The 57,671-nt window shown below is 36.0% G+C and carries 43 protein-coding genes and 1 pseudogene (1 of these 44 running past the window's edge); 19 read left to right on the forward strand and 25 right to left on the reverse strand.

The features are described 5' to 3' along the window. Positions 1–211: 211 nt before the first annotated feature. The 4 genes from ACFIMC_RS02575 to ACFIMC_RS02590 all read left to right on the forward strand — a co-directional run bounded on the left by ACFIMC_RS02575 (position 212) and on the right by ACFIMC_RS02590 (position 5,128). Positions 212–424 carry a hypothetical protein gene (locus ACFIMC_RS02575; protein ID WP_375634357.1) on the forward strand — a complete coding sequence of 71 codons (213 nt, stop codon included), beginning with the start codon at positions 212–214 and terminating at the stop codon, positions 422–424. 9 nt (positions 425–433) lie between these two features. Then, positions 434–1,471, forward strand: a complete 1,038-nt coding sequence (locus ACFIMC_RS02580) for a tyrosine-type recombinase/integrase (protein ID WP_375685639.1) — start codon at positions 434–436, stop codon at positions 1,469–1,471. An 896-nt stretch (positions 1,472–2,367) separates the two neighbouring features. Continuing rightward, a complete protein-coding gene (locus ACFIMC_RS02585) occupies positions 2,368–3,582 on the forward strand; it encodes an NADP-dependent isocitrate dehydrogenase (protein WP_375613103.1) in 1,215 nt (404 codons plus the stop codon). A 118-nt stretch (positions 3,583–3,700) separates the two neighbouring features. Then, complete coding sequence (locus tag ACFIMC_RS02590; RefSeq protein WP_375629058.1) at positions 3,701–5,128, forward strand: MFS transporter; 1,428 nt, start codon at positions 3,701–3,703, stop codon at positions 5,126–5,128. 44 nt (positions 5,129–5,172) lie between these two features. Here the strand turns inward: ACFIMC_RS02590 and ACFIMC_RS02595 are convergent, their stop codons facing one another. From ACFIMC_RS02595 to ssb, 7 genes are all read right to left on the reverse strand, one after another. After that, entirely contained in the window at positions 5,173–6,372 is a 1,200-nt protein-coding gene (locus ACFIMC_RS02595) for an MFS transporter (protein WP_375629055.1), read from the reverse strand. 1,284 nt (positions 6,373–7,656) lie between these two features. After that, positions 7,657–8,775, reverse strand: coding sequence for a tRNA guanosine(34) transglycosylase Tgt (gene tgt, locus ACFIMC_RS02600; protein ID WP_375629052.1), 1,119 nt, complete (start codon positions 8,773–8,775; stop codon positions 7,657–7,659). A 1,450-nt stretch (positions 8,776–10,225) separates the two neighbouring features. Beyond that, positions 10,226–10,738 (reverse strand): peptidylprolyl isomerase, encoded by a 513-nt coding sequence (locus tag ACFIMC_RS02605; protein WP_375613107.1) that lies wholly within the window; start codon positions 10,736–10,738, stop codon positions 10,226–10,228. Between the two features lie 18 nt (positions 10,739–10,756). Next, on the reverse strand, positions 10,757–11,350 hold the full coding sequence (locus tag ACFIMC_RS02610) for a peptidylprolyl isomerase (protein ID WP_375671862.1): 594 nt from the start codon (positions 11,348–11,350) through the stop codon (positions 10,757–10,759). Positions 11,351–11,352: 2 nt separating this feature from the next. Beyond that, positions 11,353–11,859 carry a pantetheine-phosphate adenylyltransferase gene (gene coaD, locus ACFIMC_RS02615; RefSeq protein WP_375611518.1) on the reverse strand — a complete coding sequence of 169 codons (507 nt, stop codon included), beginning with the start codon at positions 11,857–11,859 and terminating at the stop codon, positions 11,353–11,355. Positions 11,860–11,883: 24 nt separating this feature from the next. After that, complete coding sequence (gene gyrA / locus ACFIMC_RS02620; RefSeq protein WP_375671861.1) at positions 11,884–14,667, reverse strand: DNA gyrase subunit A; 2,784 nt, start codon at positions 14,665–14,667, stop codon at positions 11,884–11,886. A gap of 230 nt (positions 14,668–14,897) precedes the next feature. Then, positions 14,898–15,404 carry a single-stranded DNA-binding protein gene (gene ssb / locus ACFIMC_RS02625; protein ID WP_375611516.1) on the reverse strand — a complete coding sequence of 169 codons (507 nt, stop codon included), beginning with the start codon at positions 15,402–15,404 and terminating at the stop codon, positions 14,898–14,900. Positions 15,405–15,734: 330 nt separating this feature from the next. On the opposite strand from ssb, the gene uvrA reads away from it, so the two are divergent. From uvrA to ACFIMC_RS02645, 4 genes are all read left to right on the forward strand, one after another. Further along, on the forward strand, positions 15,735–18,650 hold the full coding sequence (uvrA, locus tag ACFIMC_RS02630; RefSeq protein WP_375671860.1) for an excinuclease ABC subunit UvrA: 2,916 nt from the start codon (positions 15,735–15,737) through the stop codon (positions 18,648–18,650). Between the two features lie 1,064 nt (positions 18,651–19,714). Next, positions 19,715–20,053, forward strand: coding sequence for a P-II family nitrogen regulator (locus tag ACFIMC_RS02635; protein ID WP_015856528.1), 339 nt, complete (start codon positions 19,715–19,717; stop codon positions 20,051–20,053). Between the two features lie 59 nt (positions 20,054–20,112). Continuing rightward, complete coding sequence (gene glnA, locus ACFIMC_RS02640; RefSeq protein WP_375611514.1) at positions 20,113–21,522, forward strand: type I glutamate--ammonia ligase; 1,410 nt, start codon at positions 20,113–20,115, stop codon at positions 21,520–21,522. A 156-nt stretch (positions 21,523–21,678) separates the two neighbouring features. Then, positions 21,679–22,224 (forward strand): hypothetical protein, encoded by a 546-nt coding sequence (locus tag ACFIMC_RS02645; RefSeq protein ID WP_375629043.1) that lies wholly within the window; start codon positions 21,679–21,681, stop codon positions 22,222–22,224. A 34-nt stretch (positions 22,225–22,258) separates the two neighbouring features. On the opposite strand, the gene ACFIMC_RS02650 is transcribed toward ACFIMC_RS02645, so the two are convergent. Continuing rightward, positions 22,259–23,041 (reverse strand): ATP12 family chaperone protein, encoded by a 783-nt coding sequence (locus ACFIMC_RS02650; RefSeq protein ID WP_375629042.1) that lies wholly within the window; start codon positions 23,039–23,041, stop codon positions 22,259–22,261. 896 nt (positions 23,042–23,937) lie between these two features. Here ACFIMC_RS02650 and ACFIMC_RS02655 point away from each other — a divergent pair. From ACFIMC_RS02655 to ACFIMC_RS02670, 4 genes are read left to right on the forward strand one after another with little or no spacing between them, the layout of a single operon-like run. Continuing rightward, entirely contained in the window at positions 23,938–24,249 is a 312-nt protein-coding gene (locus ACFIMC_RS02655) for a prephenate dehydratase domain-containing protein (protein WP_375611511.1), read from the forward strand. After that, entirely contained in the window at positions 24,236–25,441 is a 1,206-nt protein-coding gene (locus ACFIMC_RS02660; RefSeq protein ID WP_375680836.1) for a DUF6421 family protein, read from the forward strand. Before ACFIMC_RS02655 ends, ACFIMC_RS02660 begins: the two co-directional genes overlap by 14 nt. Beyond that, positions 25,438–26,382 (forward strand): DMT family transporter, encoded by a 945-nt coding sequence (locus ACFIMC_RS02665; RefSeq protein ID WP_375671857.1) that lies wholly within the window; start codon positions 25,438–25,440, stop codon positions 26,380–26,382. The genes ACFIMC_RS02660 and ACFIMC_RS02665 overlap by 4 nt, the downstream gene beginning before the upstream one ends. Further along, positions 26,379–27,641: an acetyl-CoA carboxylase biotin carboxylase subunit family protein gene (locus ACFIMC_RS02670; protein ID WP_375671856.1), complete on the forward strand. Its 1,263-nt coding sequence runs from the start codon at positions 26,379–26,381 to the stop codon at positions 27,639–27,641. The genes ACFIMC_RS02665 and ACFIMC_RS02670 overlap by 4 nt, the downstream gene beginning before the upstream one ends. A gap of 271 nt (positions 27,642–27,912) precedes the next feature. On the opposite strand, the gene ACFIMC_RS02675 is transcribed toward ACFIMC_RS02670, so the two are convergent. From ACFIMC_RS02675 to ACFIMC_RS02720, 10 genes and pseudogenes are all read right to left on the reverse strand, one after another. Beyond that, positions 27,913–30,666, reverse strand: coding sequence for an autotransporter outer membrane beta-barrel domain-containing protein (locus tag ACFIMC_RS02675; protein WP_375680837.1), 2,754 nt, complete (start codon positions 30,664–30,666; stop codon positions 27,913–27,915). A 950-nt stretch (positions 30,667–31,616) separates the two neighbouring features. Next, positions 31,617–32,066, reverse strand: coding sequence for a hypothetical protein (locus tag ACFIMC_RS02680; protein WP_375633849.1), 450 nt, complete (start codon positions 32,064–32,066; stop codon positions 31,617–31,619). 162 nt (positions 32,067–32,228) lie between these two features. Further along, entirely contained in the window at positions 32,229–32,630 is a 402-nt protein-coding gene (locus ACFIMC_RS02685; RefSeq protein WP_375633850.1) for a hypothetical protein, read from the reverse strand. 362 nt (positions 32,631–32,992) lie between these two features. Next, complete coding sequence (locus tag ACFIMC_RS02690) at positions 32,993–33,406, reverse strand: hypothetical protein (protein ID WP_375633852.1); 414 nt, start codon at positions 33,404–33,406, stop codon at positions 32,993–32,995. 113 nt (positions 33,407–33,519) lie between these two features. After that, positions 33,520–33,681 carry a hypothetical protein gene (locus tag ACFIMC_RS02695; protein ID WP_375617748.1) on the reverse strand — a complete coding sequence of 54 codons (162 nt, stop codon included), beginning with the start codon at positions 33,679–33,681 and terminating at the stop codon, positions 33,520–33,522. Positions 33,682–34,633: 952 nt separating this feature from the next. Beyond that, positions 34,634–36,016 carry an amino acid permease gene (locus tag ACFIMC_RS02700; protein ID WP_375613124.1) on the reverse strand — a complete coding sequence of 461 codons (1,383 nt, stop codon included), beginning with the start codon at positions 36,014–36,016 and terminating at the stop codon, positions 34,634–34,636. 448 nt (positions 36,017–36,464) lie between these two features. Next, entirely contained in the window at positions 36,465–36,824 is a 360-nt protein-coding gene (locus tag ACFIMC_RS02705; protein WP_375613125.1) for a hypothetical protein, read from the reverse strand. A 399-nt stretch (positions 36,825–37,223) separates the two neighbouring features. Continuing rightward, positions 37,224–38,762, reverse strand: a complete 1,539-nt coding sequence (gene hutH, locus ACFIMC_RS02710) for a histidine ammonia-lyase (protein WP_375629031.1) — start codon at positions 38,760–38,762, stop codon at positions 37,224–37,226. A 1,312-nt stretch (positions 38,763–40,074) separates the two neighbouring features. Next, positions 40,075–40,850, reverse strand: a pseudogene (locus tag ACFIMC_RS02715) (class I SAM-dependent methyltransferase). 19 nt (positions 40,851–40,869) lie between these two features. Then, positions 40,870–41,025, reverse strand: a complete 156-nt coding sequence (locus ACFIMC_RS02720; RefSeq protein WP_375668433.1) for a hypothetical protein — start codon at positions 41,023–41,025, stop codon at positions 40,870–40,872. Between the two features lie 247 nt (positions 41,026–41,272). On the opposite strand from ACFIMC_RS02720, the gene ACFIMC_RS02725 reads away from it, so the two are divergent. The 4 genes from ACFIMC_RS02725 to parE all read left to right on the forward strand — a co-directional run bounded on the left by ACFIMC_RS02725 (position 41,273) and on the right by parE (position 45,783). Then, positions 41,273–41,899 carry a LemA family protein gene (locus ACFIMC_RS02725; protein WP_375613126.1) on the forward strand — a complete coding sequence of 209 codons (627 nt, stop codon included), beginning with the start codon at positions 41,273–41,275 and terminating at the stop codon, positions 41,897–41,899. Continuing rightward, entirely contained in the window at positions 41,899–42,750 is an 852-nt protein-coding gene (locus tag ACFIMC_RS02730) for a TPM domain-containing protein (RefSeq protein WP_375671853.1), read from the forward strand. The genes ACFIMC_RS02725 and ACFIMC_RS02730 overlap by 1 nt, the downstream gene beginning before the upstream one ends. Positions 42,751–42,897: 147 nt before the next feature. After that, on the forward strand, positions 42,898–43,635 hold the full coding sequence (lipB, locus tag ACFIMC_RS02735; RefSeq protein ID WP_375613128.1) for a lipoyl(octanoyl) transferase LipB: 738 nt from the start codon (positions 42,898–42,900) through the stop codon (positions 43,633–43,635). An 81-nt stretch (positions 43,636–43,716) separates the two neighbouring features. Further along, positions 43,717–45,783 carry a DNA topoisomerase IV subunit B gene (parE, locus tag ACFIMC_RS02740; RefSeq protein WP_375621422.1) on the forward strand — a complete coding sequence of 689 codons (2,067 nt, stop codon included), beginning with the start codon at positions 43,717–43,719 and terminating at the stop codon, positions 45,781–45,783. A gap of 17 nt (positions 45,784–45,800) precedes the next feature. Here parE and recJ read toward each other — a convergent pair whose 3' ends face one another. Then, a complete protein-coding gene (gene recJ, locus ACFIMC_RS02745; RefSeq protein ID WP_375636971.1) occupies positions 45,801–47,585 on the reverse strand; it encodes a single-stranded-DNA-specific exonuclease RecJ in 1,785 nt (594 codons plus the stop codon). A 296-nt stretch (positions 47,586–47,881) separates the two neighbouring features. Between recJ and rplM the strand changes: the two genes are divergently transcribed. Together rplM and rpsI are read left to right on the forward strand one after the other, a co-directional pair. Further along, positions 47,882–48,346 carry a 50S ribosomal protein L13 gene (gene rplM, locus ACFIMC_RS02750; RefSeq protein ID WP_015856544.1) on the forward strand — a complete coding sequence of 155 codons (465 nt, stop codon included), beginning with the start codon at positions 47,882–47,884 and terminating at the stop codon, positions 48,344–48,346. Between the two features lie 2 nt (positions 48,347–48,348). After that, a complete protein-coding gene (gene rpsI / locus ACFIMC_RS02755) occupies positions 48,349–48,834 on the forward strand; it encodes a 30S ribosomal protein S9 (protein WP_015856545.1) in 486 nt (161 codons plus the stop codon). Positions 48,835–49,145: 311 nt separating this feature from the next. Here rpsI and ACFIMC_RS02760 read toward each other — a convergent pair whose 3' ends face one another. The 6 genes from ACFIMC_RS02760 to ACFIMC_RS02785 all read right to left on the reverse strand — a co-directional run bounded on the left by ACFIMC_RS02760 (position 49,146) and on the right by ACFIMC_RS02785 (position 57,180). Beyond that, complete coding sequence (locus tag ACFIMC_RS02760) at positions 49,146–49,511, reverse strand: response regulator (protein WP_273724078.1); 366 nt, start codon at positions 49,509–49,511, stop codon at positions 49,146–49,148. A gap of 544 nt (positions 49,512–50,055) precedes the next feature. Beyond that, positions 50,056–50,415: a hypothetical protein gene (locus ACFIMC_RS02765; RefSeq protein WP_375613153.1), complete on the reverse strand. Its 360-nt coding sequence runs from the start codon at positions 50,413–50,415 to the stop codon at positions 50,056–50,058. Positions 50,416–52,810: 2,395 nt separating this feature from the next. Then, positions 52,811–53,599: an ABC-2 family transporter protein gene (locus tag ACFIMC_RS02770; RefSeq protein ID WP_375613131.1), complete on the reverse strand. Its 789-nt coding sequence runs from the start codon at positions 53,597–53,599 to the stop codon at positions 52,811–52,813. After that, entirely contained in the window at positions 53,583–54,407 is an 825-nt protein-coding gene (locus ACFIMC_RS02775; protein WP_375613132.1) for an ABC-2 family transporter protein, read from the reverse strand. The genes ACFIMC_RS02770 and ACFIMC_RS02775 overlap by 17 nt, the downstream gene beginning before the upstream one ends. Next, complete coding sequence (locus tag ACFIMC_RS02780; protein ID WP_375613133.1) at positions 54,382–55,401, reverse strand: ATP-binding cassette domain-containing protein; 1,020 nt, start codon at positions 55,399–55,401, stop codon at positions 54,382–54,384. The genes ACFIMC_RS02775 and ACFIMC_RS02780 overlap by 26 nt, the downstream gene beginning before the upstream one ends. 795 nt (positions 55,402–56,196) lie before the next feature. Continuing rightward, positions 56,197–57,180, reverse strand: a complete 984-nt coding sequence (locus ACFIMC_RS02785) for an RluA family pseudouridine synthase (protein ID WP_375632409.1) — start codon at positions 57,178–57,180, stop codon at positions 56,197–56,199. A 206-nt stretch (positions 57,181–57,386) separates the two neighbouring features. On the opposite strand from ACFIMC_RS02785, the gene ACFIMC_RS02790 reads away from it, so the two are divergent. Then, positions 57,387–57,671, forward strand: the 5' portion of a protein-coding gene (locus ACFIMC_RS02790) for a glucan ABC transporter ATP-binding protein/ permease (RefSeq protein ID WP_375671851.1). Its footprint extends 1,497 nt past the window's final position; only the first 285 of its 1,782 coding nucleotides appear in the window; its start codon is at positions 57,387–57,389; its stop codon lies off the right edge, out of view.

A 57,671-nucleotide genomic window follows, 5' to 3' on the forward strand; every position in this document is an offset into this window, starting at 1 on the left:
TCATAGAGGACAACTCGCATTAGCTCTTACTCAATTGCCTGATTGGAAATATGAAATTAAGCACATCTAAAAAATAAACTTACAGATTTTTTACATATGGAGGTGCTTCTCTTCACAAATGCCTCCTAGCACCCCCACCCTTCTTAACACTTTCAAGTAATGCGTGATTCACGCCACACGTGAATTGCATCTCAATGTAAGGAGAAAAGATATGGCGCCTCGTAAAGCTATCATAACGCAAGCAGACATTGCACGAGCTTTAAGAGAAGCAAAAAAGCAAAAATGCGAACTCATAGAAATCAAACCTACCGGTGAACTGCTTATCTACCTTAAAGCAGATATTCCAATACCAAACTCAACAGCACATCCTGATAAAATATGGAATTTATCTCGTGATGATTATGAATTTGATATCGTCTTATAGGTGATCACCATGCCAAAACCACGCCCCCCTCATCTCGTTAAACAAATTACTCAACATGGCAAAATTGTATGGTATGTACGTATTGGTCACGGCAAACGCATTAGAATACGCGGTACCTATGGAACGCAAGAGTTTGTTGATAACTACAAAAGCGCACTTGCCGAGTTACAAGGGCTTATACTTCCTAAATCAAAAACTGGTAAGCTAGTCGAAGGTTCATTCGCATGGCTCCTTAAACAGTATTTTAACAGCTCCAATTGGCATAGCCTTTCTAAAGTCACCCAAAAACAAAAAGAACTCATTCTTATGAAGGTATGTGATACCATAGGAAACATTCCATACCAAGCAATTGAAAAGAAACATATCATAGCCGGTGTTGAACGGCGTAAAGAAACACCAGCAATGGCTAGAAATTTTCTGAAAGCCCTTAATGGACTTTTTAATTGGGCGATTGATCAAGGTCTTTTGGAAAATAATCCAGCTTTAGGAATAAAAAGACCCCCCCTCAAAAACAAAGAGGGATTTCCTGTTTGGACAGAAGAAGATGTCGAAAAATATTATCAAATATGGCATCATGGTACCCATGAACGTGTCTGGATTGATGTTCTTTTATATACGGGCTTGCGTCGTGGTGATGCGGTACGCATTGGCTGGAAAGATGTCAAAGACAATATTATTCATCTCAAAACAGAGAAAAGTAAATTCCAAACAGATGTTTTTCTTCCCATTTTACCGGAATTAGCTAAAACGCTTGAAACTGGTCCTATTGGAGAAGAAACATTTATCTGTAGTAAAGTGAATCAAAAATTCACCAAAGAAAGCTTTGGGAATGGATTTAGAGACGCTTGTAATGCGGCTGGAATTAAAAAATCGGCGCATGGATTAAGAAAATTAGCCGCAACACGTGCAGCTAATTCTGGAGCAACAGTATCACAATTGAAAGCAATTTTTGGCTGGACAGAAGATCAGATGGCATCCCTTTATACAAAGAGTGCAGATCGTAAAAGACTAGCTCTTGAAGCTATAAAAAAGCTCCAAAAAAGTTAGGGGCAGAGACAAAAAAACGTAATAGAATCAAAATTCATTAATTCCCTTATATTCTATACAATTCTTTGATTTTATTTACTCTATACCCGCCCCTTGGGCGTACCATGTTTCTTTTTTCTATGTGTAATATATTCATTTTATTTGTGTTTTTAAAAATGAGGGATGCATAAATAAAAATGAGGGAATAAGATTTTAAAAGGAATCTCTTCGTAAAAAGGATACAAGAATCATTAGGTGATTAATTTCTTTGTTGCATTTCGAGGATAGTGCTTTACTGCGCATAGTTAATAACAATAAGAATCGATAAAACATAAGAATTAGAAGATTCTAGCTCGCGATACGGTAATTTTATAAGTCATATTCTTGCGTATGCTGTTAATTTTTAAATTAAAACCAGCCGCATCATTTATACGTTTTTTTCAACCTTCAAAATTGAAGTTTATCTCAAACGCATTTTATATGAAGCATTTCTAATTACAGTGCCTTTGTTATCACATTAAACTTTTTATAAACAAACAGACCGTAAGCTTAGAATTGAAATAGCAATATAAAAATAGTTTCTTATTCACCTAACACAACAAATCAAGAAACTATAATTCAGAATACGATCAACTTATTAAATGGAATCTCTGATAATAAAAACGCATAATCCCCGTCCCTCGGTGATCTAACTACCTTATCTATTAAACAGATTCTTCATCAATCATAGAATAATTATAGATTTGCAAACACATCACTTCTTTTCAAAAATTAAACCCTCCAACAAAATTTTACACTCTATTGATAATATATTCTAAAAGCTCATATTTGAATGCTTTTTTCCCTTGTTTTTACTTTTCATTATAAACTTGAAAGTGTTATACAAGTAGTATCGCTTAAAAGAAAAAGGATTTCTAATGGTAAAGATCAAAGTAGAAAACCCCGTTGTTGAACTTGATGGGGATGAGATGACCCGCATCATCTGGAAATATATCAAAGATAAATTAATCCATCCCTACCTCGACATTGATCTAAAATATTATGATCTTTCCGTCGTAAATCGTGATGCAACCAATGATCAGGTAACTATCGATTCTGCCAATGCTATCAAAAAATATGGGGTTGGTATAAAATGCGCAACCATCACACCTGATGAGGCACGCGTTAAAGAATTTAACCTAAAAAAAATGTGGAAATCACCTAATGGCACAATCCGCAATATTTTAGGAGGAGTCATTTTTCGCGAACCCATTATCTGTAAAAATGTCCCTCGCCTTGTTCCTAACTGGACAAAGCCAATTATTATCGGACGTCACGCTTTTGGTGATCAATACAAGGCAACAGATTTTAAATTTCCAGGAAAAGGGAAATTAAGTATTAAATTTGTCGGTGATGATAATCAAGTTATTGAACATGATGTTTTTGATGCTCCAAGCGCAGGGGTTGCCATGGCTATGTATAACCTTGATGAGTCAATTCGTGATTTTGCCCGCGCATCCTTTAATTATGGACTACAACGGAATGTTCCAGTTTATCTTTCAACAAAAAATACCATTCTAAAAACTTACGATGGTCGTTTTAAAGATATCTTTCAAGAAATATTCGATACGGAATTTAAAACTGAATTTGAAAACCGTAAATTATATTACGAACACCGTCTTATTGATGATATGGTTGCTTCTGCATTAAAGTGGTCAGGTGGATACGTATGGGCATGTAAAAACTATGATGGTGATGTCCAATCTGATATTGTTGCCCAAGGCTTTGGTTCTCTGGGTCTCATGACTTCTGTTCTCATGACACCTGACGGCAAAATTGTTGAAGCAGAGGCAGCACACGGCACTGTAACACGCCATTATCGTCAGCATCAAAAGAATGAAGAAACATCAACGAACTCTATTGCATCTATTTTTGCATGGACGCGTGGACTAGCGCACCGTGCTAAACTAGATAACAATGAGAAGTTAAAAAACTTTTCCACGACATTGGAAGAAGTTTGTATTAAAACCGTCGAAGAAGGTTTTATGACCAAAGATCTCGCACTTTTGATTGGGCCTAAACAAAAGTGGCTTTCTACAACAGGTTTCCTCGATAAAATTGATGAGAATCTCAAAAAAGCAATGGGCAATTAAGTTATTACTTAAATTAAAATTCAAAGCTCTAAACAGAGCTTTGAATTTCTCTTGGCAAATTCAAAGAAGTACCTTATAAGTAAAAAGAGGATAGATTTTTATTAAATAGCAAACAACAGTGAAAAAACAGGGCTGGTCTGCGCTTTTATTGGGTAAAAATGGTCTTTGCTTTTTAACGTTTACAGGTGGAGTTGTGTTACACGCCACCAACGTTTATATTGTTATTACTATTTTACCCTCTCTTATGAATCATATTGGCAGTGAAATATATTATTCTTGGGTGGCTACTGTCTTTATTACAGCTTCACTCGTGGGTACTTCACTTGCAACAAAAATATTAGGGAAATTAGGTCCTCGCAATGCGTATGTTATTTCTGGACTTATCTTCACCCTAGGCACTTTTATGTGCAGCATTTCTTCATCTATGCCATTGTTTTTAATAGGACGCTTTATTCAAGGATTTGGAAGTGGTTCTTTGTTATCCCTATCCTATTCCATGGTACGGATTGTTTTCAGCCCATCTTTATGGTCACATGCATTAAGTATTATCTCTGGAATGTGGGGAATATCAACCTTGTTAGGACCAGCAATCGGGGGGCTTTCTGTATATTATGGGCTATGGCGAGCATCCTTTTTGATCATTGGCGTATTAGCTATATTTTTCTCACTCATCGCCTTTAAATTTTTACCAAAAAAGAATGAAAACGATGTTCCAACACCCCCTCTTCCTCTTCTCCAGCTTTTCACACTCACCTTATTGATTTTTATTATTTCTGTTGGAGGGGCTATGGAGTCTACAATAGCAAAAATTTGCGGATTAGTTATCGGACTTAGTCTTCTTTTTGTTCTAGCAAAAATCGAATCATCTACCCCTCATCCTATGTTGCCCCGCAAATCCTTTTCTTTCTCTTCTGAAATCTTTTCTGTTTACGCATTGATACTCGTTATGACAACAGTCGTATACAGTATAGAACTTTATTTTCCACTTTTTCTTCAAGAGCTTCATGGGCAAGCTCCACTTATTGCTGGTTATATAGCAGCACTTATGAGCCTAGGGTGGACATGTGGAGCCATCTCAAGTGCTGGTCTCTCCACAAAAAAAATTCGCAACATCATTGTATACTCGCCCCTATTAAAACTGTTAGGCATAATGATTCTTTTATGGCTCATCCCAACAGAAGTTTCCGCGCTTGAATATATTTTTATTATTTGCTTAGCACTGTTTTCTATTGGAATCAGTGCGGGCATAGCATGGCCACATTTGCTCACAAGGATCTTACAATGTGCAAATGATGAAGATGCTCTCCGTGCCAGTGAATCCCTTACCTCTGTACAACTATTTTCAGCAGCCTTAAGTGCAACTCTAGCAGGAGTCATCACCAATCTTGCAGGCCTCTTTAATCCTGGAGGAACAATAGGAATGATCTTAGCAGCAAAAACTCTTCTTATAGTGCTCATGGGTCTTTTATTTTGTCTTGCTATTCCATTAGCACTGCGCATTTCTTACTTCATATTGAAAAACCCAACAGGACATTCCAATAACTAAAAATAAATATAAAAATTCCTTCTTCATTAAAAAAATGAAAAATATTAAGCATGCTTCTCCATATACCATGAGATGCAAAAAACCATTAATCCACACAAAGTTAGAACACTTCCTAAAACAGCTGTATATTCATAACTATAGCCCAATTTTAAAACTAATGCTCCAGATTCAGCACCAAGAGCGTTGGCAATATTAAAAGCAGACTGCATTAATGCTCCTGCCAAAATCTGTCCCTGTAGTGCAACATCCATAATTTTTGTTTGTATAGAAGGCATAGCAGCAAAAGAAGTTCCAACAAAAAAGCATCCTATTGCCGCTGTTAACGGAGCATAGGATAAAAAGAAAAAAAGAAAAAAAACAAATACGCTCCAAAGCATAGAGAAAAATATCATCGGTGAAATGCCAATTTTAACAGCTAATTTAGGCCCCAAGAGATTTCCTATCACCATTCCCAATCCAACTAACGGCATAATAAATGGTACCCACTCAAGTGAAACACCAGAAATATGCATTAATGTTGGCTTGATATAAGTGAAAACAGAAAATAATCCTGACGCTCCCACCGACACCATCAACAAAAGAAGCCACACCTGCTTTTGCTTTAATACACCCATTTCTTGCAAAGGATTCGTTTTTGGAAAACTTGAATCACAAGGAAAAAAATTCCAAATAAGCAAGCTACACAATAAAGCAATCATACCCACAAGGACAAAAGCAATCTGCCAACCAATAAGTTGACCAATCCAAGTAGCACTGGGTGCTCCCAAAACGGTTGCAATTGTTAAGCCGAGCATAACATATCCAACAGCTTTAGAACGTTCTTTCATTTCTACCATTGAAGAAGCAACCATAGCCGCAAGTCCAAAATAGATTCCATGGGGAAGTCCACTGAGAAAGCGTAATACTACTAATATGCTAAAATCAGAAAAAAAGGCACTAGCAATATTTGCTAAGGCATAAAAAAGCATTAATCCCATCAAAACAGTTTTGCGTGATACCTGAGCTGTTGCCACAGCTAAAAGAGGTGCTCCAATCACAACTCCTAATGCATAAGCAGAAATATATTGACCAGCGGTAGGAATATCAACATAGGAACTTCGTGCCATCTCTGGCAGTAGCCCCATTGCGACAAACTCTGCAGTACCAATAGCAAAACTCCCCACGGCAAGAGCTAAAATTATTAAACGCCGTATTCTCGAATCAATTCCCAATGCAAGAACCTTTTGTTGATAAAAATCCTTCATACTATCACTTCTGGATAGGAGTTTTAACTGTAAATATCTGTAATACACACAAACAAAAATTCAAAACATTATTATACGCATGCCCAATAGTCCCCAATAAAGTTTTAGAAATATTTTGATATATAAAGCATTTTATAGAGTTTTAAGTAAGATTCTTTAATGGAAAATCTTTGAAAACCTCAAGATCATAGACGTATTCACCTATTTCTATCAGATCTACCAGATAATAAACTTTGTCTCCTCTTTTCAGCCATTGTAATTTTACAGTGAAAACTTTATTTTGCAACGATATACTATATCCTATAAATAATTCTAAAATTTGCCGAAGAATGCATTTCAAACAAGTGAATAATATCTCATCATTATCTTGATACAAAGATAAAACTTCTCCCCCAAAATTATTGTTGCTTTATTTTGCTACCTGAATACAGATCCCCCAAATCGATAAGCTATAATTTCAACTTTAGGCCATTCTTATAAATTATTATAGAGTCTTTTAAAAATTCTCATGATAATAGTGCTTGGTTTCTAGATTTATTAAATACCCTCTTTTAGACATCTTTACCCCTCCCTCATCTAACAGAGGAATCGCATCAGATATCTAACTCACTATCTGTAAATTAAAATATTCACGTAAATATATTATGATTATTTTCAGATAAATTCTATAAACAAAGCAAAAAACAAATATAATAAATTTTGTATAAGTATGTTTATTGATGTTTTATAAACATGACAATTACCGTGATTAATATTTAATTTATTATGACATAATATCTATATTTTTATTATATAAATAATATTACATAAATCTATTTTAAAGAATATTTATATATAAAAACTTAAAAAATAAAATTATAACATTTTAAATGTTGTAATTTTATTTTAGTTTTATTTTAATTTTCTAAAAATTTATCTGTTCGATTGTATATAATCCATTCTTTACCTTTAGTAATAAAAAACACAAAGTAGCTCATAAAAATACAATTTTCATACTTCTTTAAGAGTTCGCTAACGCCTCATTAACATTGTTGCTGTAAACAGTCATCAGAAACAGAAAAACTGTTTTTCTCCGGATCAGGTAGCGCGTACCGGAGTAACAGTTTCTGTTTTTATCTAGTAATTAGAAAAAGAATATGTGCCCTATAAAACCGCACTGTTATATCCTAAGATAGTGGAATTTTATAATTTTGGAAGATGTTTCTAATTTCATTTTTTAGCTAAATTTGTAAGTGCGAGAATAAATTCAATAAAAAAATGAGGCGCTATATTACGATTAATATTTTAGCGTCCTTGTGCCCATAGAGCACGCGTTTCAGCGCAAAAATCGGCATAACAGCCTTCCTCAATGGCATCACGAATTCCCTGCATAAGTTGTTGATAATAAAAAAGATTATTCCACGTCAACAACATCCCCCCAAGAGATTCACCAGATTTAATCAAATGATGCAAATAAGCACAACTATAATCATGTGCTGCTGGACAAAGTGACTGTGGATCAAGAGGAAGTGGATCTTCTGCATAACGCGCATTACGCAAATTAATTCTACCAAAGCGGGTAAAAGCTAAACCATGACGTCCTGCACGCGTCGGCATAACACAATCAAACATATCAACACCACGAGCAACACTTTGTAAAATATCATCAGGTGTCCCTACTCCCATAAGATAGCGTGGTTTATCCTCTGGTAAAATCGGACAAGTAGTATCCAATACTGCTGTCATAACACTCTGCGGCTCACCAACAGCAAGCCCTCCAATAGCGTAACCTTTTAAATCTATTTCTTTTAATGCTTGAGCAGAACGTTCACGCAGTTTCATATTATCACCACCTTGAACAATCCCAAACAATGCTTTATCTGGCTGCTCTCCAAAAGCTGTTTTACAACGCAGCGCCCACCGCAATGAAAGTTCCATAGCTTCTTCCATTTCTTTTTCAGTTGCGGGTAATGCAATACATTGATCCAACTGCATCTGGATATCCGCACCAAGAAGTTCTTGAATTTCGATAGAACGCTCTGGACTCATTTCATAGTAGGCTCCATTAATGTAAGAACGAAAAATCACACCTTGTTCAGTAATTTTACGGATTCCCGCCAATGACATAACCTGAAAGCCACCAGAATCGGTTAAAATAGGTCCGCTCCAGCGTGAAAATTCATGTAATCCTCCTAAACGCGCAACACGTTCAGCTCCTGGACGTAACATTAAATGATAAGTATTCCCCAAAATGATATCTGCACCAAGATCACGAATTTGATCCATATACATAGCCTTAACGGTTCCTGCCGTCCCAACAGGCATAAATGCGGGTGTACGAACACATCCTCGCCCCGTTATAATTTCGCCTCGACGTGCATACCCATCTTGAGCAATTTTTCTATAATGAAATGTCTTTATCATAACTCTCGTCTTTTTGATTCCATCAATGCATATCTCTATAGAAAGAAAAAAGATATCCCCTTACGAGCATTGTCAAAAGCTTTATGAATTAATTTTTGATTCGCTTAATATTGTAACCAGCATCAAAAATTAAACGAGATAAAAGAACATTTCTTGTTAAGAAATCACCATAATAAAAGTGATAATCTAACTCTAGAAAAATAGTAAAATCCTTATAATATCATACCTCAAAATACCTACGCTTATCCTTAACAGAACTGCAAAATTATTATCACAAGAATTTCATCTTCACATACTTCCATAAGCAGTAACTTTGTACCCATAGAAGAAAATTTTGAACGCATTGTACAGCTTACATATTCTTTAACTTTTACAGATAAAAATTTTTCATCTACTGGGCACAGCGATCCTCACGCTTAATAAAAGCGCAAATGAGCATAATCACTTATCCACTCACAATTGAGATAGCTCTTGGCACTTAAGATAATTCACAAAAGAAATTAACGTGTAAATAAAAATACTTTAAAAAACTAAAAATGCTTTTTGTAAAGATTCTCAAATACCAAAAGCTCTATCGTACCATTAGAGACTGAAAAAGCCGTATGATGGTACCCGCTTGCTCCTTCATAAGCTTTAAAGAAGGTGGTGCATAATAGATTTTATACTATTTATAGCTTTAAAACTATACATGCCATGAATGTCATCGTGGAAGTGAACGTTGATATGTACTAAGAAATGCTTCTTAAAAAACACGTAAATACGCAACACAAGTGTATTCCGTTTGGAGCATTCCTCTATTAAAAAACGAGAAAAATAAAAGCGTAAGTCCATACATAATCTTCATTATTTAAAAGATATTGCATTAGATACTTTTAAAAAAGTAAAGTTGAATTAAGAAGGAGATGGCAAGACTAGCCATTTGTTTCACTTCTGCGCCTTTATTATATTCTTCTAAGATTAAACTGTCTTCTTATTTTAAAGATTACGCCAATATATATAAATGCTGGTTTTCCACCTTGCTAGGAAAACTGGATGAGCTAGTAAAGCTCTTATCCATCTTAATATGTGTTTCAAACATGCTTCTGCATTAGGATGGGATGTTGATTTACGAGCAGAAACAAAAGCACACGCTCTCTTAGGAAAGTAACATCATAAAACCATTAAGACCGACAATGGATTGAAGAGAAATGCCGAATTTTTTATAAAACACTTTGCCAAACAACAACCATAATACAACAGACTTTGCGTTTTCTTATTCTGACAGGTGTTTGTACAAATCCGTTACGTTATATTCTTCAGGAAGATCCGATTGAAGAAAATATATGGACAATGCTTAGCTCGAAATTATAAAAGGTAAGCGTGATACTACAAAAGAGTTTCGTGTGCCTTTATTGATCAGACAAGAGTATTTTTTCTTAGAAACTTACAATTGAAATCAGTATAGTTTATACTATTCTACATCCGCAGCAATAATGGCTTTGGTAATTGAATCTGGATCTGCAACAGGTTCACCACGTTTAATTTTATCAACATTTTCCATACCTTCAACAACCTGCCCCCATATGGAATATTGACGATCAAGCCACGGAGCATCTGCAAAACAAATAAAAAACTGAGAGTTAGCAGAATTTGGATTCTGACTCCGTGCCATAGAAACTGTACCACGCTTATGAGAAAGATTTGAAAACTCTGCTGTTAAATTTGGTTTTTCTGCCCCCCCCATACCAGCACGTGATAAATTGAATTTTTCACTATCCTTCTTTCCAAATTGCACATCCCCTGTTTGCGCCATAAAACCATCAATAACGCGATGGAAAATAACATTATCATAAGCACCTTCCCGTACCAGTTCTTTAATACGTGTAACATGACAAGGTGCCAAATCAGCAAAAAGCTCAATAACAACTCTGCCCTTTGTTGTTTCAAGAATTAAAGTATTCTCTGGATTTTTATTCTCAGCCATATGGAAAGCTCCCTTGATTCATTTCTCAACTTGTAAAGTAGCAGCATTAATAACATCAGGATTTTTTACAGATCCATTATTACTTGTCGTACCTTTTTTTATTTTATCAACAACATCCATCCCCTTTATAACCTCTCCAATAACCGTATACTGACCGTTTAAAAAATCAGCATCATCAAAACAAATGAAGAATTGAGAATTCGCGGAATCCGGATCTTGTGATCGTGCCATCCCAACTGTGCCACGCTTAAACGGCTGTTTTGAAAACTCCGCCGGTATATTGGGATAATTTGAACTACCCATACCAACGCGTTTCAGATCAAAATCTCTACTGCCTTTTTTTCCAAATTCTACATCACCAGTTTGCGCCATGAAATTAGGAATAACGCGATGAAACACAACATTATTATAGGCCCCCTCCTCTGTTAATCTTTTGATTTGCGCAACATGCTTTGGCGCCAAATCAGGACGCAGACGAATAATGACATCACCATCTTTGAGAGATAAAACAAGAAGGCTTGCATCGCTTGCTGGTCTAGGATTACCAGCGACAGCGGACAATGAAAAAAAACAAAACACACATATCAAAACAGCAAAAATTCTACGAGACACACTTATTCTCCCCTAAAAGATTGGTATTTCGAGCTTAAAGCTTGTGCAACATTGGGCGGTACAAATGGTGTCACATCACCTCCCATAGAGGCAATTTGGCGTACCAATGTAGAAGTTATCGCGCGCCCAGAAACACTTGCCGGCAAAAAAACAGTTTGCAATTCAGGAGCCATAACACCATTCATTCCTGCCATTTGCATTTCATAATCAAGATCAGTACCATCACGCAATCCACGAATGAGAAATGAAGCACCAACTTCACGCGCCTTCTCAATGAGAAGGTTGCTAAATGAAAGAACCTGCAATCGATTAGAATCTGCACCAAATAAGTCTTTCCCGACCTGCGTAATGAAATCAACACGCTCTTCGAAGCTAAAGAGTGTTTTTTTGTCAGCCTGTATCCCTATAGCGACGACCACCTTATCAGCTAACACAAAACACCCTTTCAAAACATCAAGATGACCATTTGTAAGAGGATCAAAAGAACCCGCGTAAAGAGCAATTTTCATGACTTTACTCCTTCCTCTTAAAAATTATTTTTCTTCGCTCATATCAACTGTATCAGAATGCTTCTCACCTTCATCATCTAATGAACTCGTATCATCTTCAGGTTCAGAAATACGTTCAACCGATACGACTCTTTCACCTTTGGCTGTATTAAAAATTGTGACTCCCTTAGTTGAGCGCCCAGCAGTACGAATTCCCTCAACAGGGACACGAATAAGCTGCCCCCCATCTGATACCAACATAATTTGATCTTGCGCCTTCACCGGAAAAGCCGCTACTAATTTACCAATTTCAGCTGTTTTAGATGGATCTGTTGCGCGAATCCCCTTTCCGCCACGTCCCGAAATCCGGAACTCATAGGAAGAAGAACGTTTACCATAACCAAACTCACTCACTGTCAAAAGCATTTGTTCACGTGCATGAAGTTCTGCATAACGTTCATCTGTTAACTCTGTTTCAGCACCCCCATCTTCTTCATCAAAAGTTATAACATCTTCAACATCAGCATCTGCACCAGAAGCACGCCGTTCATTCATTACACGTTTAATATAAGCAGAACGCTCAATGGACGTCGCCTCGACATGCTCTAAAATTGTCATCGAAATGACTTTATCGCCTTTAGCTAAATTGATACCACGAACTCCCACAGAATTACGCCCAGCAAAGACCCGAACATCAACAACTGGAAAACGGATACATTGTCCTTTGGCTGTTGTTAGAACAACATCATCATGTTCTGTACAGGTTTCAACAGAAAGAATTTCATCTTCTTCATCAAGTTTCATCGCAATTTTACCATTACGATTAACCTGAACGAAATCTGATAATTTATTACGACGCACAGTTCCACGTGTTGTCGCAAACATAATATCTAATGCACTCCAGCTCGCTTCATCTTCAGGCAAAGGCATAATCGTTGTAATACGCTCACCTTGTTGTAAAGGAAGCATATTGATCAAAGCCCGCCCACGCGATTGGGGTGTCCCCAGCGGCAGCCGCCAAACTTTTTCCTTATAAACAATCCCACGTGATGAAAAGAAAAGAACCGGAGTATGCGTATTGGCAACAAACAACCGCGTTACAAAATCCTCATCCTTCGTGGACATACCAGAACGCCCCTTACCACCACGTCGCTGTGCACGATAGGTATTAAGAGGCACACGCTTAATATAGCCACTATGGCTTACCGTTACCACCATATCCTCTGGTGCGATCAGATCTTCACTCTCCATCTCAGCGCTACCAAAACCAAATACGGTACGTCGCGGCGTTGCAAATTCCTCACGAAGAGCACTCAACTCATCCTTAACAATAGACATAATGCGTACGCGTGATGCCAAGATCTCAAGATAGTCAGCGATATCCACGCCAATTTTATTCAATTCATCAGCGATTTCATCACGCCCAAGGGCTGTCAATCGTTGCAAACGCAATTCTAAAATAGCACGCGCCTGTTCTTCAGAGAGGTTATAAGTACCATCCTCATGAATAATATGACGAGGATCATCAATAAGTTTAATCAAAGGCGCGACATCCATCGCTGGCCAGCGTCGCTCCATTAACTGTGCACGTGCTGTCTGCGGATCAGGAGCTTTGCGAATAAGCGCTATAATTTCATCAATATTGGCAACAGCAAGGGCAAGGCCAACCAAAACATGTGCTCGCTCACGCGCTTTACGCAAAAGATATTTTGTTCGCCGACTGACAACTTCTTCCCGAAAAGAAACAAATGCACGAAGCATATCAAGCAACGTCATCTGTTCGGGTTTTCCCCCATTCAAAGCAACCATATTACAACCAAAGGAAGTTTGTAGCGGCGTATACCGATATAATTGGTTTAAAACAATTTCCGCAACAACATCTTTCTTCAGCTCAATAACAACCCGATATCCATCACGATCAGATTCGTCACGCAAATCAGAGATTCCCTCAATGCGTTTATCGCGCACCAATTCAGCCATTTTCTCAATCATTGTTGCCTTATTAACTTGATAAGGGATCTCACTCACAATAATTGCTTGTCGACCACTGCGAATTTCTTCGATCTCAACTTTAGCACGCATAATGATTGAGCCACGCCCTGTTTCATAAGCTGCACGAACACCAGAGTGGCCAAGGATAATACCCCCTGTAGGAAAATCCGGACCAGGAATAATTTCAATTATTTTATCGAGTGTGATATCGGGATTATCAATCAAAGCGATACAACCATCAACGACTTCACCAAGATTATGGGGAGGAATATTGGTTGCCATTCCCACAGCAATCCCCCCTGACCCATTAACCAAAAGATTGGGAAAACGCGCTGGCAAGACAACCGGTTCACGCTCACGCCCATCGTAATTATCCTGAAAATCAACAGTATCTTTATCAATATCAGCTAAAAGTTCTTCTGAAACTTTTTCTAAACGACACTCAGTATAGCGCATAGCCGCGGGTGGATCACCATCAACGGAACCAAAATTTCCCTGACCATCAATTAATGGATTTCTTAAAGAAAAGTCCTGCGCCATACGCACTAATGCATCGTAAATTGAAGCATCACCATGGGGATGAAATTTCCCCATAACCTCACCAACAACACCAGCAGATTTACGATACGACTTATTGAAAGAAAGCCCCATCTCATTCATAGCATGAAGGATACGTCGATGAACAGGCTTAAGACCATCACGGACATCAGGGAGTGCACGTGAAACAATCACGCTCATCGCATAATCGAGATAGGAGCGTTGCATTTCATCAATAATACTGATTGGTTCAATACCGGTTAGCACATCACGTTCTGGGTGTGGAGTAAGATCGGTCACAATTTCAAAACTTTCAAAAAAGAATCATTTCACTTTATTTATAGCGAAAAATACACAAAAATGCTAATTTCTCTCCCATGACAAAAAAGAAATTTAACAATATTTTTCAAGATGTTATTAATTTATATTTTAAATTACCAATAATAATTAACAATTTTCACTTCGCTAAACTTCAAAAATCTGAAACAAGCAAACCATAAAATGATCATAATACTGCAATTTAAAGACTCTTAAAAAGGGACGTCATCATCTAATTTGTGTGAAAAACTTTCTCCCAATTGATTATTATTTTGACCAAAAGCATTTCTCTGATTTGAGTGACTATCGGCAAAGCCACCACTATAACTCCCCCCTTGACTTGCTCCTTGCTCCCCGCTCGCAGCTCCCCGCCCATCAAGCATTTGTAATTCGCCACGGTACTTTTGCAAAACAATCTCTGTTGTATAACGATCATTTCCATTTTGATCTTGCCATTTTCGTGTCTGTAACTGCCCCTCAATATAAATTTTGCTGCCTTTTTTTAAATATTGCTCTGCAACTTTGACAAGGTTTTCATTAAAAATAACAATACTATGCCACTCAGTGCGTTCTTTTCGCTCATTTGTATTCCGATCGCGCCAACTTTCTGAAGTAGCAATACGCAGATTTGCCACTTGATCACCAGAATTCAAACGGCGGATTTCAGGATCCGCACCAAGATTACCAATCAAAATAACTTTATTAAGGCTACCAGCCATCGCATAAACTCCAAAATTTTAATTTGTAAAATACTCTGTTCTATAACAGTTATAACCCTCTTGACCTTCAATTTACATGTCGCAATTGACCATCAATATGGGTATTGCTATCCTTTACCAATATTGTATTCAGTGTAATTATAACAAAAGATGATAAAAACGCATAGTTTATTCCACCACGAGAGAATAAAAAGCTGCTCATTTGTATTTTTTTCACAAAACTTATACCTTCCTTTTGCATTAAAGCAGTTAAACACATTATAATTCTAAAAAAACAGTTTTATTCCATTTTAGGTGCTCAATTTTTGCCACATATGCCAAGGATAAAGTATGACTCATCAAAAATATATCTCCATTCGCGGTGCACGTGAGCATAACCTTAAAAATATTGATCTCGATCTGCCTCGTGATAAACTCATTGTTATAACAGGACTTTCTGGATCAGGGAAATCATCCTTAGCGTTTGATACAATTTACGCTGAAGGACAACGCCGCTATGTCGAAAGCCTTTCAGCCTATGCACGCCAATTTTTGGAAGTCATGCAAAAACCCGATGTCGACCGCATAGACGGTCTCTCTCCAGCTATCTCCATTGAACAAAAAACAACCAGTCGCAATCCTCGTTCAACAGTAGGTACCGTTACTGAAATCCACGATTACATGCGTCTTCTCTTTGCACGTATTGGTATTCCTCATTCTCCTGTGACAGGGCTTCCTATTGAAAGCCAGACAGTAAGCCAAATGGTGGATCAAATTATGGCCTTACCAAAAGGAACGCGAATTTTTATTATGGCCCCTTTGGTGCGAGGACGAAAGGGAGAATATAAAAAAGAGCTAACAGAACTTTTAAAAAGAGGATTTCAACGCGCTAAAGTTGATGGCAAGTTTTATGAAATCCCTGATATTCCACCTCTGGATAAAAAATATAAACACGACATCGATGTCGTGGTAGACCGCATTGTTGTACAGAAGGATATCACCTCTCGCTTGGCTGATAGTATAGAAACCTGTTTACAGCTAGCAAATGGGCTTGCCATTGCTGAAATGGCAGACCAACCCTTAGCACAAAAAGAAACAACAAAGGAATCTGCTCATAAATCAAAAAATGATACACACAAACGGCTCATTTTTTCAGAAAAGTTTTCCTGCCCTGTATCGGGTTTTTCTATTCCTGAAATTGAACCACGCCTTTTTTCGTTCAATAATCCTTTTGGCGCCTGTCCTCTCTGCGATGGACTGGGCATAAAAAAAGCAATGGATCCACTGAAAATTGTGCCCAATAAAAATCTTACCCTCAAGAATGGCGCCATTGCCCCTTGGGCTAAGTCAGATTCACTTTACTATAAACAAACCTTAGAAGCATTAGGAAAAGCTTACGGTTTCAAACTCACAGATCAATGGTGTGAACTCTCTAATGAAGCACAACAGGCTATTCTCTACGGTACAAAAAGAGATGAAATTTCTTTTATCTATAAAAATAATTCTGGTTCGCATAAAACGACCCAACCCTTTGAAGGAATCATCCCTAATATGGAGAGACGCTGGAAAGAAACCGATTCTGCTTGGTCTCGAGAAGAAATCGAACGTTATATGTCTTCTTCGCCCTGCCCAGCTTGTCACGGTTATCGTTTAAAACCAGAGGCACTTGCTGTAAAAATAAACGGAATGCATATTGGGCAAATATCAGATCTTTCTATTCTAAAGGCAGATGATTGGTTTGCCAATGTTCATCAATATCTCACAAAAAAACAACGTAATATCGCCGTACGTATTTTAAAAGAAATTCGTGAACGCTTGGCTTTTTTAAATCATGTAGGATTGGAATATCTTACCTTGTCTCGAAATTCAGGAACGCTTTCAGGGGGAGAAAGCCAACGCATTCGGTTGGCATCCCAAATTGGTTCTGGTCTTACAGGCGTTCTTTATATTTTAGATGAACCATCTATCGGTTTACACCAACGCGATAATGAACGCCTGTTGGAAATGCTGCGCCATTTGCGTAATCTTGGCAATACAGTTATTGTTGTTGAACATGATGAAGATGCTATTCTCACAGCAGACTATGTTGTCGATATGGGGCCTGCCGCAGGCGTTCATGGTGGAGAAATCATAGCGCAAGGAACACCGCAGGAAATTATAGAAAATTCAGCCTCTCTCACAGGCCAATACCTTTCAGGAAAAATGGCTGTTAAAATGCCGACAGAGCGACGCAAAATATCAAAAACGAAAACACTTAAAATCATCGGCGCCAAAGGCAATAACCTCAAAAATATCAATGCGAATATTCCTCTTGGAACCTTCACATGCATAACTGGTGTTTCTGGAGGAGGAAAATCAACATTTCTTATTGAAACGCTTTTCAAAGCAGCATCACATCATATCATGGGCTCTCATCACAGCCCTGCCAGCTATGACAAAATTGAAGGATTAGAATTTCTTGATAAAGTCATCGATATCAACCAGTCTCCTATTGGACGCACCCCACGCTCTAATCCCGCAACCTATACAGGTGCTTTTACACCGATTCGTGAGTGGTTTGCCGATCTTCCAGAATCAAAAGCCCGCGGTTACAAAGCTGGGCGTTTTTCATTTAATGTTAAAGGAGGACGGTGCGAAGCATGTCAAGGTGATGGAGTCATCAAAATTGAAATGCACTTTTTACCTGATGTCTATGTTACTTGCGATGTCTGTAAAGGAAAACGCTATAACCGAGAAACACTAGAAATAAAATTCAAAGGACAGTCTATAGCCGATATTTTGGATATGACAATTGAAAAGGCAGAGGAATTTTTCCAAGCTATTCCCGCTATTCATAATAAAATGGAAACTCTCATTAAAGTAGGATTGGGTTACATAAAAGTAGGACAGCAAGCAACCACACTTTCTGGTGGGGAAGCACAACGTGTAAAACTTGCGAAAGAACTTTCTCGTAAAACAACGGGACGTACACTCTATATTTTGGATGAACCGACAACAGGTTTACATTTTCATGATATTTCCAAACTTCTTGAAGTGCTTCACGAACTAGTCGAGCAAGGCAACACAGTTATAGTCATTGAACATAACCTTGATGTTATAAAGACAGCCGACTGGATTATTGATTTAGGACCAGAAGGTGGAGATCGCGGTGGTGAAATTGTTGCAATTGGACGCCCTGAAGACATCATTAAGGTTCCCGCTTCCTATACGGGAAAATTTCTAAAACATGTTTTACTGCGCCCATCTCTCTATAATTCCAATTCTTAGAAACGCTTTCTATTGTAAAATACAGCATACTAACAAAGCCTGTACTTTTATTATTACCTGTAAACCAACACCTAATTCCAGTGGTGCAACACGTTTGAAGCAAAGACTAAAAACAATTTAGCGCTTTATAAGCTGTTTCAGTTGTCGTATTGCCAAATAGGAACGCGCACATAATTGCGTATTTATTCTCTGTTTTGTTTATACCTGAAACGACCAGACAACCTAAACTGGGAAGAATATGAAGTTTTAAGGGTATAAATAAATTTCTATATTTCCATTTCCTTTTAATTTATCTTTATGATTTTCCAAGGCATCCACAGCAATATCTTATAATGAAGATTGCCATTGCTTCACACTTTTATTTATCGCGTTCCTTAATGAAGATCACATTCCTCACGAAGGAACAAAACGCCCCAAACGGAATATATTTGCGTTGCCAATTCCCACATCTGTTTTAAAGAAACATTTCTCAATGCTCTCAAGCCCATTTCACAACGGCTCCTATGAATGCTATAATGATAAACTCATTATTATACACCACCATCTTTACATTTATGAATCGGCATCATCACACTCTTTTCCAATATTTGTCTTCCCTACTCCCTAATATTGTAAAGCCTTTAATTATCGAAAGCTTTCATAAAAAGCATTTTATTTCTTTTTTCAAATGTTGTTATCCACACACTCATAACTATTTATGATATATAAAAGTATCGTTTTGATTGATTGACGATAAAAAGATCTAAAATGAGAAAATCTTACGCTATTAGAGTTTCTCATTCAATGTGGAGAGCGTCTAATTATCCTTATAAGTCAAGATATTATCTAATAAAAAAGAAACAAAACTCTTTTATTATATTATTTGAATTCTGTATAAGAATTGTAAGTTTTTTTCCCAAAAAACAGTATTTGGCTGTATTCTACAAAAGAAACTCTCCTAACAGAGCATAGAGTGTCATTATTTTCGACTTTTTGTGCACAAAGTATCTGTTGGACATCTTACAGTTGTCAATATAATGTGATGCAGTCTAAAAAGACAAAATAACGTTGGAGATAATTTCAGCATGAAAAAAATTGAAGCCATTATAAAACCTTTCAAACTTGATGAAGTGAAAGAAGCGCTTCAAAAAATTGGGTTACATGGTATTACAGTAACAGAAGCGAAAGGTTTTGGTCGTCAAAGGGAACATACAGAACTTTATCGTGGTACGAAATATGTTGTTGACTTTCTACCTAAAGTAAAGATTGAAATTGTTGTGTCCGATGAAAAACTGGAACAAACTGTTGATGCAATACGTAAAGCAGCTCAAACCAAACATATAGGGGATGGAAAGATATTTGTCTTTTCCATTGATGATGCAATTCGTATAGGCACAGACGAAACCGGTATCGATGCCCTTTAATAAATAACAGGAAAATTCACTTTTTTATCCACCTCAACGCCATATTAAGGAAATTGAATATGACAACCGCATCAGATATTATCAAACAGATTACAGACAACGAAATCCGTTTTGTTGATTTACGTTTTACTGATCCACGAGGAAAATTGCATCACATTACAATGGATATCGCAGAGATCAGCGAGGATACTTTTAGTGATGGTGTCATGTTTGATGGTTCTTCAATTGCTGGTTGGAAAACAATTAATGAATCTGACATGGTTTTAATGCCAGATCCAGCAACAGCACATATTGATCCTTTTTTTGCTCAATCTACTTTGGTCATATTTTGTGATGTACTTGATCCTGTCTCTGGTGAGTTTTATCGTAGAGATCCTCGTTCTATCGCCAAAAGGGCTGAGGTGTATATGAAATCTTTAAACATTGGAGATACAATCAATGTGGGTCCAGAAGCAGAGTTTTTTATCTTTGATGATGTGCGCTATAAAACGGACCCTTACAACACAGGGTTTAAACTCGATTCAAGTGAACTTCCCTCTAATGATGATACGGAATATGAAACAGGAAATCTAGGGCATCGCCCACGAATAAAGGGAGGCTACCTTCCTGTTCCGCCGATTGATTCCTGCCAAGATATGCGTTCTGAAATGCTCACAGCACTCAAAGATATGGGTGTACAGGTCGAAAAACACCATCACGAAGTAGCAGCGGGCCAACATGAATTGGGTATTCGTTTTGATACACTTGTTCGCGAGGCTGACAAGATGCAAATTTTTAAATATGTTGTACATCAAATAGCAAACAGTTATGGGAAAACAGCAACCTTCATGCCAAAACCAGTTTTTGGTGATAACGGCTCTGGAATGCATGTCCACATTTCCATTTGGAAAGATGGCAAACCCATTTTTGCAGGAAATGAATATGCTGGACTATCAGAAACCTGTCTGTTTTTTATCGGTGGTGTTATTAAGCACGCAAAAGCAATAAATGCTTTTACCAACCCATCTACAAACTCCTATAAACGTTTGGTTCCTGGTTATGAAGCTCCTGTTCTTCTTGCCTATTCAGCACGTAATCGTTCTGCATCTTGCCGTATTCCAATGAGCTCCTCACCAAATTCAAAACGCGTAGAAGTTCGTTTTCCAGACCCAACAGCAAATCCCTATTTGGCATTTGCAGCCCTTTTAATGGCTGGTCTTGACGGTATCAAAAACAAAATTCATCCCGGACATGCTATGGATAAAGATCTTTATGATCTTCCCTTAAAGGAACTTAAAGAAATCCCTACTGTTTCAGGAAGCCTGCGTGAAGCGCTTGAAGCACTTGACAAAGATCGTGGCTTTCTTAAAGCTGGCGACGTTTTTGATGATGATCAGATTAATTCCTTCATTCAAGTAAAGATGCAAGAAGTCTTGCGTTACGAAACAACACCCCATCCTGTTGAATTTGATATGTACTATTCTGTTTAAACAATTAATACGTATTCTTTTGATTTTTAAAGTGGAGGCAAAAGCCTCCATTTTTGTGGATATTCTTCTCATGCAAAAGCGCAAGAGGCTTTTTGCTCGCCCGCTTTTCCTTTATAATGTATTGAATCTCTTCAAATGAATTAACAAAGGTTTCTAATGCCGCGAATTTGTTTTCTCGTTCCCGTTCTTTTATGCATTGTCTTTATCACATCAACAACTAAAGCACATACAATAACCAACCAAAAACTTACAACTCTTGAGAAAGCAACATCTGCTTATAGTAAAGCACTTAAAAATGCCGATGCAAATGCCATCTTAAATGCTATTCCTCCCCAAGTCATCAACCGCTTAACCGCCCAAAAAAATCTTAATCAATCACAATTTCTACAAATCATGAAAAGCCAAATAGAACGGTTGGCAGAAAGTTACAAGATTGAAACGATCAACATTGATCAAAAACAAAAACGTGAAGGTACCCTTGATAATGGTACCCCTTATTTTGTTATACCCGTGGAGCTTGTAACCACAACAAATGCTGGAAAAAAATGCTCTATTCAAACTGAAATTATTGCCCTACTTCACGATAACCAATGGTATTTTATCCGTGGTAATGACGAAGCGCTCTTAACCATAACCAATGAACTATTTCCTGGACTTGATAAAGTAAAAACCAATCCTCAAAAAGTCACAAAAATACTCTGAGCGAAAAGAATGCACGTAAATAAAAGATTTTCCCCTATAAACAAGTTGTAACAATTGTAGCAGCAGCCTTAAATTCAACTTTTTTATGAGAACGGCGTGCTATTGTTTCTTTATCCGTTCCCCATTGCTCCATCATCCAATCTTCATCTAAATAGGCAATAGACCAAGCATGATCAGCATCAATGTTTCCCGCTGCAACAGCAAGAGCAATGAGAGCAGATCCCGTTAATGTTGTCATCATATGAAGTGCAGCAAGCATATAAGCAGACTCAACTCTACGTAAATAATTACTGACTGCTTGAAGTGCTTCTGGTGATTGTTCCACATGCATCAGCCCTTCTGTCAAATAAAACCTTGCACCCAGTTTTTTTTCTGCCCAATCTAATAAAGGATCCCATTGCTCAGATTGTTTTTGCACCAACTCTTTAGGTGTTTGTGCACGATAAAAGATCATATCACATGCAACGAAACGCAATAAATCTTCAAAAACCGCCTGCATATCATCAGCGATACCATCAATAACAGTATTAACCAAACGCGTCATCGGCATTTTTGCAGGATCAACAACGTGCTTTTGGTTCTCAAATTCCTGAGCAACATATTCAGCAAACACTTCTGTTGGCACATGAAAATGACGCCTTGCGGGCGTTTTTACAGGACGTTCATCCAACAAAATCGTAAAGCCGCCCTCCTCACAAGCGATCTTCACTTGCTTATAAAACCGTTTTGGGTGTGATTGGAATGAAAGATTTTGAACCTTTTGAACAGAACTCTTCTTATTCAATGGCATATCAACATGATCCAAAATCTCACGCATATTTGTTTACCTCTGATCTTTTCAAAAAAAACGACTGTTTCTTTAGGTTCTGTAGCTTGAATAAGGTTTAATCTGACCTTCTTAACGATTCCAAAGAAGAAAAAAATCTTACCAATCTCAATCTGATTTAAGAGTTATATTTCATGTTTCTTTTACAAACAAGACAATGATGATTGCCTTTTATATATTTAATACAATCATAATAGTAAAACAATTTCTAAAAGTATTATCTTAATTAAGAAGTTAAACATATTGAGTTTTATGGCAAAGATGTTCATGCCTTACCAATTTGCTTATTATTCACCTACAATAGTATTATCAATATGAACAGATTCAAAAACGCTGCTCATCCAAAAAATGATAGAGCAGTACGGTTTACGTGTCATTCACCTTCGCTTAACCATTTCAATAATTCTCTAACATATCCAATAAATACCCTGCATAGAATTTTTCTGCTCAATTACTCCCCTAAAAGACGCTGTTTTACGGCATGATAGAATAATGAACAGACAAAATTATAATTGTAAATTTTCTTTCATATATACATTATTTTATAAAGCACTAAATTACTTAACGCATTGTTCTTGATATACTCTATCATATCACACTAATTTAAATTTAGTCGCATAATTAAAAGAATAGAGATTATGTAATCTGAAAATAATGCTTTTATCTATACACTTGGCCCTGCAGATACTAACTGTGCAGCAGCAACACAGTGGTGGCTTGACAATCACAATAAAAATATTTTGTCCACTGACTCGAGATCCCGTATTATATAATACGCAACTCTTGAAGAAGCATTTAATGAACTTGCTCAAAAAAAAGATGCTTATCTCTTAAGTTGTGCTGCTTACCCTGATTTGCATACACTCATATTTACCCGTTTAGGTGATATGCAATTATTTGACAGCTTTATCATGCCTACTCACTCTATGGTTTTAGCTAAACGCAATAACGCTGATGAAATTAAAACCATAGCGTCTCATCCTGCCCCGCAATCTCTGGTAGCTCATCAATATGACAAAGTATTTGCCAACAGCAATGCTGATGCAGCCGTTCTTTGTAAGGCTGAAAAAGCAGATGCTTGTATCACAACATCGGTTGCGGCAAATCGCTATAGGCTGAGTATTGTCGAAAATTTTGGACAAGTGCCAATGGCCTTTTTGCTCCACTCACTAAAGTCAACTCATCATGAAAAAATCTGAAGCGCTTCTTTCCATTGTTAACTTGGTTGACAAATTCCGTATGCGCCAAGAACGAGATGGGAGCATTAAAGAACCAACTTCAGCAGATAATAATATGATCAATGAATTGATCACTCTGCTGAACCACCATGCCAATATTCTTGACGGATTATCTCCAAAACTTTTAGCGACCACTTCTGATGATCTTCATCAGTGGATGATCAGCGGTTTAACGACCCCTCCTAAATTTGATAACACTTTGGCTGCTTTCAAAGCCCCATTACCAGATGCGCCCTTGTTTTTCTTGGCTCCAATGCGTGCAACAAATGGACCTGATCCAGAAGGATTCCGGCTGGAATTAGTTACAGGATATCGTCATGAAACGGCCTATCTTGCTGACGCCTCAAAATATACAAATAATTATGTATCACCTTTTCAATGTATAAAAATGGGAATAGCATCAAGAGGTTTTTTAGAAGGCAATTGCATTGTTCTATTCCCAGAATCTGTAGCAACTGCTCAAAAAATTGTTAAGCAAGCATTTGCTTTGTTTTTTTTCAGTAAATTCTTTGATATTTACAATAAGCAAACAATTGTGGAAGCTGAACGTTTACTCGGCCGTGATAGTAAATTCCTGTTCGGTCAATTGCATAGTCGAAACTTATCTAAAGAAGACATTTACGATGCTCGCTGTTTGTGGGGCTATTATCATGACTATGCACATCATACTGGACCGCGGCCATTGGATAAAAATCTATATATAAAATTAAATTGGTTCACTGGTCTTCTAGAAGAAACTAAAGTTGATTTAATTACAGTGCGTATTATGCTACAAAATCATCCAAAATTTTGGAAAGAAATAACTGAATTTGTCCTATTAGAACGCATATTCCGTTATCCAAAAGATTCTGATCAGCATATGACATTCGATGCTGGTACAGGGATCTTGCTTTTTGAAATATTGATGCGGAACAAAGCATTGATTGAAACAAATCAAGGTTATCTTCAATTTGATTTGGAGTGTCTTGAAAAAGTAATAATATTGATGATAGCAGATATAGAAGCACTTGAAGCATTAGATGATGACGCTTATTTGGCAGGAGCTAAAGATTATATCCAAAATAATCTTGGAAAACCACAGACCTCAAAGTCACGATTTAATTTTTCAACATCATCTTATGCACAGCGAGTGATTAGAGGATTAAATCATTGAGTTTTATAAAAGGACGATTACTATTATTTACTTTTGCCATTCTAGCATTGTTTTCCATAAGTTGGTTATTATCTAAGAATTTGGTTAGCAATATACCCGTCATGCATGCGGTTGGACTTAGGTTGTTTGCCACCGCTGCCACCTTATGGCTGATTGCAGTATTTCGTGAGAAAGCTGTTTTCAGATCCCTACCATTGCTTTCCATGATACCTTCTTTTTTAATTCTATCAGTATTAGGATTCTCGCTGTATTTTGTATGCAGCTTTGGTGCATTAAAATCACTCAAAGCCAGTGATTTAACCATGGTGCTCGCTACTATTCCAGGAATTACTTATATATTAGGTGCATTGACAAATGTCCTTAAATTCTCATGGCTGAAGCTTAGTGGAGTGATAATTGTCAGTGTAGCAGCTGTGGCATTCAATATAAACAATGGAGAAGGTGGATACAGCCTAATAGGAATAGCTCTTGCTTTAACAGCAGCCCTTTCTTACTCTGCTTATGGCTTATTGTCTAAACGTTATCTTAAAAATTTACCTTTGCTCACCTCACTGGCTTGGATCACGACAATTTCTGCAGCATCATTTATGCCATTATTTATTTTTGATCCTGCCCCACTCTTATATCTTAAGTTAGAAGATATATTTAAAATATTGATTTTAGGAACTGTTTGCTCGGCACCAGTTTACGTATTATACCAAAAAGTTTTAGCCGAAGGAGGCGTATTATACGCCAACACTATCGGCGTATTATCCCCTTTTGCAGTGATTGCATGTGAATGGATAATCGGCTCGAGCCCTTCTCTCAATATGATCAAAATAATTGCTATGATTGTAGTTGTTATAGGGATGACACTCTTATTTATAGATGCATCAAAGGTATCTACATGGCAACATAAACGCCATTCTCAAAACTCCAAATTTAATGAGGAAACAAAATGAAAAAACTCGCGTTAGTTTGCCAGCGCAATGCAAAATTACCATTTATATTTGAAGCAGCACAAGCAGCTAATATCGAATTAGTAATGATCTATGATACCGCTGAAAGCGTTCCCTCTCAACACCCCGCAGCAGTAACTTCAACTTGGCAACTTCCTGTTTTTGATAACCCAGAGGCAGCTCTAGACACTTTTGCAACGGAAGCAAAAGAACGCAATATTTCTGGGGTTATGACCCTTCGCGAAGAAGCCATCCTATGGACAGCTTTGGCTGCAAAAAAAATCAATACTCCAAGTATTGAACCAGAAGTAGCAGCATTAACCAGAAATAAATATCTCATGCGTCAAGCTTTCGCTAAAGCAGGCTTAAGAACACCAGGATTCTTTTATATAGATCATCCAGAAGACCTATCACAAACACAAGCCTTGGATTATCCACTCGTTATTAAACCCGTCTCTGGATGGGCAAGTACAGGCGTAATGTTAGCTAAAAATTCCGCCGAACTTCCTGATCTCATTAAAGCCGTATGGAATGTTCAGCATAAAGACATGGCACGTTTTAATGATAAAAATAAACCTGTAGGTTTAGTAGTAGAACAGTATTTGCCAGGAAAAGAGTTTGTCGTAGAATGCTTTGTTGATACAGCAGGTGTACACGTTCTGGCCATTGGAGACAAGGGACAGCCTGAGGGACCATGGTTTGAAGAAACAATTTATCGTCAACGCTGTGATATAGATGATCCTTTAATTATTGCTTTATGTGAGGCTGCATGCTCTGGAGTTAAAGCTCTTGGTATAAATATAGGTGCTGCCCATGTAGAGCTACGCCTAGATGCTCATAATTTACCTTATATCATTGAGATTGGCGCTCGTATAGGTGGATCGGGTGTCTCCCATTTTATTGTTGAGCAAGGTACAGGGATTTCATTTGCAAAACTATGTATGAATGCCGCTTTAGCTGAACAAACCCCAGACCTTCCCGATATACTCCCAACTGAAAAAGTGGCGGCAAATTATATTATTCCTCTTCATGGGTATGGACGGTTTTCTGGATTTTCAGGTCTAGATAAGGTTGCACAGCATCCTCAAACCGCCAGAACTATCATTTTTTTTGAAACCAATCACATTTCACCACCTCCACCAGCATTTGGTGGATATCCTGGTTTTATTTTCTCTGTTCATAACTCAAACGAAGAAGCACGCAATTACCATAAATGGCTCGATGATACCTTAAGCATCATATGGCAAAATACTGATTTATAATGATAATTTATCGTTATTCATATTGAATGAGAACGCCGATATCGTAGGATTTTCTCATTTTAAATCTGTTTATCAGATGAACAAATTTTTTAAAGCATTTGAAAAATGCTATAGTAGATAAAAATAAATCAACACGATATTTTCATATTTATTAAAACACATGATATCATTATTAAAAGAAGCAACTAAAATTCTGCACAAACAATGGTTTTAATTCCGATAGTAGAACAAGACTTTGAAAATAACATTTATTATTTTTTTAAAAGATTTATTAAAAATGATAGCGCAAACCACCAGAAAAATGAACTCCAGAAAAACCAGCCTTGGTTAACCTATGCTGATAGCTAAGATCACTGTAAAGTGTAACTTTAGAAGAAAACTGCGCATTGATACCCAAACCTGTTTCTAAGGAAGAACCGAAAGCACTCAACTGAAAAACATCTTTAAAATGAACAAATTGTTCTTTACCAAAACAATGAGCAAGATGAATATTGCCATAAAAAGAAGTGATACGATCCTTATCAGAGGCTGTAAATGTTTTACTTAAACGCCCACCAACACGCACAAACCATTGACTCATTTTTTTCATATCAACATCAAATCCATCAATATCACGAAACTTATCAAATTGAAGATGTTGATAAATAAGCTGAAGTTGCGGATCAAAAATAAGATCTTTATATCCTGTCATAAACGTTTTACCAGCAGAAAACGAAACGTTCAAAGGATTTGCTTTTAATGTCGCCGTCTTACCCCAAACATGGCTACGCACATCCCCTTTAAACAAACCATAAGATAAAAGACCATCTATATAAAAACCAGTTTTGTGTTCCACACTACCGTATGACGTAAATGACCATTTATTAAACGTACTCTTTTGGCTTCGTTCCACGTTACGAGGTTGTAAAGAAAGCTTTCCATAGGTTCCCATAATCCCAAAAGATGTCGTACTATATGCGCTCTCTATTGTTTTGAGCAAAATATCTGTTTTTATAGCGTTATAATCAATATGACCATCGTACCCATATTTAAGTATAGAAAGATCTGAGACATAACGATAACTCCCACCATAACCGTGAACAGATAAAGCAAAGTTCCCTTCAACTTTTAATAATTTACGAGGAATAGACCGCGTAGCTTGCAACTGCTTTTGTTGATGACCAATATCCATGAGCCCAACATGAAATAAAGCATTTGGTAACAAAAGATAAGTTGGAACTTGTGGAACAACCTCTCTGACCTTTAACTCGGAAGGGGGAATAGCAGACACCTCTAAAGCAGGCTGAATATATTTACTTTCAAGGCGAAAATCCCAAAAATCTCCATCTCCTTCAACCAATCTTTGAGAAGTTTGTGCATTTCCAAGAGCAGAAGCTGGACCATAAGCATGAAGATAATATTGGTAAGGCAAACCCTCTAATGCGATATAAGCACGATTTAACTGAAAAGAATCCTCTGCCGCTTTTCCAGAAACCTGAATAAGTGAAATACTATGAGCATTTTCACCGGTTGCTATCTCACCCTGATTTCCTGCAACAAATTGCACATAAACTGTTGTTTTTCCAGAAACATCACCATGTATTAAAAGCCGATCAGTTTTTTTATTATCGAGCAAACCATCACTACTGAGATGCGTATTGAGATAAATATCTGCCCTATCTTGCGCACTATAAACTTCTTTTTCTCCCTTCCCAATATGAAGTGTCTGATACTCCTGAAACATTGGAGTCTCAAAAGCAATAAAACTATCAGAAACTTTCACAAATGAAATAGACGAACTTGTACGGTTTGCAACTTGCAAATCGATCTCTCTTCTTTTTGTCAAAAACCATTTTGATCCCCCTGTTAAATAAAGCTCAGCAATAGAATCATCGGCAACACGAGTCCCTCCTATCAATGAAGAAGAATTAGCCAAAATCGCTACACTCCCCCCCTTTTCAACTGTTAATAATAAGTCACCAAAAATTTTTGTACCTTCTGTTACTCCAATATAACTACGACTGTTATTACTATGAACAGCTGTCCCATCTGGAACCTCAAAAATCGTCCTTTTCAAAAAGACAAGCCCCTGTTCATACGCATCATTTTCCCCATCCCTCTCAAAATACATACCATGTTTGTTACCTATTGCTTTAATTGTTGAATCTTCAATATTAACCCGCGAAATTAAAATATTTCCTTCCCTGCCGTTATTGGATGGCGTGTTAGAATCTTGTCCAACTGTTAAAACATGAACATCCGTAGAAATAATATTCGTATTTTTTACATAAACAGAACCCTGATGTTTTACATTGAAAACTGTATGTGTACTTTTTTCATTTGTATTTTCTTTGTCTTCTGTTTTTTGATATTTTGAAGCAATGGTAACACCATCTAAAGTCGCACTCCCCCCTCTCCCTACATAAAGCGCAGCAGCATCATTCACATCAATAAATCCACTTTTCATCTGAATACCCGCATCAGCACTAACGAAAAGAGCACTCTCTTGACCGATACCCAAACCTTCCACTTTAATTTTTGTATTCGTTAACGTAACAGATGCTCCTCGCTTCTCTGCATAAGCAGCAATCTGAGAAGCCTCAATTGTTCCACGATTAACCTCAATCATTCCACTATCAGCTTTAAGACCTATTGATACATTTTTAAAAGCTGAATCGCTCAAAACAATTTTTCCCCCTCGTGATACAAAAACACCATAAATATCTTCTATACCCGCAGTAGCTTCAACCTCTACACGCGTTGCCTGAATAACTGTATTTGGCTCCTGCACTACTATAGCAGCAGGTAACATGAGAGAACGACCCTCCCCATTCTTTTCTTTAACAGGCGCCGTGAATTTATATACTTTATCACTAATTGTATGCTTTGAACCATCACTGCATCCGTAAGGTAATTTGTTTTCATCACATGACAGTGATGTATATGAATGAGAATGTGCCTCAATATTTATATTTAACAAAAAAGAAAAAATAGCTGCTGTAAAAAAGCACGAATACAAGTGATTGTTAGATACCTTGACTATCATTGTTTCTCAAAACTTTCTTTTTTCAACAAAAACAAAAAATGCTGGAAAAAAAATAAACCACAAATTAAACACAATAAGAACAAAACAAACAAAATTATTTTATTTTTTTTATGATAAAATCATAGCATTCAATAATATGTTTTGTGTTTTATGTAAAGAAAGAACAAAAAGTTTAAAAATACCATTTAGGAGGACAATCCCTTTAAAGAAGGCATCTCAAAAACCGCTGAAAACTGTAATTACAAAAGGCCCAAAAACCAATCTTAAAAAAACGTGAAAAAATGCGAATTTTGAAGAGATATAATATTCAATTTATCTCACCACAAAAAAATAAAAATACAACAACATGAGAATAACTTTTAAGATTAAACGATTAAAACGTTTTAATAAAACACAGCACAAAAAGATACAATATACGAAATCTATAACCGCATCATCTCTTCAACCACAACAAAAAAACAAGAAATTGCACACTAATGTATAAGCTAATGTACACAATTTCTATATTAAAAATGTTAAATATCTAACAAAGAAATTTGAATAAATAAAAAACTTCTCCTAATACCCTATCATCAATGATTTGAATTAATAAATGTAATATTTTAGATCTTTTGATAAAATCTAAAATACAGTAAAACACTCACCATTCTGAACTTAAAAAACACCAAAATAAAATTTCATCAAAATTAGCTCTATGAAAGCTATCTGTTTATTATCGTTAAAGCAGATATTTTAGCAAAGCTATTATTTGCCATTCTTTATATTGAATAAATTTCTCTAAACAACAACCCACTATCCTCCGCTAGCATCATCTGACCACAACACTATTGCCAATCTCGTAGCTGATGAATATAACTACATTGGAGACAAAAGAGCTATATTTCTCTCTTCTCCCGTTTAATATTTTTATTTAATTATTGCTTTAAAAATCAACGTTCTACTGTTGATGATCACTTGTACAAAGCTTTTTTTATTTTCTGGCGCTTTTTATCATTTTCAAAACGTAACATCAAATCTCGCTCTTGTTTTGTCGAATTGGTTACACCAAAAGTATCATTGTCCATAACCTGCTGATACCCTGCTACCATTAAATTGACTAAAAATGAATCACTTCGCGGCGTTGATGAAAAATAGATTCCCTTTGAATCTTGTAATTTGTACCGATAACCTGCTTTAGTCATGCACTCATAAACTGCTGCAAAATCACTTGCACGCGAATCCATATTTTTAGAAGAAGCGTAGATTGGTTTCCAACCACATTTTGACAGTGCTTGTTGGACCATAGACTTACTGACACCAGACTTTTCCCATAATTCTAACGTCGATGGGGGAGGTTTGCTAATACACCCAGCAGAGCTTAATAAAATTATAGCACTCAATAATTTCAATGTTTTTTTCATTTCCCCCTCCGTCAATATTTACGATAGAAAGACTGATAAGTCTTCTAATATTTACTCACACGCAAGATGACTTTTGTTAGCATATAGATATTGAAGAAACAATCCCACCCCCCCATGGAAAAACAAGAATGTAAGGATTTTTGATTACAGCAGCCTCAATACTTAAGGTTGACATTCAGGTTGTTCTTTATGCTCTTGACAATGAGGACTATTCAAACGCCTCTCTACACTTCGCTGAGGAATAACTGCATCAGGCTGACAAATTGGAAGATTTTTATATTTCTCACACCACTTCATTCTTCCCAATTTATCTTGGAAACCTGCTTGGATCATACATGCATTCACAGACTCCTCAGCATTGAATTTCTCATCCGTACTTGTTTCTGTATCAAGACGACCATCAAGATGCTGTATTCCACATTCTAACAAAGCTTTTTTGATCTCAAGCTGATCAGTACCGGATTTTTCCCATGCATCTACAGCTGTTCGAGAAGGCTGCTCAGGGTAGCATCCAGCCATAACAAATAAGGTTATCCCGCTTAATAATTTTAAAATCTGCTTCATTTTCCTATCCTTGAGTAATTTTGATATTACGAAACAATCTATAAATTATTTTACATGCTGTTTTTTATTTCCAAAACAATGATGAACATTATCAACCTATATTATTTTATCTTTCCGAAGATTATGCCATAATTATTATATCAAAAATACGGTAAAATTATTACTAAAATCATATATCTATCAACGATATGCTTATAATTATTATCAATATTTTGATTACAACCAAAATAGATATTTTATATTATTGCGCCAACAGTTGTGGTACCCATAAATAAATAGCATTGACATGCTGAATTAAGCCCCCCGCGTACGGGTATGAGAAACATGAAGGTAGGGATTGTGATCGTCACAAACAGCAAGACTTAAGGTTTGCATTCAGGTGCGTTTTTATATTTTTTACAAAAAGGGCTGTTTAAGCGCTTCTTGACACTGCGCCTCGGGATGACAGCGCCCGGACGACAAATGGGCAAGTTTTCGGCTCTAAAAGTATAACATGGCCCACCCGCTCTTGCTACCTCTTCATCTTTATAGCGGAAACCTGATTGAAGCATGCAAGCATAAGTTGTTGCTTTTGCATTGACGCTCTGCTTTCTGTTTTCTGGATCGACATCATAAGGAGTTGGCATACCACATTCTAATAATGCTTTTCCTATTTCAGTAAAATCTGCTCCTGGCTTTTCCCAAGCACTCAAATACCCTCCAGGAGTTTTATTAAACTGACATCCAGCGATACTTAACAGAACTATTATACTCAATAATTTTAAGCTTTGTTTCATTTTTTCCTCCTTAAAGGGACTTGTACTCGATTGAATGAGCCATGAACATACCGACATGCTTGGCTCGCATCTCCAAGGCAAGTATGGGGATTTATGGGATTTGTAGCCACTCTCTACCATTCTATCCAAACGTTACTGCCAGCAGGTATCGTCTCGTAGGTATAGCCATTACCGCTAATAATTCTGCTTACAAAGTCAAATCTATTCCCATCAAAACCTGTTTCACGCGTCTGTGAATGGCTGCTATGATGGTCTGTCATGCCAACAATCGTCATACTTTCTCCCATTACATTGATATCTTGATCGGAAATCAGATGAGAAGCAATAATCGTAGCATCTCATTGTACATCCATATCAACATTGCCTGTTGCCTCAAGGATAGAGAGAATTGTTGTTGTGTGTGTTTCAGAGCTATTGGAAGATTTCTCGTGTAAAAAGCCATTTTCCGATGATTGTTTTTGCTAGTCGTAGTGTTCTTGAGCGCCTTTTATGGTAATATTGAATAATTTTGCACCGAAATACAGTTGCGGAGTGCATTTTGTCCGCCTCCACTTGTAATAAAAATTACTCTTGTATCAATATTAAAAAAATAAGTTTGATCCTTCCTCTTGTGAGAACAATAACAATAAGAATCGTAAAACTGTCACACGTTCATTGTTCTCTTTAATTTACTCTTCTATGAGATTTTATTGTAATACCTTGCTGCTGTTTATTAAAGTTTTTGTAAAAACAATGATACAATGCCTCATGTAACTTTGTTATCCACTATTTTCTACCAACGCCAATCCTCTTTGAGAAAAAATACATAAAGAACTTTATCTTCGCTTCTAAAAGCAATAGTAATTTTCTAAACAACAAAATTTAAACAACCAATTTTTTAAAGAGCTTAAAAAACAATTCTTACAATAACTTCTCTTGTGAAACAGAACTTCATTAATACGTTTAGAAAAAGATATCTGCCTATAATCATGTATCTGGTAAAATCTATTTGCACTGTTAGGCATTTTAACCTGAAAGACTTATATTGATGGCACAGCTCACCATCAAAAAAACGCCTAATATTTATATGATTTTGTCGTTACCGTAAGCAATGGCTCACAAAAACTTCCAAAGCAAAATAATAACGAGCAGATTTTTTCAATCTAGATTGTTCTAACCTTTAGAGAAAACAATCAAACACCTGTTCTCCTGATGACATCAGCTATTTGTTTTGAGTTTTTTCTCTATTCACATTTTATTCAGCTTCTTTTGCTTAAAATTATAAAGTTTAAGTGCATAGAAACAAATAACAAGCCAAGCAATCCAAATAACACCTATAATTAAAACTGGTCGTGTCTCATCAAAATACCATAGGAGAATAAAAATAAAAACCATAAATAAAATAGAAAAAATCGATCCTATTGGCCAAAATGGAATGGGAAATTTTAAACCATTCTGAGCTTCTTTAGGCATCTTAATTCGCATAAAAAATTGTGAAAGTAGAATCATCATCCAAACAAAAACTGTCGCAAATGTTGCCATTGCAGCAATAAGAAAAAAAAGCTTTTCATGATAAAAATAATTAAGGACAGCACCAAGAAGAAAAATACCGAAGATCATCAAAATAACAAAAACTGGTATACCGTTTTTTGATAAATATTGAAACTTTTTTAAAGCATAACCTTCCTGCGATAAACCATGGATCATACGACAAGCACCATACATTCCACTATTCATTGCTGAAATAGCCGCTGTAACAACAACAATATTTAAAATATTTGCTGCATATGAAATCCCAAGATTTTCAAAAATGGATACAAAAGGGCTATCCATGAGACCAATCTCATTCCAAGGATAAAGAGACATTAAAATAGCTAACGTCATGACGTAAAAAAGCAAAATACGAACTGGAGTAGAATTAATTGCCTTTGAAATCGTTTGATGAGGGTTTTGAACTTCCATAACTGCCATGCCAATGATTTCTATGCCACCAAAAGCAAAAACAACAACACTAAAGCAAGCTAAAAAACCAAACCAACCATTGGGAAAAAGTCCACCATTTTTCCATAAATTATGAACAGTAACGGTAGAAAAATCTGCACCTTCACCCCACCCCCAAAAAATAATTGCTATTCCTAAAATAATCATCGCAATGATAGCGATAACTTTAATAGAAGATAGCCAAAACTCTAGTTCACCATAGACTTCTACAGCCGCTAAATTAATACCTGTGATGATTAATGTAATACTCAGTGCCCATACCCAAGGAGCAACATCAGGATACCAAAACCCCATATAAGTCGCAAAAGCTGTAATATCAGCCAAACCAACAAGAATCATCTCAAATACATATGTCCATCCCGTTAAAAAACCTGCTAATGGTGATATGTAATTTGCCGCATAACGAGCAAAAGAACCAGGCAATGGATTATGAAGTATCATCTCTCCTAGAGCCCGCATAACCATAAAAATAGCTAAACCAGCAATACAATAGGCAATCAAAACACTGGGACCCGCAAGCTTAATTGCCTGTGCAGACCCATAAAAAAGACCTGTTCCAATAGCAGAACCAAGAGCTAAAAAAATAACTTGGCGCTTACTCATCCCTCTTTTCAGTTCATTTATTGCCATTTCTTTCCTTACTTTTTGAAATGCTGACAATCCACACCACGATAACAGCTCTATGAGAAATAAAGCCTCATGTTTCTTTCACAAATATATTTCAAAAAACATCGAAGACCAGCCAGTCCAACACTTTGCTCTAAACAATGAAAAAATACTTTTATTGCGAATTATTCAGCTTTTATAGCCTACAATTTCGTATTATTTTATTCAAATAAAGTGATAATGAATTTTTTCATAATTGTCATTTAATTCATTTCGTATTCTCTAGTTTTTTACAGAGAAAATTAACCTTAATGTAATCTAAACTTTTAGGCTTCTATTTCAGTGCACTGAAATAGAAGCCTAAAAATTCATAACAAACACATTAACTATGCATACAATTAATTTTTTGTTACTTTAAGCCAACTCTCTTTGAGCTTATAAAAAAACTTTTTACGCCAATTGAATAGCTCAATTAATGATAATACGAATCTCGCAAGTTTTCAAAAGTATGAGAAAGTGTATCTACAACCCATCTTTTAAGGACTCCAGCTGCCTTAACGACAAGCTTTCCAATGAAAAAAAAATATACGGTAAAAAGAGCATCTTTGATTGTTGGTCCGATGATAGCGTTCTCCTTACCTCTGGGAATTTGCCCTGAGATAGCAATAAAATCTTTGTTTTTCGCTGAAATAAGAGGCTCTTTCTCTTGGGCCACTATCATAATGAAAACTTCCTCTGGAAAGCTACCTCTCCTAAAATTTGCATGAATCTCAAGAATTTGAGAGAAAAAAAGAACTGTTATTGAAACACATAATTTAGCACTTTTAAACATTCCTTTCTCCTTTTTTATTTTAAATATCAAAAATAAACTATAAAATTCATAAAGTATTAACAAATAAGAATAATATAAAATAAAACTCTTATTTTTACTTGATACAATACATATATTATAATTTATATTTATAGAAATATAATATCACGAATATATAATTCGTGGATATTATTTAACTTATATTAAAATTTCTGATATAAATCAGAAAATATAGGTGCTTTAAGTTTATAGTTTCTATAAAATAACATAATATCTAGTTAACTACAAAAATCAGATATATACAGTAATAAATATATGATTTATTAAATAATTCAAATATTGTATCGCTCCTCTATATTTTCATATGAGGAAGTTTTAAAATTCAATATCCGCCCTTCAGCATTGACCTTCAAACAAATACTATTGAAAACTTAATGAAGGAAAAATTGTTTCTGGTAAAACAGATAATAAGTGCCCTTCACGCACAAGTATATGTGCTTGATGAAGATCTGGAGCCAGATAGCGATCTTCCTTAAGAGAAGCAACATTTTTTCGTAGACATTCCATAACAGATTGCAAAAAAGTACTTGTTTTTAAAGGTGCACGATATTCAATTCCTTGTGCTGCAACAAGCGTTTCAATGCCAATAAGTGTAAAAAGATTTTCGCTCATTACCAATAACCGACGCGCTCCATGGCAAGCCATTGAAACATGATCTTCTTGATTGGCAGAAGTTGGGGTTGAATCAACGGAAGCAGGATGGGCCATTTGCTTATTTTCAGACATTAAAGCTGCCGCTGTTACTTCAGCAATCATAAAACCTGAATTAAGACCCGCATTATGCGCTAAAAAAGCTGGAAGTCCATAAGAAACTGCTGGATCAACCATAAGAGCAATACGCCGTTGAGAAATAGATCCTATTTCACATAAAGCAAGAGCAATCTGATCAGCAGCAAACGCTACAGGTTCAGCATGAAAATTCCCACCTGATACAACTTCACCATTCCTTAAAATCAATGGATTATCTGTAACAGCATTTGCTTCAATAATCAGTGTTTTTGCTGCTGCCAGCAAAATATCAAAACATGCCCCCATGACCTGTGGCTGGCAACGTATACAATAAGGATCTTGTACACGCTCATCCCCCCGTAAATGTGCTGCACGAATTTCTGAATCCTCTACAAGCTTTTCTAATGTTTTCGATACAGCAATCTGCCCATAATGTCCTCGTAAAATATGGATATCAGGATGAAATGGCGCCGTTGATCCCATGATAGCATCTGTCGTCAAAGCCCCTGCCAACAATCCACCACACAATGCCCGATAACCTCGAAAAAGACCAGCAAGTGCAAGGGCTGTTGATGTTTGAGTTCCATTAATAAGAGCTAGACCTTCCTTTGCCTCTAAAATAATAGGGGACAATCCCGCTTTCTCTAATGCAACCGCCCCACTCATACGAATATTTTGAAAAAATGCTTCTCCTTCTCCCATCATAACAGCCGCCATGTGAGCAAGTGGAGCTAGATCACCTGAAGCACCAACAGACCCTTTTTCAGGGATGACAGGAATGACGCCCTTTGCAAGCATATTTTCCAGCAAATTTACCAATTCTAGACGAACTCCTGAAGCCCCTCTTCCTAAAGAGATAAGCTTTAAGCTCATTATCAAACGCACAATATTTTCAGCTAAAGGCTCTCCTACCCCACAACAATGGGACAAAATAAGGTTTCTCTGTAAAACAGCGACATCGTCCGCATCAATTTTAATGGAAGCCAACTTCCCAAAACCAGTATTAATACCGTACACAGGCTCACTTCCAGCAGCAATTTCAGCAATGCGCTGAGCCCCTTTCTCGATAGCTAAATGCGTGTCATTATGAAGTTTACTCACTTCACCATTAAAATAAATAGCTGCAAGCTCACTAAGCGTCACCTCGCTCGGTTTCAGTATAATAGTCATAATCTACTTTCTTTTTTTTTATCAAAGTATAACGTTTAGCATTATTGATCCTTCTATAAAACAAAAAAAACTATAACGACTCTTTAAAGCGAGAATGCTTTCTTAAAGGTATTCCTTACAATGGAGTTATTATCCAAAAGTAGAATAGTTGACGATAAATGAAAATGAAATATTGACAAACACAACCAAGTCATGGATTTCAAAAATAGATAAAGCTTTAATTTATAATCATAATCTAGCATGATTCATATTAAATGAGAGAGCGGAATATCTTAAGACTCTCTCATTCCAAATCTGTGTATGTTGAATCAATCAAAACCATTCGCTTGCACGTCATAAGCGAAATTGGCGTATGGATAAACTGTACAAAAAAGGACTACTCCTCTTATAAACCATGTCAAGGACTGTCGCAACATTGGGAAATGACAAAGTGTGTGATGGTGCAGGCTTATTCTTTTATGAAGCGTAAAGATGGAGAACTCAATGGATTTATCATCAAGCTATTCCTACTAAACTTATAAAAATCTTAAATAGATAGCTGTCACAATCTATCATGATTGCAAAAATTAAACTCTATAGAAAATTAAAAAACTTATTCAACACATCACAACAGAGAAGAAATTGAGCTTTTTTGCTACTTCTAAAATTGTATTTAAAGCGCCAGATTGAAACCTGAAAAGCACATCTTCAATAAAACCACACAAGACTCGCCCTAATCCGTTATTTAAAATAAAAATAAAAGAAGTTTTCTTATATCAAAAAATTTAATTAACATATTGTTTTTATATTATATCTTTAAAAAATAGAAATGCTCCATATAACATATTTATATTTTACTTTTTTGTTATACTGAATCTGAATTTAGAGATAATTTCAAAATGAGTTGTTTTTTAAAGGTGCTTCCAAGCCATTACCTTTTTTACTACAAATTTCTGATTATGATAATTTTTTGTACTTTTTCAGTTGTTTTTGTCAAAATTTATTAAAAACACTCTCATTTAATAATAAAAAGCAATCATAAAAACAAAGAATTATCAAACATTTCTATTCAATTTACCTCTTTCCATTTTATAAAATAATCTGTTGTTAAACTGCAGTAAAGAAAGCGCTTCGATGCTATAATGCAGTGCATAAATTTTCTATTTAAACTCTCTCATATCAAGTGAACAATGAAAATCAGATATAATAAGATGTCAATTTGAGTGCTGAAGAAAAAACATCCCCCTCAAAATCTGCCTTAATAAGGCGTTAATTTTCTGAATACCGCCTACTCTGATGTGCTAAAAAAGCAAAAGCAATCATCGATATCGGATTATCCTGCATACATATAGAGCTCACTTCGATACAAAAGCTCCAAATTGCCTTGCACTTCATATTTCTTTATCAATGCGACTAATTGCCGCAAATATTCTTCCCCATAGCAAGCAATAGCGCGTTGCACTTGCGTTGAAGAGCGGCTCATTCCAATAAAAGCTTCAGATGGGATCATCATCGTCCAATTGTGCGTATGAAAAAAAATCTTTTCTGGATCTACCCCAAAGCTACCACTCATTTCCTGTAAAAATCAAAATTACGATAATACCGAGAATAGTTCGGACTCATTTTCTCTAACAATGTCTCATAAGCCTCTAGAAATTCGCTATGCTTGAAATCACGATTATTTTGAATAACCGCCATGACACCATTGACTCGAAGTTGATCTAAAACAGAACAAAGCAACTTGGGACGATCCATCCACTGAAACGCTTGCGCTGCAATGACAAGATCAACCTCGCCAATTTGAGGCAATAGGTCTTCGGCACGGCCCTGATACCACTGCACCGTAGGAAATTTTTTTCGCCCCTGCTTAATCATATCTGCCGATACATCGATAGCATGATATTGGTGCTCATTTCCTAAAAATTTAACAATTCCCTCTAATGCGATGCCTGTCCCAGCACCCACATCCACAATGGACAAATGCTTTTTGTTCTTAAAAGGATGGAGCATGGTTTTAAATAAAGTAAGGGGATAGCGAGGACGATAACGATCATAATCATTAGCCAATCCATCAAACTTTTCACTTTGCCGCTGAACACTTTCTATCATAGGACTTTCACCCTCCTTCTCAATTACTACCATACATAATTAAAAAGCCTTTTTTATCCAATGTATTAAACATAACTTCTAAAGGAGGAAAATAAGAACTGCCCTGACCTTCTATCTTTCCATAAGATTGATACTTACATTTTTCTCTTTTCCAATTGTTATCTGCACGTTGCAAAACTCAAAACTCCTACGAAAATAATATAATTTTCTGTAATAATAATTGATATAAATATTATTGATCTTTTATAAGATGACATCTATATTACTAGTATTATTTTAATATCAGCAAGTCACTTAAGCGTACCTAAAACGCAGAGAGATATCAATTTATTGATAAATACGCCTGTTTATAAAGTTCAAAATACTTTCCACCAAGAAAATAAACCCTATATAATACATAAAATATCTGTGGAGACATCTTTATGTTAAATGTACAAACTTCTTCAATGTTTAAAATATTAAAAAAATTTCCAATCGTGATTCTTTTGGCATGGTTAGTGCCATTTTTAAGTGGGTGCGGATTTAATACGATACCAACAAATGAAGAAAAAGCACATGCAGCATGGAGTGAAGTGCTCAATCAATATCAACGTCGTACAGATCTCATCCCCAATCTTGTAGAAACAGTTAAAGCTTACGCAGCTCATGAACAAAGTGTTTTCACAAATGTAATTGAAGCACGTGCTAAAGCAACACAAGTCAACATTAATGCAGATATGTTGAATAATCCAGAAGTTATGCAGCAATATCTCAAAAATCAAGCAAATTTATCAAGTGCACTTTCGCGACTTATGGCTGTTGTTGAAAACTATCCGGATCTTAAAGCAAACCAAAACTTTCTTGCTCTTCAATCACAATTAGAAGGAACAGAAAACCGTATTTCCGTTGCGCGCCGCGATTATATTGAAACAGTACGTGCCTACAATACTGCACTCAAAACAATGCCGACGATGATTTGGGCAAAATTATGGTTTCGCGATGCTAAACCTATGCCAACTTTTACCATCGATACTGATAGCCAACAAACACCAAAGGTTAATTTTAATTAATGAAATCATTTCGATACTCTTTGCAACGTATTGTATTTCCACAATTATGGGCTTTTATCTGCTCTCTGTATTTAGTTGCTGCATTGGGAAGTATCGCTTGTTCGCAAATAAAATTTCCTCATTTAACAGGTTATGTTAATGATGTGGCTCATTTGCTCGATAATGCAACCAAGGAAGACTTGACAAAAAAACTGGCAGCACTCGAAGAGAAAACGGGAGATCAAATTGTTCTTGTAACACTCCCTACTCTTTCGGGCCACGATATAGAAACGTACAGCAATTCTCTTTTTCGTACATGGGGATTAGGCCAAAAGAAGATCAATAATGGTGTATTACTGGTCATTGCACCGAATGAACGCACAGCACGTATCGAAGTTGGATATGGTTTGGAAGGAGAGCTAACAGATGCTCTTTCCTCTGTCATTATTAATAGCTTCATGATTCCTAATTTTCGCGAAGGAAATTATCAAAAAGGAATTGCTGAAGCAGTTGATGCAATTATCAAAGTTATTACAGAAAGTGATTCTGATTTTACTTTTCGCATCAAAGAAAAAGCTAAAATCGTTGAAGAACAACGTAAACAAGCTGAAAAAGAAGAAATGGTAATCAATGCAATTATGTTTCTCATTCTCTTTATAGTCGTTGGTTTGCCCATTCTTGCAATGATTTTTGGTAAAAAAGTGGGTCCACAAAAGTATCTCTGGCTGGGGATCATCTTCACACCTTGGTTTCTTAACTTAAGTGCCGGTGGCAGATATCCTGGTGGAAGGTTCGGTGGTCCTCGAGGTGGAGGGGGATTTAGGGGTGGTGGTGGATCATCAGGTGGTGGTGGTGCAACAGGAAGATGGTAAAAGGAACGTGGATTTTTAAGCGTAGCAAATCTTCTTAAGATAAAATTTTATGAACGTATTCTCTTTTATTCAACAATTCTATACCTTACTCTGTAATCACTTTTATTGATTACAATACAAACTCAAACATCAAGATAAATATTACCCATGACATGTGAATTGAAACATACAGATCGTAATCACTTATCACATCATTTTAATGCAATTCTAGAAAATCCACCCGTCGAATGGAAAATAAGCGATCATCTAGTTGAGTATCCTGAAGCTCTGCGTTATATGCAAGAACGTGTAGAAAAAATTCTTGCAAAAACTGCGCATGAACAAGTTTGGCTTCTCGAACACCCTTCCCTTTATACAGCGGGAACGAGTGCAAATAAAAAAGATCTTTTGGCGCCTAATTTATTCCCTGTTTATGAAGCAGGACGTGGAGGTGAATTTACATATCACGGTCCAGGACAGCGTATTGCTTATATCATGCTTGATCTTAAACGCCGGAAACAAGACATTCGTGCTTTCATTAGTGCATTAGAAGAATGGATCATACAGATGCTTGCCAACTTTAATATTAAAGGCGAACGCAGAGAAGATCGCGTTGGTGTCTGGGTTAAACAGTCTCATTGCCCATCAAAACAAAATGATCTTTCTTCCGAAGATAAAATTGCAGCTATTGGCATTCGAGTGCGCAAATGGATAAGTTTTCATGGAGTTTCTATCAATGTTAATCCTAATTTAGCCCATTATTCAGGAATTGTTCCTTGTGGAATTACAAACCACGGTGTAACAAGCTTTCTTGATCTAGGTTGCCCTGTAGCAATGCATGATATTGATATTGCTCTCAAACACGCTTTTGAAAAAATTTTTGGTCCAACAATCGATGTTTCCTAAGTGCATTGATTTTTAAATAAAAAACAGGCATAAAATTATTTTAATAAATATTTGATTTTATGAGGTGGATAGTTAAACGCTATGAGCGATAACAAAAAGGATCTTTTTAGTGTTTTAAATAAAGCCCAATCTCGGGTAAATACAAAAGAAAACACTCTGCAGTCTCCAATGAAATCAAACGCGATGATTTCAAGAAAAAGTGCAAAAGATACGCAAGAAGATGACTATAATGCCCTCTCTATTCGAGTTCTTGAGGGTTTAGAGCCGGTACGTTTACGCCCTGGAATGTATATTGGTGGAACAGACAGTAAAGCGCTTCATCATTTATTTGCCGAAATTATTGATAACGCGATGGATGAAGCTGTTGCGGGTTATGCAGATTCTATTGAGGTCTCATTAGATAGGAACGGTTATATAACCGTTACAGATAATGGACGCGGTATTCCTGTTGAAAATCATCCTCAAATGCCTGAGAAATCGACTCTTGAAGTTATTATGACACAACTCCACTCAGGGGGAAAATTTGATGGAAAGGCTTATCAAACTGCAGGTGGACTTCATGGAGTAGGAATTTCTGTCGTCAATGCTCTTTCTGATGATATGGAAGTTGAAGTTGCACGAGAACGAAAACTTTACCGCCAACGTTTCTCACGCGGTATTCCTCAATCTGGATTGGAAGATCTGGGAGATGTTTATAATCGTCGTGGTACACGCGTTCGTTTTCATCCTGATCATGAAATTTTTGGTGAAAAAGCAGCTTTTGATCCAGAAAAAATCTATAAGATGACATGCTCCAAAGCCTATCTTTTTGGTGGCGTAAAAATTCGCTGGTCTTGTGATCCCGTCATACTTGAAGGCGCAAAAAATATTCCTGAAAAAGCTGTTTTTCATTTTCCCGATGGGCTTAAAGACTATTTACTTTCGTCACTAAAAGATGAATATCGAGTAACGTCAGAAATTTTTTCTGGCAAAACACAACACAATAATGGCCATGGCTCCGTTGAGTGGGCTATCGCTTGGCATGGTGGTGATTCTTGTGTGCAATCTTACTGCAATACGATTCCTACAGGAGAAGGCGGAACACATGAAATAGGATTACGTCAAGCTCTTTTGCGTGGATTGAAATCCTACGCTGAGTTAATAGGAAACAAGCGCGCAACGATTATTACGTCTGACGATATTATGATTTCAACAGCCGCAATACTTTCAGTCTTTATCAGTAACCCTGAATTTGTTGGACAAACAAAAGATCGATTAGCAACCATTGAAGCACAGCGTATCGTTGAGAATGCAATTCGCGATCCTTTTGATCATTGGTTAGCAAATTCCCCACAAGAAGCAACAAAACTTCTCGATTGGGTTATCGAACGTGCTGAAGAACGTGTTAGACGACGCCAAGATAGAGAAATAAGTCGAAAAACTGCTGTCCGTAAATTACGTCTGCCCGGTAAACTTGCAGATTGTAGCCAGAACCATGCTGTGGGTGCTGAACTATTCATTGTTGAAGGGGATTCTGCAGGAGGATCTGCTAAACAAGCAAGAAATAGAGCAAACCAAGCAATTTTACCTCTTCGTGGTAAAATCTTAAATGTCGCCAGTGCTGCACATGAAAAAATGAACTCAAGCCAAACAATTAGCGATCTGATCCTTGCTCTTGGATGTGGAACACGCTCCAAGTATCGTGAAAAAGATCTCAGATATGAACGTATTATCATCATGACAGATGCTGATGTTGATGGTGCTCATATTGCGTCACTGCTCATTACCTTCTTCTTTCAAGAAATGCCTGACCTTATTCATCAGGGACATTTATATCTTGCCGTCCCTCCCCTTTATAGAATATCGCAAGGAGGAAAAGTTGCTTATGCTCGTGACGACATTCATAAGGATGAATTGCTCAAAACTGAATTTACTGGAAAAGCTAAAATCGAAATCGGGCGTTTTAAAGGGCTGGGTGAAATGCGCGCAGAACAACTTAAAGAAACGACTATGCATCCTCAAAAACGTACATTGCTTCGTGTTTCTATTGATGCCGTGGAAATGCAAGAAACGAAAAAGACTGTAGAAAGTCTCATGGGAACAAAACCAGAAGCACGATTTCGTTTCATACAAGAAAACTCTACTTTTGCTTCTAATCTAGACATCTAATATAAAAAATATCCCTTTCAAACCACTGCAGCTGCGTCAATCACGCGCAGTTGCGGATTGATCGTTCCATTCCAATAATTCAAACTAAGATGACCAGCTAAATGAATCATTTCACCAATATTTTCAAAAAGAAAATCACCTAGCGATGTCCCTACAGCACGAAAAGCTATTCCTTGTAGTTTTTTTCCTTCAACATTAGATACAATGAGGCGAAGATGTCCTTTACCAACTTCAGATAGATTCACCAGTCGATGAGAGGGAAGAACAAAAACAGGTGTTGCATTCCCTGCCCCAAATGGCCCTGCTTTTTCAAGCAATTCAAACAGCGCTTCATTAACACCAGAAGCAGAAAGAGAACCATCTATACTAAGAGATTTTTTTGCACGCAACTGTGAAACCATTAAAGAAACTTTTTCTTCTAGCCATTTTCGAAAAATTTCAATTTTTGTTGATTGAATTGTAATTCCTGCTGCCATACTATGCCCCCCTCCTTTTTCTAATAAATTGAGTGTAACAGCTTCACGAACGATTGCTCCTAAATCTATACCATTAATTGAGCGTCCCGACCCTACGCCATTTCCATCTTCTTTCAAAGCAATAGCAAAAACAGGACAAAAAAAACGCTCTTTGAGGCGGGAAGCAAGAATACCAATAATCCCCGGATGCCATTCTTTATGAGAAATGACAAGTGACAATGGTGTTTCTTGACCTTGATAAAGAGAAGCAATATAGGATTCCGCTTGTGCTAATTGAATATTCTCCATTTCTTGGCGTTCTTGATTAAGCCGATCTAATTGTTCTGCTATTCTGTCCGCTTCATCTTTATTCTCACAGCTAAGCAAACGTGCTCCCAAAGCTTGATCACCAATGCGCCCTCCTGCATTAATTCTAGGACCTAATAAAAAACCTAAATGAAAACTATTAAGCGGCTCCCCTATTCGTGCAACCTTTGTTAAAGCTGTTATTCCTAGATTATGCATAGAACGAGCAACTTGAAGCCCTTTTAACACAAAAGCACGGTTAACCCCCTGTAATGGAACGACATCACATATGGTTGCCAATGCAACAAGATCAAGCATACTTAAAAGATCAGGCAGCGGTCCTTGGAATTGTTTTTTCCGCAGCAAATGCTGAACCCAAGCTAACGTAACAAAAACAACGCCAGCTGCACATAAATGCCCCTGTTTAGAAAAATCATCAGGACGATTAGGATTGACAAGAGCAACAGCTTCTTGATGAATCTCTGACATTTGATGATGATCTAAAATCACAACATCAGCACCAGCAAGCCTCGCTGCTTTTACGGCATCAGGACTGTTTGCGCCACAATCAACAGTGATAATTAACCGAGCGCCTTCTTGCACAAGCATCCTCATTGCTTGTTCATTCGGACCATAGCCTTCAACAATACGATCAGGAATATAAATTTTGACTTCAATACCAAAATAACGAAAAAAACGTGCTATGAGTGCCGATGAACAAGCACCATCAACATCATAATCACCAAACACAGCAACCTGTTCTTGATTGAGAAGAGCCTTAACAATGCGCTCTGCAGCGCATTGCATATCCCTAAAACTTTCTGGATCAGGCATAAGCGTACGTAATGTTGGATTAATAAAAGCAACAGCCTCAGCTTCATCCACATCTCTTGCTGAAAGTACTCGAGCTAACTGATCTGGAAAGCCAAATTTTTGAGAAATAGCGCGCGCGTTATTTATCCCTTGAACATCAAGGGCATCTAACCAAGCTTGACCACAAGCAGAAGATTCAACATTGAGAAAATAACGAGACCACTGCATTATTTCTTATTTTATAATGAAGAACGATAAAAGACAATCATGCGTTAAAGATAAAATAGTCTTTTGCAACATTCATTTTAAGTTTAAATGGTCTACAAACTTCTTTTAATGGGGTATTATAATACCTTTCTTGTAACATGTTGTTTTATAAAGTTTTTATTTTCTCTTGACGTCAATCAAAAGACATTATATCAGAGCAAGTAGTATGCGTTAAATATTTCGCTATGGTAACAATTTTCAACGCAAAACAGTAAAAATTCCCTTATATTAAAAGGGTTCTAATAAAGGATACTTCTATGGCAACTTTTTCACAAAAGCCAACTGAAGTGGTGAAAAAATGGGTTATTATTGACGCAGAAAACCTTGTTTTGGGTCGTCTTGCCACATTTGTTGCTAACCGCTTACGTGGCAAACATAAAGCTACATTTACTCCACATGTTGATGATGGTGACAACGTTATTGTCATTAATGCAGATAAAATAGCTCTCACTGGCAAAAAATATACGGATAAAAAATATTATTGGCATACCGGCTATATTGGTGGAATCAAACAACGTACAGCACGTCAACTTCTTGAGGGGCGTTTTCCCGAACGCGTTATTGAAAAAGCAGTAGAGCGCATGATTCCTCGAGGGCCCCTTGGTCGCCGTCAATTGAAGAATCTACGTGTTTACGCTGGAAGCCAACATCCACATGAAGCACAACAGCCTGAATCTCTTGACGTTGGTGCTTTAAACCGCAAAAACAAAAGGATTGCTTGATTATGGCTGAAATTAATTCTCTTTCTGAGCTTAGCATAGTAACAAGTATTACAGAAACACATGAAAATGTTGTTCCTGTTCACGTGCAGAAGCTTGATTCACAAGGACGTGCTTACGCAACAGGAAAGCGTAAAGACGCTGTTGCGCGTGTATGGATTAAACCAGGTTCTGGAAAAATCACGATCAACAATAAGGAATTTGACAAATATTTTGCTCGTCCTGTTCTTAGAATGATTCTTCGTCAACCAATTGTTGCAACAAATAGGGATACCCAGTTTGATATTATTGCAACCGTTGCAGGCGGTGGTCTTTCTGGACAAGCCGGTGCAGTGCGCCATGGCATTTCCAAAGCTTTAACCTATTACGAACCAGAACTTCGCTCAATCTTGAAAAAAGGTGGGTTTCTTACCCGTGATAGTCGTGTTGTTGAACGTAAAAAATACGGTAAAGCAAAAGCACGTCGTTCTTTCCAATTCTCAAAGCGTTAATTTCAATTTTTGCAATGCATAAAGCCTCGGACAAAAACGGGGCTTTTTTAAACTGCTAAAACAGACTTTTAGATGAATGTAGGAACAAATCTATACCGATTAGAAAAAACAAGAATGCAAAACAACCTCTTCTCTTAAGATAAAAGGCAAGAAAAATAGACCGAAAAAATTCAAAACTTCAGTTTCAATTTTTTAAATCTGTTTTACTAACTTGTAATATATCGACGTGCTAAAGCACAAAAATATTTACGCGACAACTTTAGCAATCTTATAAGCTTTTCAATATTTTTTCTATCATCACTTAACAAGCTTTAGTCCAAGAAATGCTTTACCATTGTAATAAAATGAGGGACAGAAATAGGCTTTGACATATATTCTTCACATCCACTGGCACGAATTCGCTCCTCATCGCCTTTCATAGCAAAAGCTGTTACAGCAACAACGGGGATTGATCGAAGTTCTTCATCTTCTTTTAATTGTTTAATAACATCTATTCCAGAGACCTCTGGCAACTGGATATCCACAAGGATAAGAGATGGCATTGATGAACGCGCCAAATCTAATGCCATAAGACCATTACGTGTTTCAACGGTTTCATAACCACTCGCTTCTACAAGATCGCGAAATAACTTCATATTAAGCTCATTATCTTCCACGATCATGACTTTTTTTGACATTCGTATAACTCCACCCTTCTCAGATAAAATAGAGAAATAGAAATGAATCCACATTCTCTTTGCTTAAGATAAAATGATAAAATGAATTGTAAACCACAAAGAGATTAAAAGATTCCAATAAAAGCATTTTTGCAAATATTTGTAAGACGCATCGCTATACTTATTCAGTTCATCAACATAAAACCCACAAATAGTCGTAAGATTGTGTGACCTTGTATTTTTTGAGTTGATATACAAAGTTTATGGATATCTCAATTAATGCATTCGCGTTTTCATCATAAAAAAAATATCAACCACAAACTTAGCTCAAATGCGCATTTTGAAGAGAAAAAAATTTAAGTAAATTTAAAAAGCAACTGATTAGCTGAATTTAATGCACCATATACTGGCATCCACAAAACAATATCTTAATGATATAAAAGGATAAACTTATCAAGGTCATTAAGATTAAAAAAATAAATAAACCGTGATTAAATATCACGGTTTATTTAATATAAAACATTCAATAACAGCATAATTCAAAGTTTATCAAGGATAATATCTTTTAATTCAAAGCCCATGAACTATGAGCAAAAGCATCGAATGTTCTTCCACCTGTCTCTCTGTTAGGACTCGGTGGCTTTCTAGTAAAGAAATATACAAGATATGCGATGAGACCAAAAATCGCTGTCTCCAACCCCATTAAACCCGCAACTTTTTGGACATTTTTCTCAGCCCCTTGTCCTCCAAACTGGCTAATAATCATATCAACAGCTTTAATAACTCTATTTTCCTGTGTCATTACAGAAATAAAACCAGCATTTTGAAATCTGCCATTTAAAGAATCAGCATTGGCTCTTAAAATCTGTGAAAAGAAAATCGCTACTGCAACAAAACATACTATACAATGCTTGAATATTTTCATCATAACCACCTAATTACAATATTTAGTAAAATAAATTTTCTTTACCGCCCCCTCTAAATAGAAAACATTCCGTTATCTATCGATAAAGTATATTTATCTTCTGATAATAAAAATATAATACAAAATTTAATTAATAATTTTATTTTAATTGTTAATTTTATATTATATTACACTTACAATATATCCGTTACATGTTTATTTAATAATTGTCAATTATTTTATTTGTACTTTACATTATGTAGTTTAATGATAAAAATATATTAAAATAAAATTATTTTATTGTTTTTATTATAAATTTAGCTTTATTATCATAAATATTATTATGATTTTATAATATATAAAAATATCAATATGTTGTTTTTTAGTTACACATAATATTTTTATTTTTTGTATAATATAGTAAAATAAATATTTTTATAAAATAATTTTTCCTTAGGATAGATTGAGAAAAAATATTTGCCCCAGCTACAATTAGCGTAAGCACCAGCTTAACTCTTTGATTGAAAAAGCTAAATTAGGTAAGATAAGGGATAACTTTGGTGAATGCGCCAAATCTAATGCCATAAGCTATTACACATTTCAACGATTTCACAGCCATGCGTTTCTACAAGAACGTGGAATAATTTTAATAAAGTTCATTGTCTTCCACAATTATAACTTTCTAACATTAATATAATTCCACGACTCTAAGATAAAATAGAGAAATAAAAATGAATACACCTTCTTTCTAACCAAGATAAAATGATTAAAAATATGAATCATAAAAATTTAATAATGTCCAATAAAAGCATTTTAGCAAATATTTGTAAGACGCATCGCTATACTTATTCAGTTTATCAAAATGATAATCTAGAATAGCCGTAAAATGATGTGATCGTATATTTTTTGAGTTAATACGAAAAATTTATGGATATTTAAATCAGCTCATGCCCCTTTTCATCTTAGAAAAGATATCAATCACGAAAATTAACATCGATATATATATTTTGGAAAAAAATTTAAATAACGTTGATATGGATAGATTATTTGCTAGCAAACAATCTTCTCTATTAAATCAGAGTGTTCACTACTGTGATATTGTAATCTCAATCACGACAACACTTCAATAACAGACTAAAATATAGATTCACTATAAGCTTAAAATAAAAATTTTGGAATTGATCATACATACAATGAATGAACCGTAAAATACAAAAGTAATCATAACACTAGAAAATGAAAAAGCTTATCACTCTTGTTCACTATTCCTTCCTCTCTCATTTTTTCTGTGTTATTTTTAAAGTCTTGTAAAAGATATGAATTACATGCAAAAAAAATTAGCCCTTTGTAATCTCTACGCCATCAATCACATTAGTTTTATTAATGATAAGCAATAACATTTGTATAGCTCTAAGCTTAGAGAGCAAAACCAGATTAAAGTATCATTTTTATTTATTGTAAAGAGGATGTAAAACTCCATTTTTCTCTTATCATTGTTAAGAAAAATTGAAAAATGAGCTTATTAATATTAAAAAAATAGAAAATAATTTTTTAAAAAATAATATCTTATTTAATTACTTTTTAAAATAATATAAATATATTATGTTTATATTGTATATATTTAATTAAATAATAATATTTATAATAACACTAAAATAGTACATAATAATTATCTTTATATCAAATAAAATCATAACATAAAATAAGAAATTCACAATAAAATTAGGTATAATTCCATTAGTTAACAAGTAAAACAAAGAAATATATTTAATTATGTTATTGAACTCAGTTGCGTTGCCATCGTTTTTGCCTGCTTGGATTGGTGAATCCTTTTATTTCCAAGCAATTATTAACTGAATTTTGACTGCTCAGCATGCTGAAAAATCTCTATGTGATTGTTGTCTTGATAATTGCTATCATGTTGTTTGGCGAAGCTCTTAGCTTTCTATCGGGCAACTTAAAAGCTTTATTCTGTCAATTTTCTTATTGTTTAAGCAAAAACTCATCCACGTAATAATATATTGAATGCACCAACAAAATCCGCACGAATAACCACATTCTACACATATAAAAATTATCCACTTTTGACAATTTTTTAGCACTATAACCGAAAAAGAACACATCTGGCTCGTATTATGAATGATATTAAATTGTATGCCATCTTACCATTGGCTTTTGTCATCAAGCTGCCATCTAAAATCGAACAGTTTAAACCTCTGATTTCTATTTCACGCTCCTTGCCAGTAACCGTGGGAATGCGGCCTATATTATTGTTCAATCTTATCTAACAATAAAAAAAATCCTCATGTGAAAATTCTACATGCCTTATATCGCCAGAATAAATAACGATAATTTATGGTACAATAGAATTATTCACTCAATTTTTTTTATTTTTATAATCATGCTGACTTTCATCTCATCCCCCTAATCCATTAAATTTACGCATTGTTTTCTTATAACTTATGAAAGTCATGACCATGGAAAGAAAAGCGCTCAACAGAAGATATCCAATATTCCATTCGCCTTTACCAAGCAACAATGACACAGGCAAGGAAGCAGAAAAAGCCATGGGAAGCATAAACAAAAGCCATTTTACGATGCTTAAAGGATAAATTCCTATTGGCACAAATGAAAGCTCATAAATCATTTCATGAAAATATTCGACAGGCATCTTACGGCTAATAATAAATGTTATAAAATTGAACATCAGAAAAAAACAAATATTGACAATAAAAACACAAAATATTGCAACAACAAAAGAGATCCATCTTAGCTTAAGATCAGAAATATTCGGTAATGATACAAATAAATAGGCACTAACATAAAGGACAAAGAGCTTGATCAAATTAAGAGGTTTACACCAACCAAACAACATCAACAACCAAATTGAAACGGGCTTTATCAAGTATGGTTCAATTTTACCATCCGCTACTTTTTCAAAAAACGTTTCAATAGAATTAATAAAAATATTCAAAAATATTCCAAGTAAAACAAAGACAACAAAGATAAAATGGATTTCATCTCTGCTATAGTTACCGATCTTTCCTGAAAAAGAAGATACTCTATCAATAAATATGAATTGAATAAAATAATAGCATAGAGAAAGAATAAACTCCCCAGCCAAATTCTTACCATAAACAATCTGTCGGCGGATATTCAGACTGATAAAATGAAGGATGATTTTCATCTCAACCACCTGCTCCATTATATGCTTTCATCCCTTTATTCCAAGCGATATAAATTAAGAATAAAAAACACAAAATATAAGTAAAACTTCCGAAAATAAACTGCTGAAACAACGCTAAATTTTGCGTCGCGAAAAACTCGGCAGGAGCGGATATCATGAAACGATAAGGATTAAATTGCATAAGCGGAATAAGCCACACCGGCCAAAAAGATGGTGGTAAAAGAACACCCCCAAGAAGCGCTGAACTAAGAATACTAAAAGAGAGTAATATATTGTACTCAATCACCCAAAAGCTTAATAAAGCAATTCCAAAAGAGATTAAAAAACAAAGCAATTGTGATAGAATAACAACCAGAAAAAAGAACAGAAAAGCGATGACCAATCCCAGAATATTTTCATAGAATAAAACAAGCTTAACAATAAAAAGAGCCAATAATGGGATGCTATATAATACACTCTCCCCTAAAAAAGTAAAAAGCATTTGTGTCATATAACTAAAGGGCTTTGTAAGATATACTTCTAATTGGCCTTCTTTAACATGATGAGAGAAAAACTTAATCACATTATAACCATTATTTAAGCGACCTAGGACTAAAGCAAAAGCATAATAATACATCATATCATAAAAGCTAAAGCCATTTATGGTGTTGCCCGTATCAGAGAAAAGTGCATTCCATAATAGAAGTTGAATAACAAATGGCGAAAGTGTCCCAATGATAATATCGGTAAAAAACATTGCTCTATCACTTAGAACAGTGAGTAATCCATTCTTGGCAAAAAGAAACATACCAAAGCAGTGGTTAGATAAATTCTTTAAATTTAACACGGAGCATCTCTTCAAGCGAGGGAGTGGATACAGAGAACGTACAGTTCAATTTGGTTGTAATTTCGCGTACAAAACGCGCAAAATCCTCACGGGGCAGCGAAACCTCCAGCGAGCATTCTTCAGCGTTAAAGTGCTTATCTTTTAAAGAAGTAGATAATTTCAACGCAATCTCATCAATTTTTTCTACAACAGCTGAAGGTACAGCCATGTGTTCACAAAAAAACGTTATTCTCACCAAAGAAGGAATGACATTTTTAAGCGCGTGAAGATTACCATGAAACTGTTTCTTTCCTTTATGCAAGAGAATAATATCATCAACGTATCCATCAATATCTCCCATATCATGACTTGTGATGATATACCCAGTGCCACGCTCCCTTTTCAGTTTTTTAAGAAGCTCCCTGATTTCATGCTTAGATGTAAGATCAAGACCAATACTTGGCTCATCGAGAAACAACAGTTTAGGTCTAAAGGAGAGATTAAATGCCAATTCACTTTTCACTCTCTCACCCAGACTAAGCATCCGCACTGGCTTATCCATAATATGCTCAAGACCCAGTAACTCAGCGATCTCTTTAAGATCACGGGTAAAAGAGGCGCGTTCAAGACCATATAATGGTTGAACCATATCCAGACTGTAGCGTAAGGGCAAATCCCACCATAAACAATTCTTATGACCAAAGACCACACCCAAAGACTTGAACAGATTTTTCTTCGCTTTATAAGGATCAACACCAAGGACTTTAACACATCCCTCATCAGCGTATTGTATACCAGAAAGTATTTTAATCAGTGTCGATTTACCCGCTCCGTTAGGGCCAAGAATTGCTAACGATTGCCCTGAAAAGAGGGTGAAACTCATATCTTTTAACACATGATGATTTGTATAAACCGGCTTGAAGAGAGAAAAGACCTTGTTTTTAAAACCAATTCCTCTGTCAATGTTGCGATATATTTTTGAGACGTTATTAACGTCAATCAATAATGATCCCATCAGTCACTCCTCATTTCAACTTATCCCCCCTTTGAATGTTTCCATAATAAATATCTGTTTTTGTTCACTAGAAAAAACAAAAGTGTTCAAGCCCTCCTTAGAGCAATAAAACGCGCCTGACGTTTTATCTCCAATTTTTTGTCTAGATATTTTTTCAATGTGATGAGTTCACTTCAATGAAGCATTAAGATACTAAAAACTTATTTCTTCTTTTATGAAAGATAATCTTTTGGATAAACTAAGTAAGTAGAAAAATAATTGGTCATTGAAAGGAGAGCTTTGGTAAGAAGGCTTCATTGTGTAAGCAAAGATACAAAGCATAAATCTATACTATAAGCATATCAAACCACATTGATAACAAAACAAAAATCCTTGACAACAGGAATTTTTTGAGAGGCTACTTTCCCTCAGCATTACTATAAAATGCCTCCATTATTCCCCATGAAAAAACTAAAATTGCTTTCACTATTTTAGTAAATATCTTTCAGATTTTATCTAACTCATCTCCCTCAACAGACACGCCTCCCCAATATATGACCTCTGTAGATAATTCAAAGGAGCAGCTTCATAAACTCAGATTATTAAACGATACATCATATCCCAAATAACAATACAATCAATATGGATAAAGAGCTGTAGAAAGAAAGCCATGATATTCGAAAATTTCATCACTCAAAAACACAATTTTCTCATAGCTATTGACTTATCAAAAACTTTCTTCAAATGATGCCCTATTCATCTTATCAAATTTATAGATAAAATTTGTATCAATCAAAAAGAACAAATGAAGTTTGTTTAGTCGGTTTCAGCATCACTCTCATTAAAAGATAAAAGATTAAAACTTTGGACCATATGAGGTGGTAAAGGTGCAACAATGTCCAATATTCCTCCTGAAGGATGCGGAATACGAATACGACGTGCATGAAGATGAAGACGATTTTGAATTCCTCCTGGTAATGTCCAATTACTATCAGAAAAAAAATACTTTGTATCGCCAATGATAGGATGATCCATATGGGCTGCATGCACACGAAGCTGATGTGTTCTCCCTGTATAGGGTTCCATTTCAAGCCACGAAAGAGCCCGCCCTCGCGTATCTAAAACGCGATAGTAAGAAACCGCATGATGTGAATCTGGCTCCCCATGTTCACAAACACGCATTTTGTCACCTTGTGCAGTCATTTCCTTAACCATCCACGTTGAAATTTTGTCCTGCTTTTTTTTAGGCACGCCCCGAACCAACGCCCAATAAGTCTTTTTTGTTTCTCGCGCTCTAAAAGCAGCAGTTAAGGACTGAGCAGCTCCCCTTGATCGCGCAACAATAAGCACACCCGACGTCTCACGATCAAGACGATGAACCAAACGCGGCTTTTCACCTTTTTTATTGCGCCATACCTCAAGCATACTATCCATATGACGTGTTAAACCAGAGCCTCCTTGTACAGCCAACCCAGCTGGTTTATTAAAAACAAATACCTTTGGATCTTCATAAAGCAGCATTTTTTTCAAAACGGTCCCATCATCCTGCCCACGAAGTGTTTTATCCGTTATTGAAAGACTCTCCTTGTCATTAATAGGGAGAGGTGGAATACGAACAGCTTGCCCTATACAAAGACGCGTATCGGCTTTAACACGTCCACTATCAACCCGTATCTGACCAGAACGCAACAATTTTTGCAAAGCTCCAAAACCAAGTCCTGGATAATGCACTTTAAACCAGCGATCTAAGCGCATTCCATTTTCATCTGCCTCAACTTTTTTTATTTCTATGCCTGCCATGAAAATTCCCTTACCTGATAATTTTATTGATCTATTTTTGCGCCTTTATAAACACAAAAATTCATATTTTAGTTGGTTTTATCACACCATATTACAGTTAGTATCCAAAATTTCCTTTTCTTAACGTCCAAATTTTATTAGCTAAAAACTAAGCGTTGTAAAAATCAACAGCCTTTACGCTTAATAGCGAATGGAGATAATTAACCGTGTCCTTATTCAAAACCTATGCACGTGTTCTCACTTACCTAAATAGAGAAAAAAATGCATCCCTTTTAATCTGTACCGCTAATGTTATATTAGCTATTATCACTATTGCAGAACCTATTTTATTTGGACGGGTTATTGATTCTATTACAGACAAAACAGCTATCATCCCTACTCTTGCCATTTGGGTTTGTTTTGGACTTTCACATATTATTGCTTATGTCCTTGTTGCTCGCGGTGCTGACCGCTTAGCCCATAGACGCCGCTTAACGGTTTTAACGGAATCT

Source organism: Bartonella sp. AP21QHHD, from assembly GCF_042196205.1.
GTDB lineage: Bacteria > Pseudomonadota > Alphaproteobacteria > Rhizobiales > Rhizobiaceae > Bartonella.

Bases quoted from the DNA above. Each gene is read 5' to 3' on its own strand.
- ACFIMC_RS02575 (WP_375634357.1), top strand. From the start codon at position 212: ATGGCGCCTCGTAAAGCTATCATAACGCAAGCAGACATTGCACGAGCT.
- ACFIMC_RS02580 (WP_375685639.1), top strand. From the start codon at position 434: ATGCCAAAACCACGCCCCCCTCATCTCGTTAAACAAATTACTCAACAT.
- ACFIMC_RS02585 (WP_375613103.1), top strand. From the start codon at position 2,368: ATGGTAAAGATCAAAGTAGAAAACCCCGTTGTTGAACTTGATGGGGAT.
- ACFIMC_RS02595 (WP_375629055.1), bottom strand. From the start codon at position 6,372: ATGAAGGATTTTTATCAACAAAAGGTTCTTGCATTGGGAATTGATTCG.
- tgt (WP_375629052.1), bottom strand. From the start codon at position 8,775: ATGATAAAGACATTTCATTATAGAAAAATTGCTCAAGATGGGTATGCA.
- ACFIMC_RS02605 (WP_375613107.1), bottom strand. From the start codon at position 10,738: ATGGCTGAGAATAAAAATCCAGAGAATACTTTAATTCTTGAAACAACA.
- coaD (WP_375611518.1), bottom strand. From the start codon at position 11,859: ATGAAAATTGCTCTTTACGCGGGTTCTTTTGATCCTCTTACAAATGGT.
- ssb (WP_375611516.1), bottom strand. From the start codon at position 15,404: ATGGCTGGTAGCCTTAATAAAGTTATTTTGATTGGTAATCTTGGTGCG.
- uvrA (WP_375671860.1), top strand. From the start codon at position 15,735: ATGACTCATCAAAAATATATCTCCATTCGCGGTGCACGTGAGCATAAC.
- ACFIMC_RS02635 (WP_015856528.1), top strand. From the start codon at position 19,715: ATGAAAAAAATTGAAGCCATTATAAAACCTTTCAAACTTGATGAAGTG.
- glnA (WP_375611514.1), top strand. From the start codon at position 20,113: ATGACAACCGCATCAGATATTATCAAACAGATTACAGACAACGAAATC.
- ACFIMC_RS02645 (WP_375629043.1), top strand. From the start codon at position 21,679: ATGCCGCGAATTTGTTTTCTCGTTCCCGTTCTTTTATGCATTGTCTTT.
- ACFIMC_RS02650 (WP_375629042.1), bottom strand. From the start codon at position 23,041: ATGCGTGAGATTTTGGATCATGTTGATATGCCATTGAATAAGAAGAGT.
- ACFIMC_RS02655 (WP_375611511.1), top strand. From the start codon at position 23,938: ATGCAATTATTTGACAGCTTTATCATGCCTACTCACTCTATGGTTTTA.
- ACFIMC_RS02660 (WP_375680836.1), top strand. From the start codon at position 24,236: ATGAAAAAATCTGAAGCGCTTCTTTCCATTGTTAACTTGGTTGACAAA.
- ACFIMC_RS02670 (WP_375671856.1), top strand. From the start codon at position 26,379: ATGAAAAAACTCGCGTTAGTTTGCCAGCGCAATGCAAAATTACCATTT.
- ACFIMC_RS02675 (WP_375680837.1), bottom strand. From the start codon at position 30,666: ATGATAGTCAAGGTATCTAACAATCACTTGTATTCGTGCTTTTTTACA.
- ACFIMC_RS02680 (WP_375633849.1), bottom strand. From the start codon at position 32,066: ATGAAAAAAACATTGAAATTATTGAGTGCTATAATTTTATTAAGCTCT.
- ACFIMC_RS02685 (WP_375633850.1), bottom strand. From the start codon at position 32,630: ATGAAGCAGATTTTAAAATTATTAAGCGGGATAACCTTATTTGTTATG.
- ACFIMC_RS02690 (WP_375633852.1), bottom strand. From the start codon at position 33,406: ATGAAACAAAGCTTAAAATTATTGAGTATAATAGTTCTGTTAAGTATC.
- ACFIMC_RS02695 (WP_375617748.1), bottom strand. From the start codon at position 33,681: ATGACGATTGTTGGCATGACAGACCATCATAGCAGCCATTCACAGACG.
- ACFIMC_RS02700 (WP_375613124.1), bottom strand. From the start codon at position 36,016: ATGGCAATAAATGAACTGAAAAGAGGGATGAGTAAGCGCCAAGTTATT.
- ACFIMC_RS02705 (WP_375613125.1), bottom strand. From the start codon at position 36,824: ATGTTTAAAAGTGCTAAATTATGTGTTTCAATAACAGTTCTTTTTTTC.
- hutH (WP_375629031.1), bottom strand. From the start codon at position 38,762: ATGACTATTATACTGAAACCGAGCGAGGTGACGCTTAGTGAGCTTGCA.
- ACFIMC_RS02725 (WP_375613126.1), top strand. From the start codon at position 41,273: ATGTTAAATGTACAAACTTCTTCAATGTTTAAAATATTAAAAAAATTT.
- ACFIMC_RS02730 (WP_375671853.1), top strand. From the start codon at position 41,899: ATGAAATCATTTCGATACTCTTTGCAACGTATTGTATTTCCACAATTA.
- lipB (WP_375613128.1), top strand. From the start codon at position 42,898: ATGACATGTGAATTGAAACATACAGATCGTAATCACTTATCACATCAT.
- parE (WP_375621422.1), top strand. From the start codon at position 43,717: ATGAGCGATAACAAAAAGGATCTTTTTAGTGTTTTAAATAAAGCCCAA.
- recJ (WP_375636971.1), bottom strand. From the start codon at position 47,585: ATGCAGTGGTCTCGTTATTTTCTCAATGTTGAATCTTCTGCTTGTGGT.
- rplM (WP_015856544.1), top strand. From the start codon at position 47,882: ATGGCAACTTTTTCACAAAAGCCAACTGAAGTGGTGAAAAAATGGGTT.
- rpsI (WP_015856545.1), top strand. From the start codon at position 48,349: ATGGCTGAAATTAATTCTCTTTCTGAGCTTAGCATAGTAACAAGTATT.
- ACFIMC_RS02760 (WP_273724078.1), bottom strand. From the start codon at position 49,511: ATGTCAAAAAAAGTCATGATCGTGGAAGATAATGAGCTTAATATGAAG.
- ACFIMC_RS02765 (WP_375613153.1), bottom strand. From the start codon at position 50,415: ATGAAAATATTCAAGCATTGTATAGTATGTTTTGTTGCAGTAGCGATT.
- ACFIMC_RS02770 (WP_375613131.1), bottom strand. From the start codon at position 53,599: ATGGAGCAGGTGGTTGAGATGAAAATCATCCTTCATTTTATCAGTCTG.
- ACFIMC_RS02780 (WP_375613133.1), bottom strand. From the start codon at position 55,401: ATGGGATCATTATTGATTGACGTTAATAACGTCTCAAAAATATATCGC.
- ACFIMC_RS02785 (WP_375632409.1), bottom strand. From the start codon at position 57,180: ATGGCAGGCATAGAAATAAAAAAAGTTGAGGCAGATGAAAATGGAATG.